Genomic DNA, 55,122 nt, shown 5'->3' with positions numbered 1-55,122 from the left:
TGACGATCGGTTCCACATGAGCCCGTCCATCGGGACGAACCCGCAGCGCGTGCTGTCGGTGCTCGAAGAGGCTCTGCCGACCATCGCGCCCGAGATGGCCGGCACCGCCGTTCGTCGTCCGTTCACGGATGGCGAGGTGGTCCGCACGCATCGCGTGGACGAGTCCGTCGAGGTCGAGGACGGTGCGACGTTCACGAGACGGCGACTGGTCGCGCACTACTGGTACCCCGTGCCGGATTCCAAGAAGCTGAGCCTTGTCGTGCTCTCCACCCCGCTCGGAGACATCCCGAACGCCCTCCTCGCCTACTTCGATGCCATCGTCGAGGTGTCGGGGTTCCGCTCGGCGCCCGAGACCGCCGTCGACGCCGCGGGCGCCGCCGCGCGCTGACGCGCACGCAATACGATGGAGGGCTATGCCTCCCGTCGTCCCCGTGATCTCCTATCCGCCGGAGCTGCCTGTCAGCGCGGCACGCGAGGAGATCGTGCGCGCCATCGCGGGCCATCAGGTCGTGATCGTGGCTGGTGCGACCGGATCGGGCAAGACGACGCAGCTGCCGAAGATCTGCTTGGAGCTCGGGCGCACGAAGATCGCGCACACCCAGCCGCGCCGCATCGCGGCACGCACGATCGCCGAGCGCATCGCCGAGGAGCTGCACGTGCCGCTCGGCGGCGCCGTCGGCTACAAGGTGCGTTTCACCGATCAGGTGTCGGAGGACACCCAGATCGCGCTCGTCACCGACGGCATCCTCCTCAATGAGATCCACCGCGACCGCCTGCTGCGTCGCTACGACACGATCATCATCGATGAGGCCCACGAGCGCTCGCTGAACATCGACTTCCTGCTCGGCTACCTCGCGCGCGTCCTGCCCGAGCGCCCCGACCTGAAGCTCATCATCACGTCGGCGACGATCGATCCGGAGAGCTTCGCGAAGCACTTCGCGGATTCCGCGGGTACACCCGCCCCGATCGTCGAGGTCTCCGGGCGCACCTACCCGGTCGAGATCCGCTACCGCCCGCACGTCCCCGACACCCCGACCTCCGCGCGAGACCCGAAGGACACCCCGACCGCCGCGCGAGACCCGAAGGGCCGAGTCGAAACGCCCACCGACGGTGACGACGTCGACGCGCTGATGGCGGCGCTGCGCGAACTCGACCGCGAGGCCGACGGCGACGTGCTCGTCTTCCTTCCCGGTGAGGCCGAAATCCGCGACGCGATGGATGCCATCCGCGGCATGTACGCGAAGGACGCCCGTCCCACCGAGGTCCTCCCCCTGTACGGTCGGCTCTCCGCCGCCGAGCAGCACCGCGTGTTCGAGCGCTCCACGCTCGCCGGCGTGCGTCGCCGCGTGATCCTGGCGACGAACGTCGCCGAGACGAGCCTCACCGTTCCCGGCATCCGCTACGTCATCGATGCGGGCACGGCGCGCATCTCGCGCTACAGCGCGCGGTCGAAGATCCAGCGACTGCCGATCGAGGCCGTCTCGCAGGCGTCGGCGCAGCAGCGTTCCGGCCGCGCCGGACGCACCTCGAACGGCATCGCGATCCGCCTCTACAGCGAGGACGACTTCCTCTCACGGCCCGAGTACACCGAGCCCGAGATCCTCCGCACCTCGCTGGCGTCGGTGATCCTGCAGATGCTCGCCCTCGGCTTCGGCGACATCGAGGACTTCCCGTTCCTGACGAAGCCCGACAGCCGCGGCGTGAAGGCGGCGTTCGACCTGCTCAGCGAACTGCGCGCCGTCTCGCCGTCGCGCCGGCTCACCTCCCTCGGACGGGAGATCGCCCGCCTGCCGATCGACCCCCGGTTCGCGCGCATGCTCATCGAGGCGCGCCGCCTCGAGGTGCTGCCCGACGTGCTCGCGATCGTTGCCGGACTCTCCATCCAGGACGTCCGCGAGCGACCGTCGGCCGAGGACCCCGGAGCCCGCGAGCAGGCGGACCGGCTGCACGCACGCTTCACCGATCCGACGAGCGACTTCCTCACCCTTCTCAACCTCTGGAACCACCTGCAGGAGCAGCAGCGCGACCTCGGCTCCAGCGCCTTCCGACGCCTGTGCCGCAGTGAGTTCCTCAACTACGTCCGCGTGCGCGAGTGGGCCGACGTCCACCGACAGCTGCGCCAGCTCATGGGTGTGAAGACGGGCTCGACCTCCGACGGCGCCGCCGCCGACCCCGCGCGCGTGCACCGGGCGATCCTGGCCGGTCTGCTCTCGCACATCGGCATCCTCGACACCCGCTCCGTCGGTGTCGCCAAGAGCACCGGGGGCGACAAGCGCAAGCCGATCGCGACCTTCCGCGGGGCGCGTGGGGCATCGTTCGCGATCTTCCCCGGTTCGGGGCTGCGCAAGGCGACCCCCGACGCGGTCATGGCGGCCGAACTCGTCGAGACGTCGCGCCTGTTCGCCCGCACGGTCGCGGCGATCGATCCGGCCTGGGCGGAGGAGCTCGCCGGAGATCTCGCGCACCGCCAGCTGAGCGATCCGCACTGGTCGAAGGATGCCGGGGCCGCCGTGGCCGCGGAGAAGGTCACCCTGTTCGGCGTCGAGATCATCCCGCGCCGCCGCGTGCAGCTGGCCCGCATCGACCGCCCACTCGCGCGGGAGCTGTTCGTGCGGCACGCGCTCGTGGACGGCGACTGGAACAGCCAGCACCTCGACAAGCGCCTCACCGCGTTCGAGCGGCGGAACCTCGACCTGCGCCGCCGTCTGGAGAAGGTGGAGGAGCGGGAGCGCCGCCGCGACATCCTCGTGGGCGACGAGGCCGTGTTCGCGTTCTACGACTCACGCCTGCCGCACGACGTGTTCGACGCGCGCTCGTTCGAGACCTGGTGGCGTGACGCCTCCGGCCGCACGCCGCGGCTGCTCGACATGACCGAGGCGGACCTGCAGGGCGACGCGTCACGCTCGGACGAACGCGCGTTCCCGGGACGCTGGCAGCAGGGCGACCAGGTGCTCTCGCTCGCGTACCGGTTCGAACCGGGTAGCCCCGAGGACGGCGTCAGCGTGGTCGTGCCGCTCCCGCTGCTGGCGGCGCTTCGCCCCGACGGTTTCGACTGGCAGGTGCCGGGACTGCGGTCGGAGCTGATGACGGCACTGTTGAAAGCGCTGCCGAAGGCGATCCGCAGGCACGTGGTGCCCGCCGCCGACTGGGCTGCGAAGCTCGGCGACGACCTGGCGTCGGCCGGGCCCGAGCACCACGACGGCCTGCCGCCCCAGTCGCTGCGCAGCGCTCTCGCCGCCCGCATCCAGCGCGTGGCGAACCAGCCCGTGACCGCCGACGAGTTCGACCTCGAGCGGGTGCCCGCACACCTTCTGATGACGTTCCGGGCCGTCGATCACCGCGGGCGCACGGTCGGCACCTCCCGCGACCTCGCCGAGTTGCAGCGCCGACTCGCCGGCCGCGCCCGCGAACAGGTCGCCCGCACCCTCACGCGTGAGCAGCAGCCCGCCGGGCGCGTCGCCCGAGCCTCAGGTGTGTCGGCCTCGGGGATGTCTTCCCGCGACGCGTCGGCGACGGCATCCGCCCCGGGGTCACCGCAGATCGTCGAGCGCGACGGCATTCTGACGTGGGATCTCGGCACGCTGCCCGAGGTCGTCGACACGAAGGTCGCCGGCGGCGTCGTGCGCGGCTATCCCGCGCTGGTGGACCAGAAGGATGCCGTCGCCCTGCGCATCGAGTCCACTCCCGAGCGTGCCGCACGCCTCTCGCACGCCGGTGTCCGTCGCCTGCTGCTGCTCGCCGTACCCTCGCCGAGCGCGTACGTGCTCGAGCATCTGACCGCTCCCGAGAAGCTCTCGCTCGCAGCGTCACCCTACCCGTCCGCGAAAGCGCTCATCGAGGATGCGCGCGTCGCCGTCGCGGACGCGGTGATGGCGCGCGTCGCCCCGGGCGGTGTCCGCACGCCCGAGCAGTTCGCCGCCGTGCGCAACGCCCTGTCGTCGGCCGTGGTCGACGAGCTGTTCCAGGCGGTCTCTCTGACGGCACGCATCCTGACGCTGCAGCGCGACGTCGAGCGTGCCGTGAAGTCGCAGAACGCCATGACGCTGCTGGCTGCACTCGGCGACGTGAAAGCACAGCTCAGCGGGCTCATCTACCCCGGATTCATCGCGCGCACCGGCCTCGATCGACTGCGTCATCTTCCCCGCTACCTGCAGGGCGCCCTGGAGCGGGTGCGTGCGCTCGCCGACAATCCGGGCCGGGATCGCCAGCGTCTGACCGAGTTCGAACGCGCGGCGGCACTCTACGCGGAGGCCGGCGGTGCGCTCCCCCTTGCCGCCGAGGCGCCGCCGGCGATCGCGCACGCACGCTGGCTGCTCGAGGAGTACCGCGTGAGCCTGTTCGCCCAGGCGCTCGGCACCGCCGAGCCGGTCTCGCTCCCCCGCATCACGAAGGCGCTCTCCGCCTGAGGCGGCAGCCGCCGCTTCCGCGGGCGCACCCACCCAGCCACCCACCCACCAACTCCGCAGGATCGCACGAACTCCGCACCGTTTCACCCGATCCGATGCGGAGTACGTGAAGATCTGCGGCGATGCGCGCGCGGCTCAGCTGGCGGTGAGCAGCGCGCGGTAGAAACGGATGCCGTTCAGCCACGACTCGACGCGGATGCGCTCGTTGTGCGCGTGCAGCGCGTCGCGCTCACCGCGCGTCAGGTGGAAGGGCGTGAAGCGGTAGACGTGCGCGCTGATCGCCGTGAACCAGCGGCTGTCGCTCGCCCCGAGCTGGATGTACGGCGTCGTCACGATGTCGGTGCCGAGGGCGTCGTGGACGGCGGTCGCGATGCGCCGCCACGGCTCGCCGCGCCAGGACGAGACCGGCGAGGGGTCGGACCCGTGGCGCACCTCGATCTCGACGGCGGGGTCGGCCACGATGCGGCGGATCCGCGCCGTCGCCGAGGCGGCGGTGTCGCCGGTCAGCAGGCGGATGTTGATCGAGGCACGCGCCGTGGTCGCGAGCACGTTCTCGCCCGGGGCGCCCGACAGCTCGGTCGCGACGGCGGTCGTCCGCACCATCGCGTTCAGTTCGGGCCCGAAGCCCGCGAACACCCGCGCGGCCAGCGGGGCGAGCGCTCCGAGATTCGCGAAGACGGTGCGCAGCGGCTGTGCGGCGTGCGGGGCGAGCGTCGCGAACAGAGCGCGCACGGGCGGGGCGATGCGAGCGGGGAACGGATGCCGCCGCACCCGATCGATCGCACGGGCGAGCCGCGCCGTCGCGGGGAAGGCGGGCGGCGTGGACGCGTGCCCTCCGCTCTCGCGCGCGGTCAGCCGCAGTGTCAGCACGCCGCGCTCGGCGACCCCGACCATCGCGGTCGGCACCGCGACGCCCGGGACGGCGCCCTCGACGACGGCGCCGCCCTCATCGAGGACGAGAGCGGGTGTGACCCCGCGCTCCCGCAGCAGCGCCACGATCGCGCGCGCGCCTCCGCCCGCCGCCTCCTCGTTGTGGCCGAAGGAGAGATAGACGTCGTGGGTGGGCGCGTAGCCCTCCGCGGCCAGTTCCTCCACCGCCTCCATGATCGCCACGAGGGCGCCCTTGTCGTCGATGGTGCCGCGCGCGTGGATCTCGGCATCCTTCCCTTCGCCGACGACCTCGGCGCCGAACGGCGGGTGCTCCCATTCCTCCTCCACGACGGGGACGACGTCGATGTGGGCCATCAGCACGAGCGGATCCGCCGTGCCGCCGCTGCCGGCCCAGTGGAACAGCAGGGAGTGGCCATCGACGACCTCACGCTCGAGAGCGGCGTGCGCTGTCGGATACAAGCGCGCCAACGTGTCGATGAAGCGCGTGAACGCATCCGCATCCACGAGGCGCTCATCGGCGTGCGAGACGGTCGGAATCTGCAGCAGCTCACGGAATCGGGCGATCGACGCCGCGGTGTCGGCACTCACGGCTTGAGCCTACGCGCGCGCGGCTAGGCTCGTCGCATGACCGACAACGCCCCCGGCACGACTGTGCCGACCGCGCCCATCCGCTGGGGAATCCTCGCCACGGGCGGCATCGCCCATGCGTTCACAAAGGACCTGCGGACGGCGGGTCTCACCGTCACCGCGGTCGGATCGCGCCGTCCGGAGTCGGCGCGCGCGTTCGCCGCCGACCATGACATCCCCCACGCGCACGGGTCGTACGAGGAGCTCGTCGCCGACCCCGACGTCGACATCGTCTATGTCGCCTCGCCGCACAGCCACCACCGAGAGCACGCGATCCTCGCGCTCGAGGCCGGCAAGCACGTTCTCATCGAGAAGGCCGTGACGCTGGATGCCGATGAGGCCATCGCGATCCGTGACATCGCCGCCGGGCGCGGACTGCTGGCGATGGAGGCGATGTGGACGCGGTATCTGCCGCACATGGTCCGCATCCGTGAGCTCATCGCCGACGGCACGCTGGGCGAGGTGCGCGCCGTCATCGCCGACCACACGCAGTCGCTTCCCACCGACCCGGCGCATCGATTGATCGCGCTCGAACTCGGCGGAGGCGCCCTCCTGGATCTCGGCATCTATCCCGTCTCCTTCGCGTGGGACGTGCTCGGGCCGATGACCGAGATCCGTGCCGTGGGCCGCCTCGGCGACACCGGAGCCGACACCGAGGTCGCGATCGCCGCCGTCCACGCGGGCGGCGCGGTCTCGTCGATCGCAACCAGCTCGCGGGCCGCCGGCCCGAACACGGCCCACGTGGTCGGCACGAAGGCGCGGATCGACATCGATCGCGTCTGGTACGAGCCCACCTCCTTCCGGGTCACCGCGACCGACGGCACCGTGATCGAGGAGTACCGCTCTGAGGTGGATGGCCGCGGCATGCAGTTCCAGGCCCTCGCCGCCGAGCGGTTGCTGCGGGAGGGGCGCACCGACAGCGACCTGCTGCCGTTCGCGGAGTCGATCGCGATCATGCACGCGCTCGACGACGTGCGAGGCCAGCTCGGCGTGACCTACCCGAAGGTGCGCTGACATGATCGAACTGCAGGGTAACCGCGTCGCCGTCTACCTCGACTTCGACAACATCGTCATGAGTTGGTACGACCGCGTGCACGGGCGCAACTCCTACGCCGCCGACCGCCAGAAGATCATCGCCGACCCCGATGCCCCCGAGATCGCACAGCGTCTGAAGGATGCCACGATCGATGTCGGGGCGATCATCGACTACGCGGCCTCCTTCGGAACCCTCGTGCTCACGCGCGCCTATGCCGACTGGTCGTCGCCGGTCAATGCGCTCTACCGTTCGCAGCTGGTGGCCCGCGCCGTCGACCTCGTGCAGCTGTTCCCCGCGGCGGCGTACGCGAAGAACGGCGCCGACATCCGCCTGGCGGTCGACACCGTCGAGGACATGTTCCGCCTGCCCGACCTCACCCACGTCGTCATCGTCGCCGGAGACAGCGACTACGTCCCGCTCGCGCAGCGCTGCAAGCGTCTCGGACGCGTCGTGGTGGGTGTCGGCGTGGCCGGTTCGACGGCCAAGTCCCTCGCGGCGGCGTGCGACCAGTTCGACTCCTACGACTCGCTGCCCGGAGTGGTGCTGCCCGCGTCGGCTGCGACCCAGAAGAAGGCGGATGCCGCCGCCACCTCGGCCCCCTCTTCGTCGCGCCGACGCAAGAAGACCGAAGACCCGACGGCTGAGCTTCTCGGGCGTGCGCTGCGTCTGGAGCAGGAGCGCACCGACGACGAGTGGGTGCACCTGTCGGCGGTGAAGAACCTGCTCAAGCGGATGGATCCGTCCTTCAGCGAGAAGGCGCTGGGGCACCGGTCCTTCTCCGACTTCGTGAAGGCCTACCCCGGCGTCGCCGACATCGACGAGACGACGAACATCGTGCGCGTGCGTCCCCACTCCGGCGACGACGGCACGGCCGACGGGAGCTGATGCCGTCGGTCGTGCCGTGACCTCTCTCAGGCGGCGAGCGGGATCACCCCGACGAGCACGCCGACGGCGAGCATCGCCAGCGAGACGAGCGCGGCCCGCCACAGCACCTTCTTGTGGTGATCTCCGAGGTTGACGTTCGCCAGCGAGACCAGCAGCAGGATCGCCGGGACGAGCGGGCTCTGCAGATGCACGGGCTGCCCGGTGATGGACGCGCGCGCCATCTCCACGGGCGCGATGCCGAAGTGCGACGCGCTTTCGGCCAGCACCGGCAGGATGCCGAAGTAGAACGCGTCGTTGGACATGAAGAACGTGAACGGGATCGACAGCACGCCCGTGATGACCGCGAGGAAGGGTCCCATCTCGGCGGGGATCACCGCCGTGATCCACGAGGCCATCGCCGTCACCATCCCGGTGCCGTTGAGCACGCCGACCAGCACACCGGCGGCGAGGACCATCGACACGACGCCGACGATCGAGGGGGCGTGCGCGACGATCTCGTCCGCCTGGCTCTTGAGCTTCGGGAAGTTGACGATCAGCGCGATCGCCGCACCGACCATGAACACGAACGCCAGCGGGAACAGGTCCAGCACCAGCAGCACCATGACGGCGACGGTCAGCGCGAGGTTGAACCAGATCAGACGCGGACGCAGCGTGGGCCGGTTCGGGTCGAGCATGGTGTCGGCCATGGCCGTGTCGGCGGCATCCATCAGCGCGGTGGCTGCGACCGCATCGCGCGCACCCCGGACGGTGACGATGTTGCCGGTGCGCAGCGTCGCGGCGGCACCGGGCTTCGGCTCGGCGCCGCGGAAGAGGCGAGGCGCGCCGAAGATCCCGTCGCCGCGGGTCGACTCGATGCGGGTGGTGTCGATCGAACCGGCGAGGCGGCGACGCTCGCCGAGGCCGAGGAACCAGGCGAAGGCCAACGAGATCACGAGACCGGTCGCGAGCGAGGGGAGCATGGGCACGAAGATGTCCGTCGGCTGCAGCGACAGGGCGGATGCCGCGCGCACGGTGGGACCGCCCCACGGCACGATGTTGAGCGTTCCGTTCATGAGTCCCGCGACACAGGTGAGGACGACCGGGCTCATGCCCAGACGCAGGTAGATCGGCAGCATCGCGGAGGTCGTGATGATGAACGTCGTCGATCCGTCGCCATCCAGCGACACCGCCCCGGCCAGCAGCGCGGTGCCCAGCACCACCTTGGCGGGATCGTCGCCGAGCACGCGGGTGATCAGACGGATGAGGGGGTCGAACAGACCGACGTCGATCATGATCCCGAAGTACATGATCGCGAACATGAGCAGGGCCGCCGTCGGCGCCATGGACTTGATCGCGTCCATAATCATGTCGCCCAGGCCGAAGCCGGCGCCGGCGAACAGGCCGAAGATCGTCGGCACCACGATCAAAGCGACCATGGGGGTCAGTCGGCGCGTCATGATCAGCGCCATGAACGTCAGCACCATCGTGAACCCGAGGACGACCAGCACACCGTCCGACGGCGTGAACGCCAGGTCGTAGCCCTCGTCGGCCGCGGCCGCGAGTGACGTGAGAACAGGGGGCATCTCGACTCCTTCGTCTGCGGCCGACGCGCCTCGTCGACCGGATTCCGCGACTCTAGGGATGCCACCGCGCCCGCGCGCGGTATCTCTCATTGCACGGACTTCTGCGCGCAACGCGAGTTCAGCGCATTATGCTCACCAGATGAGGTTCGCGACGCGGGTGATGCTCGTGCAGCTGGCGACGGTCGCCGTCGTCGTCGCCGCCTGCGTCCTCGTCTTCGTGCTGCTCGGCATCCAGCAGCTGCGGGCCGCGGCCGAGACGTCGGCCCTGAACATCGCCCGCACCGTCGCCGTCGATCCGCAGGTGCGCGCGGCGGTGGCCGAGATCAGCGCCGATCCCGGAACACCCCGCGGCGCGGACCTGAGGGACGCTCCGCTGCAGGATCTGGCCGCCGACGTCACCGCGCGCACCGGCACCCTGTTCGTCGTGATCACCGATGACCACGGCATCCGGCTGGCCCACCCGGATCCCGCCCTGCTCGGCCAGCCGGTCAGCACCGACTTCCGCGAGGTGCTCGCCGGCAACGAGGTCGTCACGTGGCAGCAGGGCACGCTCGGCGTCTCGGCACGCGCGAAGGTGCCGATCTGGCCTCCGGGAGCGGAGGGCGTCCGCCCGGCGAACGCCTCCCCGGTCGGCGAGGTGAGCGTGGGGTTCGAACCGGCCAGCGTGTTCGATGATCTGCCGGCGCTGCTCGGCGGGGTCGCCGCGGCCGCCGGTGCCGGCGTGCTGCTCGCGGCGGTCGCCGGGATCATGCTGCGACGGCGATGGGAACGGCTCACGTTGGGTCTGCAGCCGGAAGAGCTCGTCGCTCTCGTGCAGAATCAGGCCGCCGTCCTCGACGGGGTCGGCGACGGGGTCGTGGCCCTCGACGACGACGGCGTCGTGCGCCTCTGCAATGAAGCAGCGCGGCGGATGCTGGGGCTCGAGGAGCCCACGGGGGCGACGTTGGAGCAGCTGGGCATCGCCCCCGCGATCCTCGCAGCGGCCCGTGACGGCACGGCGAGCGAGGGTGTGGTCGTGGGTGAGCGGGTACTCTACGCCGATGCGCAGCCGGTGCGGCGAGGCGGGCGCGACCTCGGCATCGTGCTGATCATCCGCGACCGCACCGACGTCGCCGCGCTCAGCGAGCGACTCGACACGGTGCGGGCCATGACCGGCGCGCTGCGGGTTCAGCGTCACGAGTTCGCCAACCGCCTGCACGTCGCCGTCGGCATGCTCGACGCCGACCGCCCGGGCGAGGCGCGGGAGTTCCTGGGCGAGCAGCTGCATCGCGGACCGGTCGACTACCCCGTCGAGAACATCGACCGTATCGGCGACAGCCTCCTGCATGCCCTCATCGGCGCCCATGGCCTCGAGGCAGGCGAGCGCGGCGTACGCGTATCCGTCGACCCGGACTCGCTGCTGCTGGCACCGCTGATCGAGGTGGAGGATGTGGCCGCCGTGCTCGGCAACCTCGTCGACAACGCGGTGCGCGCTGCCGTCGAGGGCGCCCCGCCGCGCCATGTGCAGATCGGGTGCTTCGGCGACGGGCACGATCTGGTCCTCACCGTCGCCGACTCCGGCGCGGGGGTGGCCGCCGACATCGATCTCTTCTCACGCGGCCGTCGCGACGCTGCCGACATCGACCGGGTGCACGGGCTCGGCGTGGGCCTGCCGTTGTCCCGCGAGCTCGCGCGCCGCCGCGGCGGCGAGGTGTGGCTCATCGCGGCCGGAGGAACCGCACCGCACACGGGTGCCGTGTTCGGCGCCCGGCTGCACGGCGTTCTCGGCGACGTCCCCGCCGAGGACTCCCCCGAATCCGGCCCTGCACCTGACGTGTTCGCCGACCGAAGGGATCCCACCTCATGACGACACCTCTGCGCGTCCTCGTCGTCGACGACGACTTCCGCGTCGCAGGGCTGCATCGCGAGATCGTGGCGGAGAGATCCGCCTACCGCGCACTCGAGCCCGCGCGCACGCTCGCCGACGCGACCGCCGCCGTCCGCTCCGAGCACCCTGACCTTCTGCTCGTCGACGCGTATCTGCCGGACGGCGACGGGATCGCCTTCGTGCGCGAGAGCCCGATCGACGCCTTCGTACTCTCGGCCGCGACCGACGCGGCGACCGTGCGCCGCGCCCTGCGCGCCGGCGCCCTCGGCTACCTCGTCAAGCCGTTCGAGCGGCGCACGCTCGTCGACGTCCTCGATCGCTACGCCCGCTTCCGCAACGTGCTCGACGAACAGCGCACGGTGTCTCAGGACGAGATCGATCGGGCCCTCGGCATCCTCCACGCGGCAAGCGACACGTCCTCCGTATCGCGATCGGCGACGGAGCAGGTGATCCTCGGGGCCCTCGGCGACGACGAGTCCTCGGCATCGGAGATCGCCGATCGCGCCGGCGTCTCTCGCGCCACCGCGCAGCGTCACCTCGCGGCGTTGGCGACCCGCGGCATCGTGGAGGTGCGGCTGCGCTACGGCACCACTGGCCGCCCGGAGCACCGGTACGCGCGGCGACGCACGTAGGCGAGCCCGCGCACAGGGGGCCGGTGCACGAGCGCACACGCGCTGTGCAGCATTCAACCTTGTACCTGAATCGCTTTTCAGGTAGCGTCCACGGCGCGGCATCCCCCGCCGCACCGCGCTCTACAAGGAGGTAACAGCGCATGGCTTCAGCCACCCCGCCAGACACCACACCCCCGCAGTCCGGTCTTCGCCGGGTCGTCAGCGCCTCGATGGCCGGAACGATCGTCGAGTGGTACGAGTTCTTCCTCTATGCCACGGCGGCCACGCTCGTGTTCAACCTGATCATGTTCCCGCCGTCCGACGACCCCTACGCCGGCATCATCGCGGCGTTCGTCACCTATGCGGTCGGCTTCATCGCCCGCCCGCTGGGCGGCATCGTGTTCGGCCACTTCGGTGACAAGTACGGACGCAAGAAGCTCCTGCAGCTGGCCATCATCCTCGTCGGTGTGGCGACGTTCCTCATGGGCTGCCTGCCGACCTTCCAGCAGGTCGGCTACTGGGCGCCGGCACTGCTGGTGCTGCTGCGCTTCGCCCAGGGCTTCGCTGTCGGCGGTGAATGGGGCGGCGGCGTCCTGCTGGTCGCCGAGCACTCCCCCGACAAGACACGCGGATTCTGGGCGTCATTCCCCCAGGCGGCCGTGCCGATCGGCAACCTCGTCGCGACCGTCGTGCTGCTCGTGCTCAGCCGCACCCTGTCCGCGGAGGCGTTCCTCGCCTGGGGCTGGCGGGTCGGGTTCTGGCTGTCGGTGGTGATCGTGGCGATCGGCTACTACATCCGCACCAAGATCAGCGATGCGCCGATCTTCCTCGAAGCGCAGAAAGAGGCGGAGGAGCAGAAGCACGACCGTTACGGCGTTTTTGAGGTCGTCCGCCGCTATCCGCGCGGCGTGCTCACCGCGATGGGTCTGCGCTTCGCGGAGAACATCATGTACTACCTCGTGGTCACCTTCTCGATCACGTACCTGAAGATCGCCCTCGATGTGAACACGGCCGAGATCCTCGGCATGCTGGTGATCGCCCACATCGTCCACATGATCGTCATCCCGCTGGTCGGTGCCCTCGCCGACCGCATCGGGCGCAAGCCCGTCTACGCGATCGGCACGGTCGGCGCGGCAGCGTGGGGCTTCATCGCCTTCCCGATGTTCAACACGAAGGAGCCGGCGATCATCATCCTGGCGATCTGCCTGGGCCTGGTGATCCACTCCTTCATGTACGCCCCTCAGCCGGCGATCATGTCGGAGATGTTCCCGACCCGCATGCGGTATTCCGGCGTCTCGCTCGGCTACCAGGTGACGTCCATCGTCGCCGGCTCGCTCGCGCCGATCATCGCGACGGCCCTGCTGTCGGCCTCGGGCAGCTACATCCCCGTCGCACTGTATCTGGCGCTCGCCGCCGCGATCACGCTCATCGCGGTGGTCTCGATGCGCGAGACCAAGGGCAGCTCCCTGCACGAGCTCGACCGCGTGGATCGCGAGCGCCTGGTCACCGAGACGGGAACCGTGCGGGTGCAGGCCCCGCGCTGAGCGCTTGGTGCGCAGATGCGGGGGTGGATGCCGCGGCATCCGCCCCCGCTCGCCTCAGTCTCGGGTCGCGAGCAGCGCCCAGGCGACCAGCAGCGGCTGGAAGAGCAAGCGCGTCAGACGAGCGGCATCGCTGTCCAGACCGAAGGCCGGACGCCGATCCACGGCCTGCGCGATGTTGCCGGGGAAGATCGCGATGAAGAACGCGGCGAGAAGGGCGCCGACACGCCTGCGCTCCTTCGGCAGCACGACCAGAGCGGCTCCGAGCATGATCTCCACCGCGCCGGAGGCGACCACGACGGCGTCCTTGTCGATCGGCAGGACATCGGTGACGACGTCGGGGACCTGCGCCTGGAACTCCTTTCGGGCCCAGAACAGGTGGGACAGACCGGCGAACATCATGCCGGCGGCCAGCAGCCATCGCGCGAACGTCTTCATCAGGCCAGTATCCTCCGCCTCGATAGGCTGGAGGCATGAGCGACGGAGCACCACGAGCGATCCGGCGCCTGCCCGACGGCACCGTCAAGCAGATCGGCCCTCTCACCGGCACGCGGGTCTGGACGGTTCCGGGCCGCGCGAACCGTCCCCTCACGGAACCCCGCGAGGATGTGCACCGCCTCGGGCCCGGTGAGGATCGACGACTCTGCGCGTTCTGCGTCGATCGCTACCTCGAGACCACGCCCGAGAAGGCGCGACTGGTGGGCCCGCGTTTCGAGGAGGAGCGCCGGGTACCCGCGCACGCGCTGAACGACTCCGTCGCCGAGTTCCGCCGCTTCGGCAACCTGTTCGAGATCGTGTCCGCCGAGTACTGGCGCGAGAACCACGGCTACCGCCAGCCGGCGCAGATCGTGCAGTGGGCCGAGGAGTACCTGTCCGATCCCGTCGGACGCGTGCACATGGAAAAGCTCGCCGAGATTCGCGCACGCGCAGCCGGTACCGAAACCAGCCTCGAGGAAGCGGCACTGGACCTGCTCGGCGGATCCCACGACGTCGTCGTCGCCCGGCGTCACGTCGTCGAGGGCGCGACCACGGATGCCGAGCTGGCATCGTCGGGAACGCTGAGCCCCGACGAGCATGCAGCCTACGTCGCCTTCACCGTGCAGGCGCTGGCGGAGATCCAGGCGGCGCAGCCGCACGCCGGGTACGTCAGCGTCTTCCAGAACTGGCTGCGGCCGGCGGGCGCCTCCTTCGAGCACCTCCACAAGCAGCTCGTCGCGATCGACGACCACGGCCCGCAGGTCGATCACGAGCTGCGCCTGCTCTCGCACGACCGCGGCCTGTATCAGCACGAGATCGCCGATCTGGCCGTGTCCGAAGGACTCGTCGTCGCAGCGACGGACGGCGCCGTCGCTTTCGCCGGCGTCGGTCACCGTTACCCGGCGTTCGAGATCTTCTCGACGTCGGCCGCGAACCTGCCCCAGGAGCACACGGATGCCGAGCGGCGCGCCGTCTCCGACCTGCTGCACGCGCTGCACGCCGCGACGGGCGTGCACGTGCCGACCAACGAGGAGTGGCACTACCGGCCGCCCGGCGCGCCGTGGCCCATGCCCTGGCGGGTGGTGCTCAAGTGGCGCATCTCCACTCCCGCCGGCTTCGAGGGCGGCACGAAGATCTACGTCAACACGATCGATCCGTGGGAGCTGCGCCGGCGCACCGTCGCCGGACTGCAGGAGCTGCGCGAGGCGGGACGGCTGGCCGACGGCATCCGCATCGGCGATGAGTGCACACCGGCAGATGCCGTCCTGCGTTACGCGGAGGGTTCGTGAGCCTGCCGTTCGAGATGCTTCGACGCGCACCCGACGTCGAAGGCGAGGGGCTCGGTGCGGTGGATGCCGCCGACCGCCTGATCCTCGACGAGTCGGCCGCTCTGCGCGCCGGAGCCGGGGCCGGTCAGATCGCCGTCATCGGTGACGCGTACGGAGCCCTCGCCCTCGGTGCGGCTCACGACGGCGCCGCCGGGGTGCGCGCGCACCAGGACGCCCTCCTGGGCGAACGGGCACTGCACGCCAACGCCGCCGCGCTGGGGCTGGCCGAGCAGGTCTCCTCCGGCCCGCTGAACGCGGCTCTCGTCACCGGCGCGCGCGTCGTGCTGATGCGCCTGCCGCGCTCGTTGGACGCCCTGCGCGATATCGCCGGACTGATCGCGGCGCATGCGGCATCCGACGTCGTCGTGGTGGCCGGGGGTCGCATCAAGCACATGAGCGTCGCGATGAACGAGGTGCTGCGCGCGTTCTTCACCACGGTCGATGTGACTCACGCCCGCCAGAAGTCTCGAGTGCTGATCGCCCGGGACCCGCACGACGGCCGCGACCCGATGCCCGCGGCGTCGCGCGTCGACGAGCTGGAGCTGCGCGCCTTCGGCGGGGCCTTCGCGGGCGCACGCCTGGACATCGGCACCCGGGCACTGCTGGCGGCACTCGACGCCGCGCCGCACGCTCCCGGCGGCGGCAGCAGCGAGGACCCCTGGATCGATCTCGCCTGCGGCACCGGCATCGTGGGCGCCTGGCTCGCGCGGCGGCATCCGTTCGCGTATGTATACGCCAGCGATCAGTCGGCCGCGGCGGTCGCGTCGGCGAAGGCGACCGTGGCCGCGAACGCACTGGGCGATCGCGTGCACGTCGCGCGCGCCGATGGGCTGGAGGAGCGCCCGGATGCGAGCGCGTCGTTCATCGCCCTGAATCCCCCGTTCCATTCCGGTGCCGCGCTGACCACCACGATCGCGGAGCGTCTGTTCGCCGACGCCGCACGGGTGCTCGCGCCCGGCGGCGAGCTGTGGTGCGTGTGGAACTCACCGCTGCGGTACCGCGGCACGCTCGAGCGCGTCGTGGGGCCGACGCGTCAGGTCTCCCGCGATCCGAAGTTCACGGTGACCGTGTCGACGACGCGGTGAGCCGGCGCCGCCGCACCTCGCGCCGTGCGCTCAGACGATGCCGGCGCGGATGCCGTCGAGAGAGTCGGCGACCTTCGGCAGGCGCTGGGCGAGCGCACCGTCGAGCTCGAAGAGGCGCTCGCGGGCATCCTGCAGCACGCGCGCACCCTTGGGGGTGACGTGGAGGTCGCTGGCGGCGCCGGCATGGGCGGTGGCGTCCTGCACGAGACCGTCGTCGACGAGCGTGCGCACGGCGGTGTGGGCGGACTGCACGGTGATGTGGGAGCGGCGGGCCAGCTCGGAGAACGAGATGCCGGGCTCGGCGTAGATGTGACCGAGGAGACCGAACTTGCGGGTGCTGATGCCGAGGTCTTTGAGGATCGTCGCCAGCTGCTCCTCCCACATCGCCGAGACGGCGAGCAGCGCGATGACCGGGCTGAAGCGGGGACCGTCCTGAGTCATGCGGTCCATGCTATCCATGCGCTGTGCGCACAGCGGGTCGCCGTCCCGTGACTTTTCCCGGTCGGTCGCCGCGGGAGCCGTCTTGCCCCGCGCACTCAGCCCTTGGCGCCGCCCGGAGGGCCGAGGATCAGCAGCACGGCGAAGACACCGACGACGGCGACGAGGATGCCGACGAACAGCAGCCACGGGCGGCGCAGGAACCAGGCAAGCGGCCCGTCGTACCAGCGCGCATCCGCTGCATCGGCGTCGGCCTCCACGCGCCACGCGCCCGCGAGCAACCCGCGGCGGTGCACCCAGAGCTCGACCGGAATGGTGGCGTAGGGCACGATCGCCGAGATCAGGGCGACGACCGTCGGCCCCGCCGGCCACCGATTGTTGAGGGCCACCAGCACGACCGCGGCGCCATAGGAGAGGAACACGAAGCCGTGGATGCCGCCGCCGATCGTGACCGCGGGCGCCCACCCGGTCGTCGCCCGGACGATGAGCCCCGCGATGAGCAGCGTCCACGACACCGCCTCGGCGAACGCGAGGGTGCGAAACAGTGACAGTGGAGTGCGGAGCATTCCTTCAACATAACTGAAGGAAATCCCTCGGCCTGGGCGCGTCCTGTGAGAGGACCATCCCCGGACGACCGATTCCGTAGGGTGAGGGCCATGACCCGTGCACTTCCGGTGGCGCTCGCCGCTCTCACGACGACGGCGATACTGGGGGCGTGCGCGCCGCTGGTACCGGTGTGTCCCGCCATCGGCTTCGTCAACCCCGGCCCCGTCACGATCGAGGTCGCCCCCGCCCTGACCGTCGGTGACCTCGCAGCCTGTTTCGGCGGCGGTTGCATCCCGGCGGCCCTCCCCCTCGACGGCGACGGCCGCGGAGAGCTGCCGCTGGACCCGCCGTACGTCGGCGACACGAGCATCGTCAGCATCGAGCCCGGCACGACGGTGCGCGTGGTGATCACCGATCGCTCAGGTGTCGTCACACGGGATCTGCAGGTCGAGATCCCCTACACATCCGAGGGCGGCTCCTGCCCGGGACCGGTGACCTTCGGGCCCGTCGTGATCTCCTGACCGGCTCGCGCGAGCATGATGCTCAGAGGGGTGCGGAGACGATGACGCCCCCGGACCGGCTCATCGAGCACAGTCCGGGGGCGTCGCGGCATCCGTCTGACGACGTCGGTCAGATCAGAAGTCCCAGTCGTCGTCCTCGGTCGCGACGGCCTTGCCGATGACGTACGACGAGCCCGACCCGCTGAAGAAGTCGTGGTTCTCGTCGGCGTTCGGCGACAGGGCCGACAGGATCGCCGGGTTCACGTTGGTCAGCTGCGACGGGAACATCGCCTCGTAGCCGAGGTTCATCAGCGCCTTGTTGGCGTTGTAGTGCAAGAACTTCTTGACGTCCTCGGTCAGCCCGATGCCGTCGTAGAGGTCCTGCGTGTACTGCACCTCGTTGTCGTACAGTTCGTAGAGCAGCGAGAACGTGTAGTCCTTGATCTCGTCGCGCTCGGGCTGCGTGAGCTTCTCGAGACCCTTCTGGAACTTGTAGCCGATGTAGTAGCCGTGCACGGCCTCGTCGCGGATGATGAGGCGGATGATGTCGGCCGTGTTCGTGAGCTTGGCCTTGCTCGACCAGTACAGCGGCAGGTAGAAGCCCGAGTAGAACAGGAACGACTCCAGCAGGGTCGAGGCGACCTTGCGCTTGAGGGGCTCGTCGCCACGGTAATAGTCCATGACGATGTGGGCCTTCTTCTGAAGGTTCGGGTTCTCCACCGACCACCGGAACGCGTCGTCGATCTCAGGCGTGGAGCACAGCGTCGAGAAGATCGACGAGTAGCTCTTCGCGTGAACCGACTCCATGAACGCGATGTTCGTGTACACGGCTTCTTCGTGCGGCGTGATCGCGTCGGGGATGAGCGACACCGCCCCCACGGTGCCCTGGATGGTGTCCAGGAGCGTGAGTCCGGTGAACACCCGCATCGTGGTGGTCTGCTCGTCGGGGGTGAGCGTCGCCCACGACTGGATGTCGTTGGACAGCGGCACCTTCTCGGGCAGCCAGAAGTTGTTCACGAGGCGGTTCCACACCTCGAGGTCCTTGTCGTCCTGGATGCGGTTCCAGTTGATCGCCTGGACGTGGTCGATGAGCTTGAGCGGCTCGGACGGGGTCATGTCGTCATTCCTTCGAACGGTCGTGGAGCGAGCGTCACAGCATGCAGGAGACGCACTCGGACAGGTTCGTGCCCTCGAGCGCCATCTGACGAAGACGGATGTAGTAGATCGTCTTGATGCCCTTGCGCCATGCGTAGATCTGCGCCTTGTTGATGTCGCGGGTGGTGGCAGTGTCCTTGAAGAACAGCGTCAGCGACAGCCCCTGGTCGACATGCTGGGTGGCGGCCGCGTAGGTGTCGATGACCTTCTCGTAGCCGATCTCGTACGCGTCCTGGTAGTACTCCAGGTTCTCGTTCGTCATGAACGGCGCCGGGTAGTAGACGCGGCCGATCTTGCCTTCCTTGCGGATCTCGATCTTCGACGCGATCGGGTGGATCGAGCTCGTCGAGTTGTTGATGTACGAGATCGAGCCGGTCGGCGGCACCGCCTGCAGGTTCTGGTTGTAGATGCCGTGCGTCTGGATCGACGCCTTCAGCTCGCGCCAGTCCTCCTGCGTGGGGATGTGGATGCCGGCGAACAGCTCCGCCACCCGGTCGGTCTGCGGCACCCATTCCTGCTCGAGGTACTTGTCGAAGAACTCCCCCGACGCATAGGTCGAGTCGGCGAAGCCGTCGAAGGCCGTGCCGCGCTCGATCGCGATGCGGTTGGAGGCGCGCAGCGCGTGGAACAGCACCGTGTAGAAGTAGATGTTCGTGAAGTCGATGCCCTCTTCGGAGCCGTAGTGCACGTGCTCGCGCGCCAGGTAGCCGTGCAGGTTCATCTGGCCGAGGCCGATGGCGTGCGAGCGGTCGTTGCCGTCTTCGATCGAGCGCACCGAGGCGATGTGGCTCTGGTCACTGACCGCGGTGAGAGCGCGGATCGAGGTCTCGACCGTGCCGGCGATGTCCTTGCCGTCCATCGCGAGCGCGATGTTCATCGAGCCCAGGTTGCAGGAGATGTCCTTGCCGATCTCGGCGTACGAGAGGTCCTCGTTGTACGTCGTCGGGGTGTTCACCTGCAGGATCTCGCTGCAGAGGTTGGACATGTTGATCCGGCCCTTGATCGGGTTGGCCTTGTTCACCGTGTCCTCGAACATGATGTACGGGTAGCCCGACTCGAACTGGATCTCCGCGAGCGTCTGGAAGAACTCGCGCGCGTTGATCTTGGTCTTCTTGATGCGGGCGTCGTCGACCATCTCGCGGTACTTCTCGGTGACGGAGATGTCACCGAAAGGCACACCGTAGACCTTCTCGACGTCGTACGGCGAGAACAGGTACATGTCCTCGCCGTTGCGGGCGAGTTCGAACGTGATGTCGGGGATCACGACGCCGAGCGAGAGCGTCTTGATGCGGATCTTCTCGTCGGCGTTCTCGCGCTTCGTGTCGAGGAAGCGGAGGATGTCGGGGTGGTGCGCCGACAGGTAGACGGCGCCGGCGCCCTGGCGCGCGCCGAGCTGGTTGGCGTAGCTGAAGCTGTCTTCGAGCAGCTTCATCACGGGGATGATGCCGCTGGACTGGTTCTCGATCTGCTTGATCGGAGCCCCGGCCTCGCGGATGTTGCTGAGCAGCAGGGCGACACCGCCGCCACGCTTGGACAGCTGCAGGGCGGAGTTGATGCCGCGGGCGATCGACTCCATGTTGTCTTCGATGCGCAGCAGGAAGCAGCTGACGAGCTCGCCGCGCTGCGCCTTGCCGGTGTTGAGGAAGGTGGGGGTGGCCGGCTGGAAGCGTCCCGAGATGATCTCGTCCACGAGCTTCTCGGCGAGCTGCTGATCGCCGTCGGCGAGGCCCAGGGCCGTCATGACGACGCGGTCCTCGAAGCGCTCGAGGTAGCGCTTGCCGTCGAAGGTCTTCAGCGTGTAGCTGGTGTAGTACTTGAACGCGCCGAGGAAGGTCTCGAAGCGGAACTTCGCCCCGTAGGCGCGGTCGTTGAGGCGCTGGATGAACTCGAACGGGTACTTCTCCAGCACCGCGCCCTCGTAGTACTCCTTCTCGACCAGGTAGTCGAGGCGCTCCTTGAGCGAGTGGAAGAACACCGTGTTCTGGTTGACGTGCTGGAGGAAGTACTCCCGTGCGGCACGCTTGTCGGCGTCGAATTGGATCTTGCCGTCCTCGCCGTACAGGTTGAGCATCGCGTTGAGGGCGTGGTAGTCCATTCCCTCGAAGCGTGCGTCGGTCTTGAAGGTCGCCGGGCTCACTGCAGCTTCCACCATCGTTCCAATCCGTCGCTCACACGGGCGACGTCGTCGGGCGTGCCGAAAAGTTCGAGCCGGTACAAGTGCGGCACGGTGCACTTGCGGCTGATGATGTCACCGGCGCGACAGAACGACTCGCCGAAATTGGTGTTTCCCGCGGAGATCACTCCGCGGATGAGGTGACGATGGCGCTCGTCGTTGAGGAACCGGATCACCTGTTTGGGAACGGCGCCCTTCTCCTCGCCGCGCCCCTGGCCGCCTCCGTAGGTCGGTGTCACGAGCACGAAGGGCTCGTCGACCTCGAGAGGTGCGTCGCCAGGGGCGAGCGGGATGCGGACGGCCGGCAGACCGAGCTTCTCGATGAATCGCGCTGTGTTGCCCGACACGCTCGAGAAGTAGACGAGCAGCGGGGCGCTCGTCAGTGTCGGCATGTCAGGCCAGACGGCTCGCGAGCTCGTCGATCTTGTCGGGACGGAAGCCCGACCAGTGGTCTTCGTCGGTGACGACGACCGGAGCCTGCAGGTACCCGAGCGACTTCACGTGCTCGAGCGCCGCCGGGTCCTCCGAGAGGTCGAGCACTTCGTAGTCGATACCCTTCGAGTCCAGTGCGCGGTAGGTCGCATTGCACTGCACGCACGAGGGCTTGGTGTAGACGGTGATTGCCATGTCGTTCCTTCTCTCCCCTTGGTCTGCGCGGATCGATCCCGTTGGGATTCCGCCCTCTTCTCGCCTGTGATCCCGGCCGTGCCCCCGCCGGGAGTCCAATACTACATATGGGTACGGACGTTGGATAGCACCACAAGGGCTAGTAGTTACATCCGTGTAGTTTTGCACCGCTGTCCCCATGTACAACACAGCTTTTCCACCGTTTCATCCACAGGATGCCGCGAATGGCGAAGCCTGGAAAAACCCTGAATCGCGCGGATTTCGATCGCCCTCGCGACCGCCATCCACAGCCCGGACGCTACGGGGGGCTTCCGACATCCATCCGCCTGTGGAATCTCGACTGCGGCGTGTCGCGGCATCCGTCCGGCGTGTCGCGGTGTCGGCGCCGACGGGTAGCGTGGAGGGGTGGCGGGATACCGGGAACTGTTGCGCACGCAGGGCGTGGCGCGCATCATCGCGGCACAGCTGACCGCGCGTTTTCCGAACGGGATGACGAGCCTGGCGATTCTGCTCCACGTCGAGCAGATGACGGGCTCCTACGCCTCCGCCGGGCTGGTGCTGGCGGCGGCATCCGTGGGTCAGGCGACGGCCGGCCCCGTCACCAGCCGGTGGATGGGCCGCTGGGGCATGCGGCGCGTCCTCACACTGACGACCGCCGTGTGCGCGGCGGCGCTGCTCGCCCTCGCCCTGATCCCCCTCGGGGTCGCCGGATACATGGTGTTCGGACTCATCGCCGGCCTCTCCACGCCTCCCGTGCAGTCGGCCGTGCGCACGATCTACCCCAAGCTCGTCAACGCACGGCAGTTGACGGCGCTGTTCTCCCTCGACGCGAGCCTGCAGGAGATCATCTGGATCCTCGCGCCGGTCGTCATCACCCTCGTCGCCACCCAGATCGGCACGGTGCCGGCGCTGCTGCTGATCGTCACGATCCTCGTCGCCGGCGGGGCGTGGTTCATCCTCTCCCCCGAAGTCGGGCGCGTGCGCATCCCGCGCAGCCGCCGCGCGTTCGGCAAGGTGCTGGGAAAGCCCGTGGTCCTGCTCGCCACAGTGATCGGCTTCCTTCTCATCGGCGCGTGCGCGGCGGTCGAGGCCGCTGTGGTCGCGACCTTCGGCCACGGCGGCTTGGAGGCCGGTCTCGTCCTGGCGGTCTTCTCCGTCGGCAGTCTCGCCGGAGGCCTCGCCTTCGGACACATCCCCATGGGGCCGTGGGCCATGGCGCGACGCATGAGCGTCGTCGCCGCCGGTCTCGTCGCCTCCGTCTTCGTCGTCGGCGACATCGGAGCGTCCACCCCGTGGTGGGTCGGCGCCTGCCTCGTCGTCGCGGGCGTCGGCATCGCCCCGGCGCTGGCCGTCATGTTCGCGATGACCTCGGCATCCGTGAAGTTCAGCGAGACCGCCGAGGCCTACGGCTGGATCGGCACGGGACAGCTCATCGGCGCGGCCCTCGGCTCGGCCGTCGCCGGCTTCCTCATCGACAGCACCGGGCCCGCCGGCGCATACGCCGCCGCGGCCGGATTCGCGATCGTGGGCGCGCTCTTCTCGACGCTCTTCGTGCGGGGCTTCCCCGACCTGCGCGGACGCGACGCGAGCCCGATCCCCGACACCGAACCCGTCCCCGTCATCACGTGACATCCTCATCGACCACGGACAGCGCGCGACCGTAGGCTGACGACATGACTGCCGCTGTGACCCTGCCCCGGCTCTCGTGGGGCGACGTACGCGCCCGACGTCGCGCACTGCTCGTGCACGGACTCGGATCGACCGGTGCCCTCATGTGGAGCTACGGCGTGGCCCTGGCGGATGCCGGGTGGCTCGCGACGGCCGTCGACCTGCGCGGCCACGGCGCCGCGCCGCGCACGCTGGACTACAGCATCGACGCGTACGCGGCCGACGTGGGCCAGACGCGCACCGACGACGGCGGGCCCTGGGACCTCGTCATCGGGCACTCGCTCGGCGGCGCCGCCGTCACCGTCGCAAGCGCTGCCGACCCCGGCTGGACGCGCCGACTGGTGCTCATCGACCCCGCGATCCATCTTGCGGACCGCGATCGCGAGAACGTCCGCGTCGGGCAGGAGCAGTCCTTCGCCGACCCGTCGATCGACGCGGTGCGGGCGGAGCACCCCAGCTGGCATCCGCTCGACGTCGAGCTGAAGGCCCGCGCCGCGCAGCAGGCGAGCCGTTGGGCGGTCGAGCAGACCAGCCTGCAGAACACACCGTGGGACGTGCGCGCGGCCGCCGCGAGGCTCTCGGTGCCGACGCACGTAATCGCGGCGGACCCGGAGGTGTTCTCGATCTTCCACGGCGAGCTGGCCGCCGAGGTGCTCCGCAACCCACTCATCACGATGTCGGTGGTGACCGGCGCCGGGCACTCCCCGCACCGCGACCTCCCGGAGGACACGATGCGCCATCTCCTCGACGCCCTCGGCTGACGCCGCGGCATCCGTATCGCGGCGTCGTCAGGAGATGCGGCGCAGCACGTGCAGGACCGCGAGGGCGTAGGCGTCTTCGGGCTGGGGATGCTCGAACGCGTGCGTTTCGCCGGCGAACTCGATCTCGACGCGGTGGGTGTCGGCGAGCCGTTCCAGTCGGCGGAACGCGCCGCGCAGCAGCTCCCGCAGCTGATCCTCTCGTGGCAGCCAGAGCGCATCGGCCTGCGCGACGGAGTCCAGCGCCCACTCCGTCGTGCCGTTGAAGGCGAGGATCGCGCCCGTCGCGTAGTGACGCGGTTCGATCGTCATCTCACTGACCGTGAAGACGTCCGCCTCGAACTCCGGCTCATCGAGCTGAAATCGGTCCCCGGATGCCGGGCGCCACAGCAGACCGGCATCGCGCAGGGCGAGGGCCAACTCGGTCGAGATCATGCTTCCATCCTGCCGCGTCGGCGGCACCACGGGACCGGCGGCGACCCTGAGGCAGGTGACGAGGGGCAGGATGGAGGGGTGACCGATTTCGATGCGACCGCATACCTGCCGGACGACCTGCTCGAGCGCATCCGCTCGCGTGCCGCGGCCGTGGATGCCGAGAACCGCTTCCCCACGGAGGATCTCGCCGAACTGACGGCGGCCGGATACCTCTCGATCCTCGTCCCCACCGCGTTGGGCGGCGCAGGTCTCGGGCTCGCGGAGGCCGCGGTGCTGCAGCAGCGGCTCGCGGGCGCCGCACCGGCGACGGCATTGGCGATCAACATGCACCTCGTGTGGACGGGAGTCGCGAAGGTGATGTCCGATCGCGGCATCGATGACCTGCGGTTCGTGCACACCGGCGCGGTCGCCGGCGAGGTCTTCGCGTTCGGCATCAGCGAGGCGGGAAACGATCTGGTGCTCTTCGGCAGCGACACGCAGGCCGTCCCGGCCGCCGACGGCTCGTACTCCTTCACGGGGACCAAGATCTTCACCTCGCTCGGGCCGGTGTGGACGCAGCTGGGTCTGCACGGACTCGACACGACGGACCCGGCGGATCCGAAGATGGTCTACGCGTTCGTGCAACGTACCGCCGCCGTCGAGACCCGTGACGACTGGGACACCGTCGGCATGCGCGGCACGCAATCGCGCACGACGGTGCTCAACGGCGCCGTGGCCCCCGCCGACCGTGTCGTTCGCCGCGTCGCGCCCGGCCCGACCCCCGATCCGATCGTCTTCGGCATCTTCAGCGTGTTCGAGGTGCTCCTGGCATCCGTCTACACCGGCGTCGCGCGCCGCGCGCTCGACCTGGCGGTCGCGGCGGCGAAGACGCGGACGTCGAAGAAGACCGGGCGCCCGTACAGCGACGATCCCGACATCCGCTGGCGCATCGCGGAGATGGCGCTCGCCTACGACGGCCTGCTCCCCCAGGTCGCGGCGATCGCACACGACGTGGACGTCCTCGTCGATCACGGCGGGCAGTGGTTCCCCCGACTGTCGGGTCTGAAGCACCGCGCGGTCGTGGCCGCCAAGCAGATCGTCGACGAGGCGATGCTCGTCGCCGGAGGCTCGTCGTACTTCCAGCGCAACGAGCTCAGCCGCCTCTACCGCGACGTGCTCGCCGGCATGTTCCACCCGTCCGACCCCGAATCGGCGCACGCCACCGTCGCCGCCGCCTGGCTCGGCCCCGTCAGCTCCTGAGCTGCCCTCGGCATCCGGCTGCGGCATCCACCCCGGGCATCCGCCCGGTTCAGAACCGAACTGCAAGGGTTGCCGCGCGACACGCCGCCCGCATCCCGCCGCACCCGGCGTGTCGCGGCGACGGCCTTGCGATTCGGTCGGACCGGAGGGATGCCGCGGTCAGCGCGTCTCGAGGTCGTACGCCTTGAGGAGTTCGGCGACGGCGAGCTCGCGCTGATCGCCGCCCTCGGCGAACATGTGCGCGACGTGCGTGCGCAGATGATTCTCGATCAGCAGCTTGTCCAGTGACGCGAGCGCCCGCTGGATCGCACGGGACTGGGCGATGATGTCCATGCAGTAGTCCTCGTTCTCGATCATCCGTGCGAGCCCGCGCACCTGCCCCTCGAGGATGCGGGTGCGATGCAGGGCGCGCTTCTGGATGTCTTCGATCACGCGGCCAGGATACGCCGCATGCGAGACTACGGGCATGGCGCGCACCCCCACCGAACTGCTCAGCCCGGCCGACCAGGAACGTCGCCGCGCGTTGCGCGTGATGAAGGGCGTCGCCCTCGGCGCACTGATCCTGATGGCGGTCGTGTTCGTCGTGGCGTTCATCCTGCAGGAGCGCTTCCCGTGGCTGCAGTACGTCCGCGCCGCGGCAGAGGGCGGCATGGTCGGCGCCCTGGCCGACTGGTTCGCGGTGACCGCGCTGTTTCGTCACCCCCTCGGCATCCCCATCCCGCACACCGCGATCATCCCGCACCGCAAGGACGAGATCGGGCGCACCCTGGGCGAGTTCGTCGAGACGAACTTCCTCGAGGCGGGCGTCGTCCGCGCGAAGCTCGAGTCGACGCCCATCGCCCGGACGGCCGGTGCCTGGCTGCGCGATCCCGCGCACGCCGAGACCGTCGCGGCGGAGGCGTCGACGGTGGCCTCCGGCATCCTGCGCGCCCTCAGCGACGATGAGGTGCAGGATCTGATCAGCGACCTCGCGCGTGAGCACCTGCTCAGCCCGCAGTGGGGACCGACCGTCGGCGGGTGGCTCGGTCGGGTCGTGCAGGCCGACGCGCACCGTGGCGCGGTCGATCTGGGCGTGGACAGCATCGCGACATGGCTACATGCCAACCACGCCGCCTTCAGCGGTCTGGTCTCCCGACGGCTGCCCTCGTGGGTGCCGTCGGTCGCGATGCGCCTCGTCGATGACACCGTGTACAACGAGGCCGTGAAGTTCGTCGCCGCGATCCAGGACGACCCCGACCACCCCGCGCGGCGCGCCGTCGATGGCTACCTCGCGCGCCTCGCCGAGAACCTGCAGAGCGATCCGACGACGATCGCGCGACTCGAAGAGGCCAAGTCGGCCGTCTTCGACAGCCCCCGCGTGCGCGAACTGGCCGCCGAGGCGTGGAACACGGCCAAGACGGGCCTGCTCACCGCACTGGCCGATCCCGCCAGCGGGCTGCGTCGACGCGTGAGCGCGGCGCTGGTCGAGATCGGCGAGCGCCTGTCGACGGATGCCGCGCTCCAGCACCGTGTGGATGATCGCATCGCGGGGGCCGCGGTGTTCGTCGTGGATCGGTACCGCCACGACATCGCCTCGATCATCACCGAGACCGTGGAGAAGTGGGATCCCGCCGAGACCACCGAGAAGATCGAGCTGATGGTCGGACGCGACCTGCAGTACATCCGCCTCAACGGCACGATCGTGGGCGCCCTGGCCGGACTCGTCATCTTCGCCGTCGCGCACGCGCTGCTGGGCTGAGCACACGTGCTCGGGGGACGGTGAGGGACGGCCGGTGAACGCACGCGCGCCTCTGGCTGGCCGCGACCCGGCGCAGTAGCCTGACGGACATGGGCGAACCGGCGGACGAGCTGCTGTTCACCTACGGCACGCTCCAGTATGCCGAGGTGCAGCTGGACACCTTCGGGCGCCTGATCGCGGGCGAGCCCGACGTGCTGCCCGGTTACACCATCGACTACGTCGAGATCGAGGACCAGCGCGTCGTCGACCTGTCGGGCGCCTCCGTGCATCCCGTGCTGCGCGAGACCGGCAGCCCGCTGGACAAAGTGGTCGGCCGCGTTCTGCACCTCACCGCCGATGAAGTGGATGCCGCCGACGAGTACGAAGTGTCGCTGTACCGCCGAGTGCGGGTGACGCTGGGAAGCGGGCGCACCGCCTGGGTGTACGTCGGCTGATGACGGCTACCCTGTCCCACGACCCGCTCTGGCCGCGCGCCGGCGACTGGCCCGCGCTCGAGGAGGCGTCGGCGGCCGGGCGCCTCGACGCCGTGCTGCTGGGGGTGCCGGCCTGTCGCACATCGCTCTCACCCACCGGTGCCGATGCGACGCCCGGCGCGGTCCGTGAGGCGCTGCGCCGGTACAGCCCGACGCTCCTGGGTCCGCCGCCCGTCGACCTCGCCGCCGCGCTGCGGCTGGCCGACGCGGGCGATGTCGCCGAGCCCGACGGCTCCGAGGGCGAGGCGCGCGTGCGCGCTCGCACCGCCGCGTTGACGGCGCGCACCGCACTGCTGATCGCGCTCGGCGGCGACAACTCGATCACGTATGCGACGGCCCAGGGCGCCGGCGCCGGCGGTCTCATCACGCTGGACGCGCACTTCGACCTGCGCGACGGCGTCTCCAACGGCTCCCCCGTGCGTCGCCTCGTCGACGACGGCCTCGACCCGACGCGCATCGTGCAGATCGGCATCGCCGACTTCGCCAATTCCGCGGCGTACGCCCAGCGCGCCGCCGACCTCGGCATCCGTGTCATCACCCTCGACGAGCTTCGTCGGCGCGGCGCGCACGACGTGATCGCCGAGGCGCGCGAGGTGGCCGGGCGCGGGGGTGACGGCATCCATCTCGACATCGACGTGGACGTCTGCGATCGTGCGGCGGCGCCCGGCTGCCCGGCGTCGGTTCCCGGTGGCCTGCAGGCGTGGGAGCTGCGGACGCTCGTGCGGGGCGTGGCCGCCGACGCCGGCGTGCGCAGCGCGGATATCGTCGAAGTGGATGCCGCGGCCGACGCGGCCGACGGGCGCACCGTGCGCCTGGCCGCCCTGTGCGTGCTGGAGCTGCTGGCCGGCCTGCACCGACGAAAGGTCACCGTATGACGACGCTCGTGCTCGTCCGCCACGCCAAGAGCGACTGGGGCGATCCCGGACTCGACGATCACGACCGTCCGCTCAACGAGCGGGGCCTGCGCGACGCACCCGTGCTCGCGGAGCGGCTCGCCACGCGGGGGCTGCAACTGGATGCCGTGCTCTGCTCGACCGCGCTGCGCGCCCGCACGACGGCATCCTTCTTCGCCTCCGCGTTCGGGCTGCAGCCCGAAGCGGACCCCGACCTCTACGGCGCGCCGGCGGGCACCCTGCTGGCCGCCGCGGCGGCGAGGGCGGTGCCCGCCGTGATGGTCGTCGCGCACGACCCCGGCATGACCGTGCTGGCGCAGAGCCTGTCCGGCGGGCGCATCGGGCATATGCCCACCTGCGCGGTCGCCACGTTCGTATGGGCGGGCGACGACTGGAACGTCGCGACGGCCGTCGACCCCGACGAATGGAGCTTCGACCGCCCCTGACGCCGTGCCGCACGGGGCGTTTCGACTCGCGGCGGCGCCGAGTCGAAACGCCTACGCGATCAGCTCACCGCCGCGGTAGACGGCGCGCACCAGCGGCACCCCCGGGCGGTACGCGAGATGGGTCCGCGTCGGCGCATCGAGCAGCACCAGATCGCCACGTGCGCCGAGGGCGAGGGAGCCAACATCGCTGCGGCGCAGGGCGCGAGCGCCGCCGGCGGTGGCCGCCCAGACCGCCTCGGCGACCGTCATCCCCATCTCGCGCACGGCGAGCGCGACCATGAGCGGCAGAGAGCTGGTGAAGCTGGTGCCCGGGTTGCAGTCGCTCGCGAGGGCGACACTCACGCCGGCGTCGATCAGCCGACGCGCATCGGGATAGGGCTGCCGGGTCGAGAACTCCACGCCGGGCAGCAGCGTGACCACGACGTCGCTCGCCGCGAGCAGGCGCACATCCTCCTCATCGAGGTAGGTGCAGTGATCGACCGAGATGACGTCGAGCTCGGCCGCGAGCCGCGCGCCGCGCCCGTGACCCAGCTGGTTGGCATGCAGCCGTGGGAGAAGTCCCGCGTCGATCCCCGCCAGGAGGATGCGGCGGCTCTCGGCGGGCGTGAACGCCCCCCTCTCGCAGAAGACGTCGATCCATCGGGCGAAGGGGAGCACGGCGTCGAGCATCGGGCCGCAGACGAGATCGATGTAGGCGTCGCGATCACCGGCGAACTCGTCGGGCACGACGTGCGCGCCGAGGAAGGTGACCTCGTCGGTGACCTCGCGCGCGAGGCGCGCGAGCCGGGCCTCGCCGTCGACGGTGAGGTCGTAGCCCGTCTTCACCTCGAACGTGGTGGTGCCTTGCCGGTGCATCTCGTCGACGAAGCCCCTCAGACGCGCCCGCAGCTCGTCGTCGGATGCCGCGCGCGTCGCCGCCACGGTGCGCCGTATGCCGCCGGCGACATACGGCTGGCCGGCCATGCGGGCGGCGAACTCGTCGGCGCGATCGCCCGCGAAGACGAGGTGCGTGTGGCTGTCGACGAACCCCGGGATGACCGCGCGCCCCTCGGCATCCACCACCGCCGAGACATCGGCGAGGGAGCCGGGTCGGTCCGCAGCGCGACCGACCCAGGCGATACGGCCGTCGACGATAGCCACGGCGGCGCCCCGGATGAGGCCGGTCGGGTCGGCGGGGTCATCGCCCAGGGCCTCGACGTTCGTCGTGAGCTCACCGATGTTCGTGAGGATGAGCGTGCTCACGGCACGTCGTCCCGCAGCATCGGAACCGTCAGTCCACGCTCGCGCGCGACCTCGCGCGCACGCTCGTAGCCGGCATCCACGTGCCGCATGACCCCGGTGCCGGGATCGTTCGTGAGCACCCGTTCGAGCTTCTGCGCGGCGAGCGCCGTGCCGTCGGCCACGACGACCTGACCGGCGTGGATCGAGCGGCCGATGCCGACCCCGCCGCCGTGATGGATCGACACCCAGGACGCGCCGGAGGCCGTGTTCAGCAGCGCGTTGAGCAGCGGCCAGTCGGCGATCGCGTCCGAACCGTCGGCCATCGCCTCCGTCTCCCGGTAGGGCGAGGCGACCGAGCCGGCATCGAGGTGATCGCGGCCGATGACGATCGGTCCGGCGAGTTCGCCCGAGGCGACCATCTCGTTGAACCTCAATCCGGCGAGGTGGCGCTCCTTGTAGCCGAGCCAGCAGATCCGCGCGGGCAGCCCCTCGAAGTGCACGGTCTCCCCCGCCTTCTCCAGCCATCTGCGCAGCGGGACGTCGTCGGGGAACAGCTCCGCGACCGCACGGTCGGTCTTCGCGATGTCGTCCGGATCGCCCGAGAGCGCCACCCACCGGAACGGGCCCCGACCCTCGGCGAACAGCGGCCGGATGTAGGCGGGCACGAACCCGGGGAACGCGAACGCCCGGTCGTAGCCGCCGAGCTCGGCCTCGCGGCGGATCGAGTTGCCGTAGTCGAACACGGCGGCCCCGGCATCCTGGAATCCGACCATCGCCTCCACGTGCGCCGCCATCGAGGCGCGGGCACGGACGGTGAAGCCCTCCGGGTCGGAAGCCGCGGCATCCCGCCACTGTCCGACGCCCACTCCGACGGGCAGATAGGCCAACGGGTCGTGGGCGCTGGTCTGATCGGTGACGATGTCGATCGGGGCGGCGCCCGCGAGGCGACGGCGCAGCAGCTCGGGGAACACCTCGGCGGCGTTGCCGACGAGGCCGACCGACCGCGCCTGTCCCGCCGCGCGCGCCGCCATCGCACGCGCGAGGGCAGCGTCGAGGTCGTCGGTGTACTCGTCGAGGTAGCCGTGCGCGACCCGGCGCTCCAGACGTGAGGCATCGACGTCGACGATCAGCGCCGCTCCCCCGTTGAGCGTCACCGCGAGCGGCTGGGCGCCGCCCATGCCGCCGGCTCCGGCGGTGAGGGTGAGCGTTCCGGCGAGCGAGTCCCGCCCGAGGGAGCGGGCGACGGCGGCGAACGTCTCATACGTGCCCTGCAGGATGCCCTGCGTGCCGATGTAGATCCACGATCCCGCGGTCATCTGCCCGTACATCGTGAGTCCCAGCTGCTCGAGCCGGCGGAACTCCGGCCAGCTCGCCCAGTCGCCCACGAGGTTGGAGTTGGCGATCAGCACGCGCGGGGCCCACTCGTGGGTGCGGAAGACGCCGACCGGCTTTCCGGACTGCACCAGCAGCGTCTCGTCGGGCTCGAGCTCATCGAGTGTGCGGACGATGGCGTCGTATGCCTCCCACGACCGCGCCGCCCGCCCCGTGCCGCCGTAGACGACGAGGTCTTCGGGGTGTTCGGCGACCTCGGGGTCGAGGTTGTTCATCAGCATCCGCTTCGCGGCCTCGGCCCCCCAGCTCTTCGCCGTGCGCTCGCCCCCATGCGGGGCGCGGACGGGGCCGCGGCTCGACGCCGCCCGGTTCACAACTCCGGAGTTTTGGGCGTCAACGGCTGATGTCATCGTGATCTCCTTCGATCAGGGACGGTTGTCCGGAGTTGTGAACGCAGCGTCGGCGACCGCGCCGGAGAGAACGAGCGCGGTGGCGGCTTCGAGGTCGGGGCTGACGAACCGGTCGGGCCCGGGCCCGGCGATGCCCGCGGCGCGCACCGCGGCGCGGACCGCGGCGGTGGCGGGCCCCGGCTGCAACGGCGCCCGCAGGTCGAGGGCCCGGCACCCGGTGACGAGTTCGATCGCGAGCACCCGGGCGAGTCCGTCGACGGCGCGGCGGAGCTTGCGTGCGGCGGCCCACCCCATCGACACGTGGTCTTCCTGCATCGCCGACGAGGGGATGGAGTCGACGGATGCCGGGACCGCCAGACGCTTGAGCTCCGAGACGATTCCCGCGGCCGCGTACTGCGCGATCATGAGCCCCGAATCGACGCCGACCTCGTCGGCGAGGAACGGCGGCAGACCGTGGCTGCGGGTGCGATCGAGCGCCCGGTCGGTGCGGCGTTCGGCGATCGAGGCGAGGTCGGCGACGGCGATCGCGAGGAAATCGAGGACGTACGCGACCGGGGCGCCGTGGAAGTTGCCGTTGGATTCGACGCGGCCGTCGCCGGTGACGACCGGGTTGTCGACGGCGGAGGCCAGCTCCCGCTCGGCGATGGTGCGGGCGTGAGCGACGGTGTCGCGCGCGGCGCCGTGCACCTGTGGCGAGCAGCGCAGCGAGTACGCGTCCTGCACGCGCGTGCAGACCGCCGGGTCGCGGTGACTCGCAACCAGCGGCGAGTCGGCGAGCAGGGCGCGCAGGTTCGCCGCCGACGCCGCCTGCCCGCTCTGCGGGCGCAGCGCCATCAGGTCGGCGGCGAACACCGCGTCGGTGCCGAGCTGGCTCTCGATCGAGAGGGCGGCGGTGATGTCGGCGACGGTGAGCAGATTGTCGAGGTCGCAGAGGGCGAGAGCGAGCATGCCGAGCATGCCGTCGGTGCCGTTGATGAGGGCGAGCCCCTCCTTCTCCTCCAGCACGAGGGGCGCGATGCCGGCGGCGGCGAGAGCGTCGGATGCCGCCACGAGCGCGCCCGTGCCATCGCGCACGTCCCCCTCGCCGAGGGCCGCCAGCGCGAGGTGCGAAAGAGGGGCGAGATCGCCGGAGCATCCGAGCGAGCCGTACTCCCGCACGATCGGGGTGATGCCGGCGTTGAGCATCGCGGCGTAGGTCTCGACGACGACCGGGCGCACGCCCGTGTGTCCGGTCGCGAGAGTCTGCAGGCGCAGCAGGTGCAGCGCTCGCACGACTTCGCGTTCCACCTCCGCCCCGGTGCCGGCCGCGTGGGAGCGGATGAGGCTCGCCTGCAGCTGACGGCGTCGCTCCGGCGCGATAAAGGTCGTCGCCAGCGCTCCGAAGCCGGTGGAGATGCCGTAGTGCGGTTCCGGGTCGTCGGCCAGGCGCTCGATGAGCTCCCGCGCCGCGCCGATCCGCGTCCAGGCGTCGGCGGCGATCTCGACCGCGGCGCCATGGCGGGCCACGACGACGACCTCGGCGGGTGTCAGGGGGCGCGCTCCGACGAGGACGTGATCGGCAAGGGTCGAAGCGGCGACGGTGGTCATGTCCCGATTCCATCCCGGTTCTGCCCCCGCGGCCACACGAGCGTGGCATTCTGTGTCTGTGATCCCAGACAACGCCGACGATGCGGGCTCGTCGCCGGCCCCTGCGCAGGTCCCCGCCGCAGATCAGACACTGCGAATCCTCTCCTACCTCGCACGCCAGCGCGGACCGGTCGCCGCCCGGACGATCTCCGACAGTCTCGGCATCCCCCGCTCCAGCGTCTACCACCTGCTGGCGGCGATGGCGGCGCACGGATTCGTGGTGCACCTGCCACACGATCGGCGCTGGGGGCTGGGGACGGCCGCGTTCGAGCTGGCCGGCGGCTACGCCCGCCAGCAGCCTCTCGCTCGTCTCGGCCGGCCGCTCGTGGCGGGCCTGTCGGACCGTGTCGGCGAGAGTGCGCATCTGGCGGTCATGACCGGCCGCGACGTCCTCTACATCGTCGAGGATCGCGCGCCGCGGCGCCCCGCGCTCGTCACGGATGTCGGCGTGCGGCTGCCCGCGCACCTCACGGCGACGGGACGTGCGATGCTCGCAGCCCTGCCGCGCGAGCAGGTGCGCGCCCTCTATCCGGATGCCGCGGCCTTCGCCGACCGCACGGGCCGCGGACCGCGGCGCCCGGCCGAGCTGCGCGAGCTGCTCGTCCGCACGCGTGCCGACGGCTTCGCGAGCGAGGACGGGGAGGTGACGCTGGAGTTCCGCTCGGTCGCCGTGGCGGTGCGCGACCATGCCGGCTGGCCGGTCGCGGCGATCGCCGTCACCTGGCCGGCCGAGGCCGGACACTCCGCGGAGGCGCTCGCGCCGGCGGTCACGTCGGCGGCGGACGAACTGCGACGACGGCTCCACGGCTGAGCCGTCCGGCAGCCCGGGTCCGCGCCGCCTACCGAACGACGAGGCGCGGCTCGACGAGGACGTGGGCGCGCCCGGGCTCGGCGTCACGGCGCTCGATGGATGCCGCTCCCCCGAGCAGCAGGTCCAGCGCGCCGACGGCGACCTCTTCGGGCAGCTGCTCGACGCTGGACAGGCCCAAGGCTTCGGCCGCGGGGGTGTTGTCGAAGCCGACGATCGGGAGGGCGGGGCGCCCGGCCGCCACCGCGGCCAGATGGGCGCCCACCGCGAGCGAGTCGCTGGCGCAGACGATGGCATCGATCTCGTCGGCGGCGACGAGATCGGCGGCGACGTCGCGCGCGCGCGCCACATTCTCGTCGCTCACGGCGCGGATCGGCGTCCATCCGCCCGCGCGCGCGTGCCCGGCATCCAGGGCCTGACGCCACCCGCGTTCACGGTCGTCGCCGGTCGCGGAACCGGCGGGCCAGCCCAGGAAGGCGACGCGCGGACCCGCCGTGGTCAACGCGTGCCGTGTCGCCTCGGCGGTGCCGGCGGCGCCGTCGACATCGACCCAGTGATGGGTAGGGGCGCCGACGTCGTCGCTGCCCCAGGGGCGGCCGAAGGACACGAACGGCACGCCCCGCTCCACGAGCCACTCCGCACGAGGATCGCCGGGGAACGTGCCGGTGATGACGACCGCGTCGATCTCTCCGCCCTCACGCAGATCCCCCATCCGTCGGATCTCCTCCTCGGGGGTGCGCGCCGCGTAGAGCATGACACGCAGGCCCCGCTCGCCCGCCTGCTCGGTGAGCGCGTGCACGAAGCGGTCGAGCACGACGCCGGAGATCCCGCCCGCGTACGGGTCGAGGTGGATGCCGATGGTCGAGCTGCGTCGCGTGCGCAATCGGCGTGCGGAGGCATGAGGGGCGTAGTTCAGACGCGAGATGGCGTCGGCGACACGGGCGCGCGTTTCCTCCCGCACGATCTGGGGTGAGTTGATCACGTTGCTGACCGTCTGGCGGGATACGCCCGCGGCCCGCGCCACGTCCTCGATCGTCGCCGATCTGTTCACGCGGTCCTCCTTGACGGTCTCGGCCTGGTCGTCTATCTTTTCAAGCATCCCACGATTTGAACGATCAAATGATCGATTCAACGGCGGATCGTACGGAGGATCCGCGAGGGGATGGCACCATGGGCCGCGCTGAGCACGCGCGAGCCCCGCGATCGAAGGAGATGCGATGAAGCGACACACAGCACGGACGATGCTCGCGGCAGGGAGCCTGGCCGTGGCCTCGAGCCTGCTGCTGACCGGATGCGGCCAGGGATTCAGCGGGTCGGGATCCGACCCCTCGGCGAGCGCCGGAGGGCTGACCTCGTCCGACAAGCCGCTGACGATCATGATCGGCTCATCGGGAGACGCCGAGACCAAGGCCGCGCAGGATGCCGTCGCCGCCTGGTCCGCGAAATCCGGTGTGTCGGCGTCGGTCGTCGCCGCGACCGACCTCGCCCAGCAGCTGTCGCAGGGCTTCGCTGCCGGCTCTCCGCCGGACCTCTTCTACCTCAGCACCGACCAGCTCGCGGGCTTCGCGAGCAACGGCTCACTGAAGGCCTACGGCGACCAGCTGAGCAACAAGGGCGACTTCTACCCGTCGCTGGTGAAGAACTTCACCTACGACAACACCTTCTTCTGCGCGCCCAAGGACTTCTCCACGCTGCAGCTCGTGATCAACGAGAATCTGTGGACGAAGGCGGGCCTGACCGACGCCGACATCCCGACCACCTGGGACCAGCTGGCCGCGGTGGCCGCGAAGCTGACGAGCGGCACGACGAAGGGGCTCGTCTTCGGCGGCGAGTACGCCCGTCTCGGCGCCTTCATGGCGCAGGCCGGCGGCCGCCTCGTCTCGGAGGACGGAAAGACCGCCGAAGCCAACAGCGACGCCAACGTGACGGCGCTCGCCTACGTGCAGAAGCACCTGCAGGACGGCACCTTCGCCTACGCCTCCGATGTCGGGGCGGGCTGGGGCGGCGAGGCGTTCGGCAAGCAGCTGGGCGCCATGACGATCGAGGGCAACTGGATCACCGGCGCCCTCGGCGACTACCCCGATGTGAAGGCCAAGGTCGTCGAGCTCCCCGCCGGCAGCGCCGGCAAGGGCACCCTGCAGTTCACCAACTGCTGGGGCATGGCCGCCGACAGCCCCAACCAGAAGGCCGCTCTCGACCTCGTCGAGTACCTCACGAGCGCCGACCAGCAGCTTGCGTTCTCGAAGGCGTTCGGACCAATGCCGTCGGTGCAGTCCGCCGCTCAGACGTGGAAGAGCGACAACCCGTCGCTCGTCGCGTTCCTGAACGGCGCCGACTACGCGCAGGGCGTGCCCACCAATAAGGGTGCGGCCGATGTCATCAAGGACTTCAACGCGCAACTGGAGTCCCTGAAGACGGGCGACCCGAAGAAGATCCTCGACACGGTGCAGTCCAACCTCGAGGCCGTCGTCGGCTGATCATGTCCGCTTCCGTCGCCCCGGCCGCGACGCCCTCGCGCCCGGCCCCGCCCCGGCATCCGCGCTCCCGCGGAATCCGCCGCGGCGAGGCCGGCGCGGGCTGGCTGTTCGTGTCGCCCGTCATCCTCATCCTCGGCGTGTTCCTGCTCGTGCCCGTGCTCATGGCGCTCTGGGTCAGCTTCTCGGACTGGTCGGGGCGCGGAAGCCCTCTTTCCGGATCGGTCAGCTTCGTGGGCCTCGACAACTACGTCGCGATCACCACCGGCGGAGGTCTCGCCGAGCGCGACTTCGGCACGGCGCTGCGCAACAACGCCTGGTACGTCCTGCTGGTGGTCCCTCTGCAGACGGTCCTGTCGCTGTTCCTGGCCGTCCTCGTCAGCCGCCGGATCCTGCGCGGCCGTGGGTTCTTCCGCACCGCGTTCTACTTCCCGTCGGTGACCAGCTCGGTCGCGATCACGGTGCTGTGGCTGTTCCTGTTCTCGTTCGCCGGCCCCGTCAACCAGATCCTGTCGGCGATCGGGCTCGCCGCGCCGAACTGGTTCAGCGATCCGCGCGGCATCGTGCACGTCGCCCTCGCAGCGGTGGGCATCACCGACGGACCGGACGCCCTGACCGGCACCGGCTTTCTCGGCGTCTCGTGGTGGGACTGGCTGTCGGGACCCTCGGTCGCGATGTCCGCCTTCGTCCTGATGGCGGTGTTCACCACGAGCGGCACCTTCATGCTGCTGTTCATCGCCGCCCTCCAGAACATCGGCGTCGAACTCGGCGAGGCGGGCATGATGGACGGCGCGAGCGGGTGGCAGCGCTTCTGGCACATCACCCTCCCCCAGCTGCGACCGACGCTGTTCACCGTCATCACACTCGGGCTCATCGGGTGCTGGCAGGTGTTCGACCAGATCTACACCGGCACGCAGGGCGGCCCCGCCAAGACAACGATGACCCCCGCTTACCTCTCGTACACCTCCGCCTTCCAGAACCAGGACTGGGGGGTGGGAGCGGCGATCGCGTTCATCCTCTTCGTCATCATCATCGCCTTCACCCTCTTGCAGCGCTGGGTGCTGCGCGATCGCCCGGTCTCGAAGCGACGCATCCGCGCCTACCAGCCGCGGGCCGCGGCATCCACGCCGTCCGCATCGCCGAAGGGGGCAGACGCATGAGCGCCGCTGTGATGACCGTCGAAGCGCAGACCGAGAGCGCCGGTGCCGCACCGCGCCGCCGTCGGCGGATCACCGTTCGCAGCCTCACCGGGCAAGTGCTGCTGTACGCGATGCTGGCCATGCTCGCGCTCGTGTACATCTACCCGTTCCTCGTGCAGGTGGCGACGTCGTTCAAGACGGAGCCGGATGCCGCGACCGATCCGATCTCGTTGATCCCTGCGACGTTCTCGACGGCGGCCTACGAGCGCCTGTTCCTGCATAGCGACTTCCCCCTGTGGTTCGCGAACTCGGTCATCGTCACCGTGTGCGTGACGATCGGGCGGGTGTTCTTCGTCTCGCTCGCCGGTTACGCGCTGGCTCGCCTGCGCTTCCGCGGCCGCGCCGTCGTGTTCGCCTTCGTGGTCGCCGTGATGGCGGTGCCGACCGTCGTGCTGCTGATCCCCAAGTTCCTCGTGCTGAACCAGCTCGGTCTCTACAACTCCTACGCCGGCATGATCTTGCCGCTGCTCGTGGACGCGGCAGGCGTGTTCATCATGAAGAACTTCTTCGAGTCGATCCCCGACTCGGTCGAGGAACAGGCGCGTATCGATGGGGCCGGCAGCTTCCGCGTGTTCTGGTCGATCGTGCTGCCGATGGCCCGGCCCGCGCTGATCACGATCGTGATCCTGTCGTTCCAAGGGTCGTGGAACGAGCTCAGCCACTTCATCGTGTCGACGCAGTCGCCCGAGCTCACGACACTGACCAAGGGCGTCGCTTCCCTCGCCTCGGGCCAGCTCAGTCAGGGCACCCAGTACCCCCTCAAACTCGCGGCCGCGGCGATCATGACGATCCCCGTCGCCGTCCTCTTCTTCCTCTTCCAGAGGAAGATCATGAACACCAGTGAAGGAGCAGTGAAGGGATGACGGCCGGCTTGCAGCCATTCCTGTCCGACCGGGTCGTGGCGCTCGCCGCACCCACCCAGGCGTGGTCGGGGCGTGACGGCGACATGGGCGCGGCCCCGATCGACGGCATCTACCACGGAGACACGCGGTTCGTGCGCGGTCTCGACGTGCACTATGCCGGCGCCGACGGTGCGTGGCATCGCCCGGAGCACATCGCCACCGACCTGATCTCTGCCTGCACCGTGCGGATGGATGCTCTGCTGCGGGGCGTGGACGACGACACGCCCGATCCGAAGGTGCGTCTGCAGCGGGAGCGCACCGTGGTGGAGGGCCGCGTCACCGAGACGCTCACCGTGCACTCCCACCGCGACATCCCGGTCCCCCTCCGACTGCGTGCCCGCGTGCGCGTCGATATCGGCGCCCTGCAAGACGTGAAAGCGGGCGCGTCCCGCAGGACGGAAGGCGAAATCACGATCGCCGACGGCGCGGTCGTCGTCCGTCGCGGCGACACCTCCGTCCAGCTGACGGCGCCGGATGCCGCGGTCACCGCCGACGATGGCGAGATCACCCTGGAATGGCGCCTGGACTGCCCCGCCCGGGGCCGGATGAGCGTGTCGTGGACGGCACTCCTTGCGGACGCCGCCCTCGTGGTGCGCGGGGCGACCACGACGATCCCCTGGGAGCGCCCGTGCGTGCCCGCGGGTGCCGATCCGCGTCTGCAGAGCTGGCTCGACCGCGCCCTCGACGATCTCGGAGCGCTGCGCCTCGCCCTTCCCGCGGCGCCGGAGGACGAGTTCTTCGCGGCCGGCGCACCCTGGTTCTTCACCCTGTTCGGACGGGACTCGCTCTGGGCGGCGCGACTGCTGCTGCCGCTGGATGCGCGGATCGCGGCATCCACGCTGCGCGTCCTCGCGCGTCTGCAGGGCACGCACGACGACCCGGCGACGGCCGAGCAGCCGGGCAAGATCATGCACGAACTGCGCGCGTCGACACTGACGATGCCGGGCGAGGGCATCGTGCTGCCGCCGCTGTACTACGGCACGGTCGATGCGACAGCCCTGTGGATCTGCCTGTTCGCCGAGACGGCCCAGCGAATGCCGGATGCCGACGTGATCGCACTGCTGCCCGCGATGGAAGCGGCCCTCGACTGGATCGTGGCTTCCGCGGAGCGCACCGGGTTCCTCGAGTACGTCGACGAGACCGGCCACGGCCTGTCCAACCAGGGGTGGAAGGACTCGGGCGACTCCATCCAATGGCAGGACGGTTCGCTCGCGGCAGGCCCCATCGCTCTCTGCGAGGTCCAGGGCTACGCGTACGAGGCGGCGATCGGCGGAGCCGATCTGTTGGAGCGGTTCGGCCGGCCGGGCGCCGAGCGTGTGCGCGCGTGGGCGCGCGATCTCAAGGACCGCTTCGCGGAGCGCTTCTGGGTGACAACGCCGTCCGGACGTTTCCCCGCGATCGCCCTCGACCGCGAGGGCCGCGCGGTCGACACGCTCACCTCCAACATCGGCCATCTCCTGGGCACCGGCATCCTGGACCGCGCGCAGGAGGCGAGCGTCTCCGACCTGCTGATCGATCAGCGGATGGCGTCCGGCTTCGGCATCCGGACCCTTTCGACCGACGCCGGGGGCTACTGGCCGCTCAGCTACCACGGCGGGAGCGTCTGGATCCACGACACCGCGATCGTCGCCCGGGGGATGCTGCGCGCCGGTCGACACGATCATGCCCGGCGGATCGTCGCGCAGATGCTCGCCGGCGCCGAGGCGTTCGAGTTCCGTGTGCCGGAGTTGTACGCCGGTGACAGCGCCGACGAGGTGCGGGCTCCCGCCCCCTACCCCGCGGCCTGCCGGCCGCAGGCCTGGACGGCCGCCGCGGCCGTCACCGCCTGGGAGGTGCTGCGGGCCGACTGAGCGTGCTCAGTCCACCGCGCTGACGGTGCCGCCGGTCAGGCGGACGAGTTCGTCGAACGTGAGAGGAAACACGGTGTGCGGTGTGCCGCCGGCCGCCCAGATCTCGTCGAATGCCGCGAGCGCCTCGTCGACCACGGTGGTCAGCGGGGCGGGGTGTCCGGTCGGCGCCACGCCGCCGATCGCCTGGCCGGTGGCCGTGCGCACCTGATCCGGCGTCGCCCGCACGATGCTCCGGCGTCCGAGGCGCTCGGCGAGGGCCGCCGTGTCCACGCGGTGAGCCCCGCTGGTCATGACGAGCAGCGGTTCGCCGTCGGAGAAGAAGACGAGGCTGTTCGCGATGGCGCCGACCTCGACGCCGAGGGCGGCGGCGGCCACGGCCGCCGTCGAGGCGGCGTCCGGGAGCGTGATGATCTCCCCCGCCACCCCGGCGGAGCGGAGGGCCTCGTGGACGATGCGACTGCGCGGCGAGAGGTTCTCGGTCATGGCGCCAGCCTAGAGTCGGCCGCCCTCGAACATCGCCGACGCGGTCCAAGCAAGGCAATCCAGGCTTACTGGCGGGCCCTCGCTCCGAGGAGAATGCTGGGAGCATGCGCCGCATCCTCGCCGCCCTCGGACGGTACCCCGTGATCACCGCGACCGTCGCCGTGGGCATCATCGCCGCGGCACTCGCCGGCGCGGGTCAGAGCGCGTGGGCGACGGGGATCACCACCGCCTACGTCTCCGCCGTCGTCGTGTGGACGATCATCGGCATGATCCGCGACGTGATGCGCGGTCATGTCGGACTCGACGTGCTCGCCGTCATCGCCATGGTCGCGACCCTCGCGGTCGGTGAGACGATCGCGGCGCTGATCATCGTGCTCATGCTCTCCGGCGGCGAGGCGCTCGAAGACTACGCGGGCCGCCGTGCGACTCGTGAGCTGACGGCGCTGCTGGATCGCGCGCCGCAGATCGCGCATGTCCGCCGTCCGGGCGCGGGCGATGAGACACGGGATCTTCCCGCCGACGAGGTCGCGGTCGGCGACGAGTTGCTGGTGCGCCCCGCGGAGGTCGTTCCCGTCGACGGTGTCCTCCTGTCGGACGAGGCGAGCTTCGACGAGTCGTCTCTGACCGGAGAGAGCATGCCGGTGACGCGCACCGCCGGCGAGACCGTGCTCTCGGGAGCGGTCAACGGATCGCGCGCGATCCGGGTGCGGGCTCTGCGGCGCAGCGCCGACAGCCAATACCAGCAGATCATCGCGCTCGTGCGTGCCGCGCAGGAGTCGCGCGCACCGATGGTGCGCCTGGCCGACCGGTTCGCGATTCCCTTCACGGCGGTCTCGCTCGCCATCGCTGGAGCGGCGTGGGGGCTGTCGGGCGACTCCGTCCGATTCGCCGAGGTGCTCGTGCTCGCCACACCGTGCCCCCTGCTGATCGCGGCCCCGGTCGCCTTCCTCGGCGGCATCTCGCGGGCGGCGAAGGCGGGCATCATCGTCAAGGGCGGCGCCGTCATCGAGCAGTTGGCACGCGCGCGCTCCGCCGCCTTCGACAAAACCGGGACCCTGACCCAGGGCCGTCCCGTGCTGGTCGATGTGCGTCCCGCGCCCGGCATCGATCCCGACCGCCTGCTGGCGTGGGCGGCCTCGGCCGAGCAGTACTCCGCGCACGTGCTGGCCGACGGCATCCGTCGCGCCGCGTCCGCCCGTGGGATCGCCGTGGAGGCGGCCGACGATGCGCACGAGGAGGCGACCAACGGAGTGACCGCCGTGATCGGCGGGCGACGCGTCGTCGTCGGAAAGCCGGCCTACGTCGCGGCACTCGCGCCGGACACCACGCTCACCGCGCTGGAGGCGGGGCATGCGGCCGCGTACGTCGCTGTCGACGGGCGCTTCGCGGGAGCCCTCGTGCTCGCCGACGGCGCACGGCCGGAGTCGCGGGCCGTCGTGCGCTGGTTGCGCGGACACGGCGTGGAACGCGTCACGATGCTCACCGGTGATGCCCGGCCCACCGCCGACGCCGTGGCGGCGTCGGTCGGCGTCGACGAGGTGCACGCCGACCTGCTGCCCGCCGAGAAGGTGCACCTGGCCGCGATGATGACGCCGCGCCCGGTGCTCATGGTGGGCGACGGGGTGAACGATGCGCCGGTGCTCGCCGCCGCCGACATCGGCATCGCGATGGGCGCGCGGGGAGCCACGGCCGCAGGCGATGCGGCGGATGCCGTCGTGCTGAAGGACTCGCTGACGAAGGTGGCCGAAGCGGTCGCGATCGGTCGCGACACCCTGCGCGTGGCCTACGTCGCCATCTGGATCGGCATCGCCCTGAGCGTCGCGGCGATGCTGCTCGCGACGACCGGCCTGGTGCCGGCCGTCATCGGCGCGCTCGGACAGGAAATGATCGATCTGGCGACCATCCTGTACGCGCTGCGCGCGCTGCGGGGACGCCCGTTCGATCTCTCCGACCGCGGCACCACCGGCGCGGTCGACGACGCTCACGCGCACGCACCCACGGGATCGGTGCCGGCGGAGGCAGAATAGGGGGTGGATGCCGCAACGCGGCGGCATCCACCGAGCACCGCCCACAAGGCCCGCCGAAAGAGGATGCGATGACGCACACCCTGCCCCTGCCCGATTTCTCCCACGAGCGCGTGGAGGTGACGACGGGCGCCCGGAGCGGTCTGCTCATCACCGTCGCGCTGCACTCCTCGACACTCGGCTCCGCCCTCGGCGGTGCCCGCATGTGGACCTATCCGCACTGGAGCGACGCCGTCGGAGACGCCCTGCGCCTCTCGGCCGCGATGACGCTCAAGAACGCCGCGGCCGGGCTGGACGCCGGCGGCGGCAAGTCGGTGATCTGCCTGCCGCCGGGAACGACCCTCGACGCCGATCGTCGGCGCGCGGCGTACCTGGATCTCGGCGACGCCGTCGACCGCTTCGACGGCAGCTACCGCACGGCGGAGGACGTCGGATCGACGACGGAGGACATGCTGGTGGTCAGCGAGCGGACGGCGCACGTGGTCGGCCTGCCCGACGCGGTGGGCGGGTCGGGCGAGCCCGCGGGCCCGACGAGCCTCGGCGTATACGAGGCGTTGCGCGCCACACTCGAGCAGGTGACCGGCTCGCCCGAGGTCGCCGGCCGCCGGATCACGATCTCCGGGCTCGGGCAGGTCGGCAGCCGACTCGCGGTCCGCCTGAGCGCGGAAGGCGCGGCGCTGACGGTGACCGATGTCAACCCCGCCAAACGCAGCCTCGCCGCCGAACTCGATGCACGGTGGGTCGAGCCGGGCTCCGAGCATCTCGTCGAAGCCGACGTGTTCGTCCCCGCCGGCATCGGCGGGGTGCTCGACGCCGACACCATCGACGCCCTCGCCGCACGCGCCGTCTGCGGCCCCGCGAACAACCCTCTCGCCCACCGCTCCGGCGCCGACCGCCTCGCGGCGCGCGGCATCCTCTACGCGCCCGACTTCGTCGTCAACGCCGGCGGCGTCGTCTACCTGGATCTGGAGGCGAAGCACCGGGGCACACGCAACCAGATCATGGATCGTGTCGCCGCGATCGGCGACACCGTGCGCAGTATCTTCGCCGATGCCGCCGCGCGCGGCGTCACGCCGCTGGATGCCGCGGAGGAGCGCGCCGCAGAGCGTCTCGCGGTCGGGCGTCGCGCGCAGCACAGCGCCGTCCTCGTCTGACGCCGGCGCCGGGTGGCACGCGGTCTCCCCGAAACGGAGACCGCGTGCCGCGCACGCGTCCGGCGGTGGCATGATGGACGCACCCGGCAGCGTCGCCGGTCCTTGCGGGCACCACCCGCTCGCTGTCGAAGGAGACCGCCGTGTTCACCAGCCCCTTCCCCGATGTCGAAATCCCGGGCGTCAGCATCTACGACGACCTGTTCGCCGATCTCAGCGCGGATGACGCCGCGCGCATCGCCCTCATCGATCCGGCAACGGGCGCCGAGACCTCCTACGGCGCGCTCAAGGCGCAGGTCGACGCCTTCGCCGGCGCGCTGGCTGCTCGCGGCGTCGGCACCGACACCGTGCTCGGTCTGCTCTGCCCGAACGTGCCGGCGTTCGCCACCGTGTTCCACGGCATCCTTCGCGCCGGCGCGACGGTGACGACGATCAACTCGCTGTACACCGCCGGCGAGATCGAGAAGCAACTGCGAGACGCCGGGGCCAGCTGGCTCATCACGGTGAGCCCGCTGTTGGGCGCCGCGCAGCAGGCGGCAGAGGCCGTCGGCATCCCCGCTGAGCGACTCGTCGTGCTCGACGGTGCCGACGGGCATCCCGATCTGCGCAGCCTGCTCGGCGAGGGCCGTGCCGCGCCGGAGGTGTCGTTCGACCCGGCGACGCACGTGGCCGTCCTGCCCTACTCGTCGGGGACGACCGGCATTCCCAAGGGCGTCATGCTGAGTCACCGCAACCTCGTCGCGAACGTCGCGCAGTGTCGCATCAACATCGATCTCAAGAACACCGACCGCGTGCTCGCGGTGCTCCCCTTCTTCCACATCTACGGGATGACGGTGCTGCTCAATCTCGCGCTCAAGCAGCGGGCGACCCTGGTCACCATGCCCAAGTTCGACCTCGTGCAGTTCCTCACCAACATCCAGACCTACGGGTGCACCTACCTATACATCGCTCCGCCCATCGCGGTGGCTCTCGCCAAGCATCCGATCGTCGATCAGTTCGACATCTCCACGGTGCACACCGTGTTCTCCGGCGCCGCGCCGCTCGACGGCGAGACGGCCGAGATCGCCGCCCGCCGCATCAACGCGCGCATGATGCAGGGCTACGGCATGAGCGAGCTGAGCCCCGTCTCCCACGCCATGCCGTATACGCGCGATGACATCCCGGTGAGCTCGGTGGGCACGATCCTGCCGAACATCGTCTGCAAGCTCGTCGACACCGAGACCGGCGAGGAGATCACCGAGATCGAAGACGACGGGCGCACCCGGCCGGGCGAGCTGTGGGTGCAGGGCCCGAATGTCATGCTCGGCTACCTCAACAAGCCCGCGGCGACGGCCGAGACCCTGGATGCCGACGGCTTCCTCCACACCGGCGACATCGCCGTCTACCACGACGGCGGCTACTTCTCGATCGTCGACCGCGTGAAGGAGCTCATCAAGTACAAGGGCTACCAGATCGCACCGGCCGAGCTGGAAGCGCTGCTGCTGGGCCATCCGAAGGTGATGGATGCCGCCGTCATCGGCGTGCTGGACGACGACAAGCAGGAGATCCCGAAGGCGTTCATCGTGCCCGCGCCCGACTCCGGGCTCACCGCGGAGGAGGTGATGGGCTTCGTCGCCGACAACGTCGCGCCGCACAAGAAGATCCGCCGCGTCGAGTTCATCGAGTCGATCCCCAAGTCGACGTCCGGAAAGATCCTGCGCAAGGATCTGCGCGCCCGCGAACACGCCGGCTGACGGCATCCGCGCCGCTCGCGCACGGTGGTGGCCATGAAAGGGCCACGCTCGCGAGGTCGTGCCGGTCCTACCGTGGCCTCAACGGGGCGACGCGAGGAGACGGGCATGAAGACGATCGAGGTGATCGACCAGGTGGCGCGATCGTTGGGGGCGCGGGTGCGCCTGACCGGCAGCGCGTCGGGCGACCGACAGCCGGCGGCGGCGGTATCGGAGCCCGTCGCCGGTGCGCGGTTCGTCGATGTTGCAGTCGGTGTCGGATCACTGACCCTGCGCGTCATCGGTCGCTCGGCGGGCGACCTGGATTCGCGTGCCTGGGGTGTGGTCGACGCCGCCGTCCATCTGCTGGCACGCGCACACGGCGGCGACGGCGGCCGACGCGAGCGCGTCTGCGCCGCCCTGCTCGCCGGTGATGCCACCGCGCGCACCGATGCGCTGTGGGAGCTCCGCTCCCGGCGATGGGTCGTCGCGCCCGATGAACCGCTGCGCGTCTGGGCCGTGCTCGCGAACGGCACCGGCGAGGTGGAGCAGATCGCGCTGGGGCGCCGCCTCGCCGCAGCCTTGCCCGCGCCGACCGACGTCGTGGACATCGTCGACGACGCCGTCGTCCTGATCTCCCCCGCGACGGTCGACATGGCGGCCTGCATCGCCGCCGTCGAGCGCGAGACGCGTGCGCACGCGGCGCGCCCGTCTGCTCTCGCGACCGCCGACTGCCCGCCCGATCGCGACGATCCGTTGCCGACGATCCGCCAGGCCCTGGATGCCGCGCGTCTGCGTGCCACGATGCCGCAGGCACTCGCGCCGCGGGCGGAAGAGCTCGGTGGATGGATGCTGGTGCAGTCCGTCCCCGCCTCGCCGCGCCTGCTTCAGTTGGTCTCCCCCGCCGCGCACGCGCTGCTGACCGCCGGTGACGAGGTGCAGCGTCAGACCATCGAGGCCTATCTTGACGAGGCGGGCCGGGCACCCGATACCTGTGCCCGGCTGCACATCCACCGCACGACGCTCTACTACCGCCTCGAGCACATGCCCGCGGCGGTGCGCGAAGCGCTGGCCGACGGCCTGCAGCGCAGCACTCTGCACCTCGCGCTGAAGACCGCGAGACTGTGGGAGGCCCGACCCGAGCTCGCGTCGGCTTAGCGGGCGACAGTCGGGCTGATCAGCTCGGTGAGGGCGGCGATTCTGATCGCCGGACCCGACGGCGCCGCCACGACCGTCATGAGCGTCCGGGAGCACCCGCGACAGCGCACGATCGCGGCATGCTCGTCGCGCTCCACGACGGCCTCGGCCAACGGTCCCGAGCGCGCGCAATGCCCGCACACGACGACGATCGAGGTCGGGTCGTCGGCGAACACGCCGGAGAGCATCCCCGCCAGTGCGTTGCCGTCGACTCGAGCGACGCGGCGCCCGACGGGCGTCGGGTGCGTCACGGCATCCGTCGTCATGATGACCCTCCGAATCTCTCCGTGCGAATCCGCGCCGGCTCGTGCCCGATGCGAACGAGCGCGTCGGCGACCGCCTCCACGAACGACGTCGGCCCGCACACGAAGACGGCGGGGCGCTCCGCGGGCGGCCAGCACAGCTGCGCCAGTTCGGCATCGGTGACGCGGCCTGCCGTTCGCGGCCACCCGGGCGGCGGCTGGCGTGTGTAGACCCACGACACCGTGAACGCGGCGGGTGGAAGGCGGGAGATCTCGTCGGCGTACATCGCGTCGTCCGGCGAACGGGTCGAGCAGAGCAGGCGGAACGGAGCCGCACTGTCGGCGACGGCACGCGCGCGAGCCATAGCCAGCAGCGGCACGACCCCCGATCCCCCCGCGATCAACTGCACGGGCGCGGGATCGTCCTCACGCCAGACGAAGTACTCGCCGAGGGGGGTCCGATCGCAGAGCCGAGCGTCATCCAGCCTAGGGCGGTGAGCTTGACGATCGCCGCGCGCTCGGAGCACTCACCCCGTACGCGATCGCACGTGAGAAGATCGCCTCAATCAGCAAAGTCAGTACCGGGTCGGCGGATGCAGGCAAAAGAAACGGCCGCTCAGCCATGATTTCTCATGCCCGATCAGCCGTCTTCTTGGTGGACCTAAGGAGATTCGAACTCCTGACCTCCTCGATGCGAACGAGGCGCGCTACCAACTGCGCCATAGGCCCTTGTATGTCCTCAACATTATCACGCGTCTCGAGTACCGCATGCACCGGCAGGATGGAGGCATGAGCTCCACGGCACCTGTGCCCGACCTCGTTCGCAACGTCCGACTCTGGTCGCACCCGGCCGACGCGGTCGACCTCCGCATCGAGGAGGGGACGATCTCGTCGGTCACGCCGACGTCCGACGACACCGCCGTGGACACCGCCGGGAACATCGTCAATGGACGCGGACTGCTCGCCCTGCCCGGTCTCGTCAACGCGCACGCGCACATCGACAAGTCGTGGTGGGGGCTTCCCTGGCAGTCGTATGGCGGTGAGGGGACGACCGAGGGCCGCATCCGTCACGAGCGGGCCCACCGCGACGAGATCGGGATGCCGTCGGCAGAGATCACCGGCAACGTCCTCGAGCAGTTCGTGACCCACGGCACCACCGCGATCCGCACGCACGTCGACGTCGATCTGGGGCTCGAGCTGGGCGGCATCGAGGCCGTGCGTGAGGCCGTCGCCGGCTACGACGGTGCCCTGGCCGTCGAGATCGTGGCCTTCCCGCAAGACGGGGTGCTGCGCCGCCCCGGCGTGCTCGCCCTCCTCGACCGCGCCGCGCGCGAAGGCGTCGAGCATATCGGCGGGCTCGACCCGGCCACGATCGACCGCGATCCCGTCGGACAGATCGACGCCCTGCTCGCACTGTCTGCCGACCATGGCGTCGGCGTCGACATCCACCTGCACGACCCCGCCGAACTGGGGGCCTTTCAGATCGAGCTCATCCTCGAGCGCGTCGAGCGGTTGGGGCTGCACGGCCGTGTCAACGTGGCACACGGCTTCGCGGTCGCTCAGCTCGACGGCATCCGACGCCGCGACCTCCTCGCGCAGATGGCCGCACTCGGCGTGACGATGACCACCGTCGCGCCGCTCCGGCTCCCCCAGCTCCCGTTGCACGAGCTCGATGCGGCCGGTGTCGCCTTCGGGTTCGGCACCGACGGCATCCGTGACCTGTGGAGCCCCTACGGCACCGGAGACCTCCTCGGTATCGCCTGGCAGTACGCGCGCGCGTCGAGCATCGTGCGCGACGACGACCTCCTCCGTGTCGTCGAGATCGCGACGGGCGCCTCCGCCCGCTTCGCCGGCCTGGCGACGAATCAACTGCAGGCAGGAGACCGCGCCGACATCGTGCTCGTGGATGCCGAGAACGCCATGGACGCCCTCGTTCGCACGCCGCGACGCGAGGTCGTCATCGGCCGCGGACGCCTCCTGGTCGGCTGAGCCGACCGGTCGGTGTCATCAGCCGGTGCTACTGACCGGAGGCGCGGCGTTCCAGCAGGCGGCGCACATGGGCCTCGATGGCGGCGTCGCCCGCGGCCGCTCCGCCGACGAGCTCGTCGTCGTGGGCCGCAGGCCGCGGCTGCAGCGTGACGGGACGCTGACGCTCGGCACGCGCGCGCATCGCCTCCTCAACGGCGCCGCGACGCAGCGCTTCGCGGGCGTCCGCCTCGTCGAGCACCGCGGCGGCACGTGAGCCGGCCGACACGGTGAGCGGCCGCGGAAGCTCTCGCGGCACCCACGAGCTGCGCTCGGCTTCCAGAGCCACGTCCTGCACGTCGGCTGCGACGCGTTCGATCGGCGCGACCGCCTCACGGACGACCACGCGACGCTGCACGCGCGACATCCGCTGCAGCAGCAGGGCGCAGCTCACGAACAGCACCCCGGCCAGCCAGAGCATCAGCTGCGCGCCGGTCGTGGCCAGCTGCACGCCGCCCCACGCGCCCAGCGCGAGAGCGGCGACGGCGACGAGAGTGACGACGAGGCGCGCCCGCCGACGAGCCTGGGCACGACGGATCTCGGGACGCGCGCGCTCGCGAGCGGCCGCACGCGCGGCGGCCTCGCGGGCGGCCGCGGCCTCGGCGCGCGCCTGCAGTTTGGTGACTTCGAGCTCGGCGCGTACGCGGGCGAGCTCGGCCTGCTCGCGCTCGGTCTGGGCCTGACGGGCCAGTCGCTGCTGGGCCATCGCCGTGCGCGCGTTGAGCTCGAGCCGCACTTCCTGCGGGGTCTCACTGGTCTCGGCGAGTACACGCAGCGCCTGATTCAACCGCACCGCGTTGCGCTCAGCGGCATTGAACTGGTGTCGGCCGTGCCACGACGGCAGAAGGTAGATCATCCACAGCGCCACGGCGACGAGGACGACCACGCCGCCGCCGAGAACCTGTCCACCCATGTCCCCCACGGTAGGGCCGAGGCGACGCGATCGGGCGACATCCGACCGCGTGTCTGACCTTCATGTCGAACCTGAAGGTTTCGCGGCCTCCTGCCGCGCTGCGACGGGTCAGCCGGCGGGGCGGTCGGTGAGCGGCACGGTCGCCGCACTCTCGGGCGCGCGACCCTGCAACCACCGCTGCAGCACGCCTTCGGGAGCCTCCTCGCGCACCAGCGCGAACGCGTAGTGGTCGCGCCAATCGCCCGCGATGTGGATGAATCGCCGCCGCAGCCCCTCGTAACGGAAGCCCAGCTTCTCGACGACCCGCAGACTCGCCCGATTCTCCGGACGGATGCAGATCTCCATGCGGTGCAGCCCGAGCTCACGGAAGCACACGTCGGTCGCCAGGGCGACCGCGGTCGGCGTGATGCCCCGGCCGGCGAACCGCTCGCTCACCCAGTACCCGATCGTCGCCGACGACAGCGACCCGCGGGCGATTCCCCAGACGTTCAGCTGTCCGGCGAGCTCGCCGTCGTACTCCATCACGAAAGGCACGCCGCCACCGTCGCGGTACTGCTGCAGCAGGCGACGGATGCCGAGGCGCATATCGAACGAGACGGGACCGTCGGGGCTGGTCGCCTCCCACGGCCGCAGCCACGAACGGTTGCTCATCAACTCCGACTGCAGCACGCGCGCGTCGCGCTGCTTGATGAGTCGGATCGAGATCGGACCGTGCTCACGGGGAGCCGTCAGTTCCATCGGCACCCCTCACCTCGGCCGCTCAGGATCAGCGTCAGAGCTTCTCCGCAAAGTCCTTCAACCAGGGCCGCAGCTCCGGACCGAGATCGTCGCGGTCGGCGGCCAGCTGCACGATGGCCTTGATGTAGTCCACCCTATCGCCGGTGTCGTAGCGGCGACCGCGGAACACGACGCCCAGCACGCCGTCGGTGACGGCCAGCTCCTGGAGGGCGTCGGTGAGCTGGATCTCGCCGCCCTTGCCCGGCTCGGTGCGCTCGAGGATGTCGAACACGCCCGGTGTGAGGACGTACCGACCGATGACGGCGTAGTTGGAGGGGGCATCCTCCTTCTTCGGCTTCTCGACGAGGCCCGTGACGCGGACCACATCGGGATCGTCGGTGGGCTCGACGGCGGCGGCCCCGTACAGGTGGATGTGGTCGGGGTCGACCTCCATGAGGGCGATGACCGTGAGGCCGGACGCCGCGTTCTCCGCCAGCATCTTCGACAGCAGCTCGTCGCGCTCGTCGATCAGGTCATCGCCGAGCATGACCGCGAAGGTCGCGTCTCCGACGTGGTGACGGGCGCGCAGCACGGCGTGGCCGAGACCCTTCGGCTCGCCCTGGCGGACGAAGTGGATGTCGGCAAGCTCCGTCGAGCGCTGCACGCTGCGCAGCTTGTCGTGCGCACCCTTGGTGAGCAGGTTCGACTCGAGCTCGGGCACCGAGTCGAAGTGGTTCGAGATGTTGTTCTTGTTGCGCCCCAGGATGATCAGCACGTCATCGATACCCGCCGCCACCGCCTCTTCGACGACGTACTGGATGGCGGGCTTGTCGACGACGGGCAGCATCTCCTTCGGCATCGCCTTGGTGGCGGGAAGGAACCTCGTGCCGAGACCCGCAGCGGGAATGACGGCCTTGATCGCAGGAGCTGACATGACCCATACCCTACCGGCGCACACCGTCGCGCCCGTGACCGTCGCGGCCGTGCATGTCGGTGCGCCGCCTACAATCGGACCATGACCGACGGCATCGACGACGCGAAACGCGCACTGCGCGCCGACCTCCGCGAGCGCCGTCAGCAGCGTTCCGAAGCGATGCGCTCCGCCGACGCCGCCGGCGTCAAGACTCAGCTCGACGCGCTGATCGCCCGCACCGGCGCACGCTCGATATCCTGCTTCCTTTCTGCTCCGACCGAGCCGGGCACGCACGAGTTCGTCGCCGACGCCGTCGCGCGCGGCATCCGGGTGCTGCTGCCGATCACCCGCGCCGACGGACTGCTGGACTGGGTGGTCGCCGAGCCCGGCGCCGACATTGCGGAGGGCCTGTTCGGCATGCCCGAACCGGTCGGCGAGGTGCTGAGTCCGCTGGCCGTCAACGATGTCGATCTGCTCGTGATCCCCGCCGCTGCCGTCGACCGTTCCGGCATGCGCCTGGGATGGGGACGGGGCTACTTCGACAAGACCCTCGGTTCGATGCAGCACTGCCCGCCCGTCTATGCCGTCGTCTTCGACACCGAACTGCTGGACGAGGTTCCCCGCGACCTCCACGACCAGCCGGTCACCGGTGTCGTGACCCCCACCCGCACCGTCGACCTCGCGTCGCCGCAACGCTGAGCCCTTCCCGGAGGAGACCATGCCCACCTACGCCTATGCCTGCACGCAGTGCGGACATCGCTTCGACGCCGTGCAGTCCTTCTCGGATGCCGCGTTGACGCAGTGTCCCGAGTGCGACGGTGCGCTGCGCAAACAGTACGGATCCGTCGGGGTCACCTTCAACGGTTCCGGCTTCTACCGCACCGACTCGCGTTCGTCCACCTCCGGCGGGGGGGCTGGCGCCGGCGCATCGACTTCGACATCATCGAAGTCCGAGGCGAAGTCCTCGCCCGCTTCGTCGGGGTCGTGACCGGCGCACGCCGGAGAATCGGAGGAACCGTGATCAACGGCTTCAAAGACTTCATCATGCGCGGCAACGTCATCGACCTCGCGGTCGCTGTCGTCATCGGTGCCGCGTTCACCGCCGTCGTGAACGCGATCGTGGCGTCCATCATCACCCCGCTCATCGAGGTGTTCTGGAAGCCGGGCGACAACGGTGTTCCCGGCATCCCGGTTCCCGCGGTCTGGGGCGGAACGGTCACCTTCCCGATCGGCGACCTGGTCAGCGCGCTCATCAGCTTCCTCGCGGTGGCGATCGTGGTCTACTTCGTGTTCGTGTTCCCGATGAACGCGTGGAAGGAGCGTCAGGCCGCCAAGGCCGGCGTCCCCGAAGACAAAGAGGAGAAGCTGCCGACCGAGCAGGAGCTGCTCATCCAGATCCGCGACCTGCTGGAGAAGAACGCCGCTGCGCGCTGAGCGCGTTTCGCGTCGTCGCTCTTCCGGTCGTTGAGCGAGCGCAGCGCGTCGAAACGCCCCTAGTAGTGCGGCGGCACGTCCCGCCGCAGGCGCTCATCGTTCGGCCCCGATGCCCCGTCCCCGGTGAGGGGCGGGGCATCGTCGCGGATGACGGGAACCTCGGGCGCGGGGTCGGTGCCCGGCGCCGGAGTCAGTCGCGCGCGGCGCGATCCGCGCACGCGCTCGACGTGCTGGCGGCTCTCGTCTGCCACGGGGATCAGCGCAGATCGAGCGGTTCGGTCACGGTCTCGGCGCGCGGCGTCTCGGGCGAGGCGCCGAGGATGGCCGCGATCCGTCCCGCGACCCCGGCCGGGTCGCTGTACAGGTCGAAGGCGTGCACGCGCACGTAGTGCCATCCGAGACGGCGCAGCACCTGGGGGCGCAGTCGCAGGCTCTCACGCAGGGTCTCCCCCATGCTGTCGGCGTCGCTCTCCACGACGACCGCCTTGCCACGATGCTGCGCGACCAGGGGAAGGATGCCCCGGTAGTTGACGTCCACGGCGATGCCGAGTGCCCGCAGGTGACCGGCGAGGGCCAGCGTGAGCGGATCGGCGAGGTCTTCGAGCCGGGACTCACGGGCGCGGGCGGCGATGCCGCCGAGGATCGACATGAGCGTCGCCGCACCCGACTCCAGGCGTCCCTCGTCGAAGGCCGAGGGACGGATCGACGAGACGATGACCATCGAGCGACGTGCGCGGGTCATGCCGACCGTGAGGAGGCGTTCTCCGTCGGGACCCGACAGATCGCCGAAGTCGCTCAGCACCCGGCCGTGCTTGGTCAGCCCGAATCCGAGGGAGAAGACGACCCGGTCGCGACTCTCCGCCACCGATTCCTCGAGTCCGAGCACCGCGAACGGCTCGGCCGTGTCGCGGCCGACGAACTCGGCGACGTCGGATCGGCCCGCGAACGCGGCGGCGACGGCGGCGCGCACGCGCTCCGCGTGGCGCACGGATGCCGTGACGACCATCAGGGTCTCGGTGGGACGGTTGACCGCGTGCTCGACGACGAGCGTCACGACGCGGGCGACCTCGGCATCCGGGCTCTCGAC

At 70.3% G+C, this 55,122-nt stretch carries 53 protein-coding genes and 1 tRNA gene (2 of these 54 only partly in view); 30 read left to right on the top strand and 24 right to left on the bottom strand.

Annotation, left to right across the window (positions count from 1 at the left end; all coding sequences use genetic code 11):
- Together HMPREF1529_RS09230 and hrpA are read left to right on the top strand one after the other, a co-directional pair.
- Positions 1–388: the 3' portion of a hypothetical protein gene (locus HMPREF1529_RS09230; RefSeq protein WP_016464613.1), read on the top strand. The gene continues 275 nt to the left of window position 1, outside the view; the window shows 388 of its 663 coding nt (coding positions 276–663); its start codon lies beyond the left edge, outside the window; it ends in the stop codon at positions 386–388.
- 25 nt (positions 389–413) lie between these two features.
- Positions 414–4,406: an ATP-dependent RNA helicase HrpA gene (gene hrpA, locus HMPREF1529_RS09225; protein ID WP_016464612.1), complete on the top strand. Its 3,993-nt coding sequence runs from the start codon at positions 414–416 to the stop codon at positions 4,404–4,406.
- Positions 4,407–4,541: 135 nt separating this feature from the next.
- On the opposite strand, the gene HMPREF1529_RS09220 is transcribed toward hrpA, so the two are convergent.
- Positions 4,542–5,885 carry a M20/M25/M40 family metallo-hydrolase gene (locus HMPREF1529_RS09220; RefSeq protein WP_016464611.1) on the bottom strand — a complete coding sequence of 448 codons (1,344 nt, stop codon included), beginning with the start codon at positions 5,883–5,885 and terminating at the stop codon, positions 4,542–4,544.
- Between the two features lie 36 nt (positions 5,886–5,921).
- Between HMPREF1529_RS09220 and HMPREF1529_RS09215 the strand changes: the two genes are divergently transcribed.
- Positions 5,922–6,938 (top strand): Gfo/Idh/MocA family protein, encoded by a 1,017-nt coding sequence (locus HMPREF1529_RS09215; protein ID WP_016464610.1) that lies wholly within the window; start codon positions 5,922–5,924, stop codon positions 6,936–6,938.
- 1 nt (position 6,939) lies between these two features.
- A complete protein-coding gene (locus HMPREF1529_RS09210) occupies positions 6,940–7,845 on the top strand; it encodes an NYN domain-containing protein (protein WP_016464609.1) in 906 nt (301 codons plus the stop codon).
- 26 nt (positions 7,846–7,871) lie between these two features.
- Here the strand turns inward: HMPREF1529_RS09210 and HMPREF1529_RS09205 are convergent, their stop codons facing one another.
- On the bottom strand, positions 7,872–9,407 hold the full coding sequence (locus HMPREF1529_RS09205; protein ID WP_016464608.1) for a CitMHS family transporter: 1,536 nt from the start codon (positions 9,405–9,407) through the stop codon (positions 7,872–7,874).
- 160 nt (positions 9,408–9,567) lie between these two features.
- Between HMPREF1529_RS09205 and HMPREF1529_RS09200 the strand changes: the two genes are divergently transcribed.
- The 3 genes from HMPREF1529_RS09200 (at position 9,568) to HMPREF1529_RS09190 (ending at position 13,429) form a co-directional block, all read left to right on the top strand.
- Positions 9,568–11,253 carry a sensor histidine kinase gene (locus tag HMPREF1529_RS09200; RefSeq protein ID WP_016464607.1) on the top strand — a complete coding sequence of 562 codons (1,686 nt, stop codon included), beginning with the start codon at positions 9,568–9,570 and terminating at the stop codon, positions 11,251–11,253.
- A complete protein-coding gene (locus tag HMPREF1529_RS09195; RefSeq protein WP_016464606.1) occupies positions 11,250–11,906 on the top strand; it encodes a response regulator in 657 nt (218 codons plus the stop codon). The genes HMPREF1529_RS09200 and HMPREF1529_RS09195 overlap by 4 nt, the downstream gene beginning before the upstream one ends.
- Positions 11,907–12,046: 140 nt before the next feature.
- On the top strand, positions 12,047–13,429 hold the full coding sequence (locus HMPREF1529_RS09190) for an MFS transporter (protein WP_016464605.1): 1,383 nt from the start codon (positions 12,047–12,049) through the stop codon (positions 13,427–13,429).
- A gap of 54 nt (positions 13,430–13,483) precedes the next feature.
- On the opposite strand, the gene HMPREF1529_RS09185 is transcribed toward HMPREF1529_RS09190, so the two are convergent.
- The gene (locus HMPREF1529_RS09185) at positions 13,484–13,864 is read right to left on the bottom strand and encodes a DoxX family protein (protein WP_005052331.1); all 381 of its coding nucleotides are present in this window, start codon (positions 13,862–13,864) and stop codon (positions 13,484–13,486) included.
- A 35-nt stretch (positions 13,865–13,899) separates the two neighbouring features.
- On the opposite strand from HMPREF1529_RS09185, the gene HMPREF1529_RS09180 reads away from it, so the two are divergent.
- The gene (locus HMPREF1529_RS09180; protein WP_016464604.1) at positions 13,900–15,192 is read left to right on the top strand and encodes a DUF4921 family protein; all 1,293 of its coding nucleotides are present in this window, start codon (positions 13,900–13,902) and stop codon (positions 15,190–15,192) included.
- On the top strand, positions 15,189–16,316 hold the full coding sequence (locus HMPREF1529_RS09175) for a class I SAM-dependent methyltransferase (protein ID WP_005052325.1): 1,128 nt from the start codon (positions 15,189–15,191) through the stop codon (positions 16,314–16,316). The genes HMPREF1529_RS09180 and HMPREF1529_RS09175 overlap by 4 nt, the downstream gene beginning before the upstream one ends.
- Positions 16,317–16,346: 30 nt before the next feature.
- On the opposite strand, the gene HMPREF1529_RS09170 is transcribed toward HMPREF1529_RS09175, so the two are convergent.
- The gene (locus HMPREF1529_RS09170; protein WP_232212091.1) at positions 16,347–16,757 is read right to left on the bottom strand and encodes a MarR family winged helix-turn-helix transcriptional regulator; all 411 of its coding nucleotides are present in this window, start codon (positions 16,755–16,757) and stop codon (positions 16,347–16,349) included.
- Positions 16,758–16,852: 95 nt separating this feature from the next.
- Positions 16,853–17,320: a DUF3817 domain-containing protein gene (locus tag HMPREF1529_RS09165; RefSeq protein ID WP_005052320.1), complete on the bottom strand. Its 468-nt coding sequence runs from the start codon at positions 17,318–17,320 to the stop codon at positions 16,853–16,855.
- A 90-nt stretch (positions 17,321–17,410) separates the two neighbouring features.
- Between HMPREF1529_RS09165 and HMPREF1529_RS09160 the strand changes: the two genes are divergently transcribed.
- Positions 17,411–17,821: a hypothetical protein gene (locus HMPREF1529_RS09160; protein WP_016464603.1), complete on the top strand. Its 411-nt coding sequence runs from the start codon at positions 17,411–17,413 to the stop codon at positions 17,819–17,821.
- Positions 17,822–17,935: 114 nt separating this feature from the next.
- On the opposite strand, the gene nrdF is transcribed toward HMPREF1529_RS09160, so the two are convergent.
- From nrdF to nrdH, 4 genes are read right to left on the bottom strand one after another with little or no spacing between them, the layout of a single operon-like run.
- Complete coding sequence (gene nrdF, locus HMPREF1529_RS09155; protein WP_005052315.1) at positions 17,936–18,916, bottom strand: class 1b ribonucleoside-diphosphate reductase subunit beta; 981 nt, start codon at positions 18,914–18,916, stop codon at positions 17,936–17,938.
- Between the two features lie 34 nt (positions 18,917–18,950).
- Positions 18,951–21,107, bottom strand: coding sequence for a class 1b ribonucleoside-diphosphate reductase subunit alpha (gene nrdE / locus HMPREF1529_RS09150; RefSeq protein WP_005052313.1), 2,157 nt, complete (start codon positions 21,105–21,107; stop codon positions 18,951–18,953).
- Positions 21,089–21,520: a class Ib ribonucleoside-diphosphate reductase assembly flavoprotein NrdI gene (nrdI, locus tag HMPREF1529_RS09145; protein WP_016464602.1), complete on the bottom strand. Its 432-nt coding sequence runs from the start codon at positions 21,518–21,520 to the stop codon at positions 21,089–21,091. The genes nrdE and nrdI overlap by 19 nt, the downstream gene beginning before the upstream one ends.
- A 1-nt stretch (position 21,521) precedes the next feature.
- Positions 21,522–21,755 carry a glutaredoxin-like protein NrdH gene (gene nrdH, locus HMPREF1529_RS09140; protein ID WP_005052310.1) on the bottom strand — a complete coding sequence of 78 codons (234 nt, stop codon included), beginning with the start codon at positions 21,753–21,755 and terminating at the stop codon, positions 21,522–21,524.
- A gap of 405 nt (positions 21,756–22,160) precedes the next feature.
- Between nrdH and HMPREF1529_RS09135 the strand changes: the two genes are divergently transcribed.
- Positions 22,161–23,384, top strand: coding sequence for an MFS transporter (locus tag HMPREF1529_RS09135; RefSeq protein ID WP_005052308.1), 1,224 nt, complete (start codon positions 22,161–22,163; stop codon positions 23,382–23,384).
- A 44-nt stretch (positions 23,385–23,428) separates the two neighbouring features.
- Positions 23,429–24,184, top strand: a complete 756-nt coding sequence (locus tag HMPREF1529_RS09130; RefSeq protein WP_005052305.1) for an alpha/beta fold hydrolase — start codon at positions 23,429–23,431, stop codon at positions 24,182–24,184.
- A gap of 27 nt (positions 24,185–24,211) precedes the next feature.
- On the opposite strand, the gene HMPREF1529_RS09125 is transcribed toward HMPREF1529_RS09130, so the two are convergent.
- A complete protein-coding gene (locus HMPREF1529_RS09125; RefSeq protein ID WP_005052303.1) occupies positions 24,212–24,616 on the bottom strand; it encodes a hypothetical protein in 405 nt (134 codons plus the stop codon).
- A gap of 78 nt (positions 24,617–24,694) precedes the next feature.
- Here HMPREF1529_RS09125 and HMPREF1529_RS09120 point away from each other — a divergent pair, with 78 nt between their 5' ends.
- Positions 24,695–25,855: an acyl-CoA dehydrogenase family protein gene (locus HMPREF1529_RS09120; RefSeq protein WP_005052300.1), complete on the top strand. Its 1,161-nt coding sequence runs from the start codon at positions 24,695–24,697 to the stop codon at positions 25,853–25,855.
- A 159-nt stretch (positions 25,856–26,014) separates the two neighbouring features.
- Here the strand turns inward: HMPREF1529_RS09120 and HMPREF1529_RS09115 are convergent, their stop codons facing one another.
- On the bottom strand, positions 26,015–26,287 hold the full coding sequence (locus tag HMPREF1529_RS09115) for a metal-sensitive transcriptional regulator (RefSeq protein ID WP_005052299.1): 273 nt from the start codon (positions 26,285–26,287) through the stop codon (positions 26,015–26,017).
- A gap of 34 nt (positions 26,288–26,321) precedes the next feature.
- Between HMPREF1529_RS09115 and HMPREF1529_RS09110 the strand changes: the two genes are divergently transcribed.
- The 4 genes from HMPREF1529_RS09110 (at position 26,322) to HMPREF1529_RS09095 (ending at position 29,405) form a co-directional block, all read left to right on the top strand.
- Positions 26,322–27,593, top strand: a complete 1,272-nt coding sequence (locus tag HMPREF1529_RS09110) for a DUF445 domain-containing protein (RefSeq protein WP_016464601.1) — start codon at positions 26,322–26,324, stop codon at positions 27,591–27,593.
- An 89-nt stretch (positions 27,594–27,682) separates the two neighbouring features.
- Positions 27,683–28,027, top strand: coding sequence for a gamma-glutamylcyclotransferase family protein (locus HMPREF1529_RS09105; RefSeq protein ID WP_005052293.1), 345 nt, complete (start codon positions 27,683–27,685; stop codon positions 28,025–28,027).
- Entirely contained in the window at positions 28,027–28,941 is a 915-nt protein-coding gene (locus HMPREF1529_RS09100) for an arginase family protein (RefSeq protein WP_016464600.1), read from the top strand. Before HMPREF1529_RS09105 ends, HMPREF1529_RS09100 begins: the two co-directional genes overlap by 1 nt.
- Positions 28,938–29,405, top strand: coding sequence for a SixA phosphatase family protein (locus HMPREF1529_RS09095; protein WP_016464599.1), 468 nt, complete (start codon positions 28,938–28,940; stop codon positions 29,403–29,405). Before HMPREF1529_RS09100 ends, HMPREF1529_RS09095 begins: the two co-directional genes overlap by 4 nt.
- Before the next feature lie 51 nt (positions 29,406–29,456).
- Here the strand turns inward: HMPREF1529_RS09095 and hutI are convergent, their stop codons facing one another.
- The 3 genes from hutI to hutH are packed head-to-tail and all read right to left on the bottom strand — an operon-like array spanning position 29,457 to position 33,955.
- Positions 29,457–30,647 carry an imidazolonepropionase gene (gene hutI / locus HMPREF1529_RS09090; RefSeq protein WP_005052286.1) on the bottom strand — a complete coding sequence of 397 codons (1,191 nt, stop codon included), beginning with the start codon at positions 30,645–30,647 and terminating at the stop codon, positions 29,457–29,459.
- Positions 30,644–32,368 carry a urocanate hydratase gene (hutU, locus tag HMPREF1529_RS09085; protein ID WP_016464598.1) on the bottom strand — a complete coding sequence of 575 codons (1,725 nt, stop codon included), beginning with the start codon at positions 32,366–32,368 and terminating at the stop codon, positions 30,644–30,646. The genes hutI and hutU overlap by 4 nt, the downstream gene beginning before the upstream one ends.
- Before the next feature lie 15 nt (positions 32,369–32,383).
- Positions 32,384–33,955 carry a histidine ammonia-lyase gene (gene hutH, locus HMPREF1529_RS09080; protein ID WP_016464597.1) on the bottom strand — a complete coding sequence of 524 codons (1,572 nt, stop codon included), beginning with the start codon at positions 33,953–33,955 and terminating at the stop codon, positions 32,384–32,386.
- Positions 33,956–34,007: 52 nt separating this feature from the next.
- Here hutH and HMPREF1529_RS09075 point away from each other — a divergent pair, with 52 nt between their 5' ends.
- Positions 34,008–34,805 carry an IclR family transcriptional regulator gene (locus HMPREF1529_RS09075; RefSeq protein WP_016464596.1) on the top strand — a complete coding sequence of 266 codons (798 nt, stop codon included), beginning with the start codon at positions 34,008–34,010 and terminating at the stop codon, positions 34,803–34,805.
- Positions 34,806–34,833: 28 nt separating this feature from the next.
- On the opposite strand, the gene HMPREF1529_RS09070 is transcribed toward HMPREF1529_RS09075, so the two are convergent.
- On the bottom strand, positions 34,834–35,901 hold the full coding sequence (locus HMPREF1529_RS09070) for a LacI family DNA-binding transcriptional regulator (RefSeq protein WP_016464595.1): 1,068 nt from the start codon (positions 35,899–35,901) through the stop codon (positions 34,834–34,836).
- A gap of 118 nt (positions 35,902–36,019) precedes the next feature.
- On the opposite strand from HMPREF1529_RS09070, the gene HMPREF1529_RS09065 reads away from it, so the two are divergent.
- Genes HMPREF1529_RS09065 through HMPREF1529_RS09050 form a run of 4 tightly spaced genes read left to right on the top strand, consistent with a single transcriptional unit; the run spans position 36,020 to position 41,227 of the window.
- The gene (locus HMPREF1529_RS09065) at positions 36,020–37,279 is read left to right on the top strand and encodes a sugar ABC transporter substrate-binding protein (protein ID WP_016464594.1); all 1,260 of its coding nucleotides are present in this window, start codon (positions 36,020–36,022) and stop codon (positions 37,277–37,279) included.
- Positions 37,280–37,281: 2 nt separating this feature from the next.
- Positions 37,282–38,436: a carbohydrate ABC transporter permease gene (locus tag HMPREF1529_RS09060; protein ID WP_016464593.1), complete on the top strand. Its 1,155-nt coding sequence runs from the start codon at positions 37,282–37,284 to the stop codon at positions 38,434–38,436.
- Positions 38,433–39,338, top strand: coding sequence for a carbohydrate ABC transporter permease (locus HMPREF1529_RS09055; RefSeq protein ID WP_016464592.1), 906 nt, complete (start codon positions 38,433–38,435; stop codon positions 39,336–39,338). Before HMPREF1529_RS09060 ends, HMPREF1529_RS09055 begins: the two co-directional genes overlap by 4 nt.
- Positions 39,335–41,227: a glycogen debranching N-terminal domain-containing protein gene (locus HMPREF1529_RS09050; protein WP_016464591.1), complete on the top strand. Its 1,893-nt coding sequence runs from the start codon at positions 39,335–39,337 to the stop codon at positions 41,225–41,227. Before HMPREF1529_RS09055 ends, HMPREF1529_RS09050 begins: the two co-directional genes overlap by 4 nt.
- A 6-nt stretch (positions 41,228–41,233) precedes the next feature.
- Here the strand turns inward: HMPREF1529_RS09050 and HMPREF1529_RS09045 are convergent, their stop codons facing one another.
- Positions 41,234–41,710 carry a YbaK/EbsC family protein gene (locus tag HMPREF1529_RS09045; RefSeq protein ID WP_016464590.1) on the bottom strand — a complete coding sequence of 159 codons (477 nt, stop codon included), beginning with the start codon at positions 41,708–41,710 and terminating at the stop codon, positions 41,234–41,236.
- Between the two features lie 104 nt (positions 41,711–41,814).
- Here HMPREF1529_RS09045 and HMPREF1529_RS09040 point away from each other — a divergent pair, with 104 nt between their 5' ends.
- The 4 genes from HMPREF1529_RS09040 to HMPREF1529_RS09025 all read left to right on the top strand — a co-directional run bounded on the left by HMPREF1529_RS09040 (position 41,815) and on the right by HMPREF1529_RS09025 (position 47,752).
- The gene (locus HMPREF1529_RS09040) at positions 41,815–43,737 is read left to right on the top strand and encodes a heavy metal translocating P-type ATPase (RefSeq protein WP_016464589.1); all 1,923 of its coding nucleotides are present in this window, start codon (positions 41,815–41,817) and stop codon (positions 43,735–43,737) included.
- A 68-nt stretch (positions 43,738–43,805) separates the two neighbouring features.
- Positions 43,806–44,888, top strand: a complete 1,083-nt coding sequence (locus HMPREF1529_RS09035) for a Glu/Leu/Phe/Val dehydrogenase family protein (RefSeq protein ID WP_016464588.1) — start codon at positions 43,806–43,808, stop codon at positions 44,886–44,888.
- Between the two features lie 140 nt (positions 44,889–45,028).
- Positions 45,029–46,618: an AMP-binding protein gene (locus HMPREF1529_RS09030; protein WP_016464587.1), complete on the top strand. Its 1,590-nt coding sequence runs from the start codon at positions 45,029–45,031 to the stop codon at positions 46,616–46,618.
- Positions 46,619–46,723: 105 nt separating this feature from the next.
- Positions 46,724–47,752 (top strand): helix-turn-helix domain-containing protein, encoded by a 1,029-nt coding sequence (locus HMPREF1529_RS09025; RefSeq protein ID WP_016464586.1) that lies wholly within the window; start codon positions 46,724–46,726, stop codon positions 47,750–47,752.
- Here the strand turns inward: HMPREF1529_RS09025 and HMPREF1529_RS09020 are convergent.
- The 3 genes from HMPREF1529_RS09020 to HMPREF1529_RS09010 all read right to left on the bottom strand — a co-directional run bounded on the left by HMPREF1529_RS09020 (position 47,749) and on the right by HMPREF1529_RS09010 (position 48,762).
- A complete protein-coding gene (locus HMPREF1529_RS09020) occupies positions 47,749–48,057 on the bottom strand; it encodes a DUF6510 family protein (protein ID WP_016464585.1) in 309 nt (102 codons plus the stop codon). The two genes, HMPREF1529_RS09025 and HMPREF1529_RS09020, sit on opposite strands and share 4 nt — an antisense overlap.
- Complete coding sequence (locus HMPREF1529_RS09015) at positions 48,054–48,443, bottom strand: hypothetical protein (RefSeq protein ID WP_016464584.1); 390 nt, start codon at positions 48,441–48,443, stop codon at positions 48,054–48,056. Before HMPREF1529_RS09015 ends, HMPREF1529_RS09020 begins: the two co-directional genes overlap by 4 nt.
- A gap of 243 nt (positions 48,444–48,686) precedes the next feature.
- A tRNA-Ala gene (locus tag HMPREF1529_RS09010) sits at positions 48,687–48,762 on the bottom strand.
- A 60-nt stretch (positions 48,763–48,822) separates the two neighbouring features.
- Between HMPREF1529_RS09010 and HMPREF1529_RS09005 the strand changes: the two genes are divergently transcribed.
- A complete protein-coding gene (locus tag HMPREF1529_RS09005; protein WP_016464583.1) occupies positions 48,823–50,022 on the top strand; it encodes an amidohydrolase family protein in 1,200 nt (399 codons plus the stop codon).
- 28 nt (positions 50,023–50,050) lie between these two features.
- On the opposite strand, the gene HMPREF1529_RS09000 is transcribed toward HMPREF1529_RS09005, so the two are convergent.
- The 3 genes from HMPREF1529_RS09000 to galU form a co-directional block, all read right to left on the bottom strand.
- Positions 50,051–50,971, bottom strand: coding sequence for a hypothetical protein (locus tag HMPREF1529_RS09000; RefSeq protein WP_016464582.1), 921 nt, complete (start codon positions 50,969–50,971; stop codon positions 50,051–50,053).
- Between the two features lie 108 nt (positions 50,972–51,079).
- Positions 51,080–51,709, bottom strand: a complete 630-nt coding sequence (locus tag HMPREF1529_RS08995) for a GNAT family N-acetyltransferase (RefSeq protein ID WP_016464581.1) — start codon at positions 51,707–51,709, stop codon at positions 51,080–51,082.
- A 34-nt stretch (positions 51,710–51,743) separates the two neighbouring features.
- Positions 51,744–52,622, bottom strand: coding sequence for a UTP--glucose-1-phosphate uridylyltransferase GalU (gene galU, locus HMPREF1529_RS08990; protein ID WP_016464580.1), 879 nt, complete (start codon positions 52,620–52,622; stop codon positions 51,744–51,746).
- Between the two features lie 81 nt (positions 52,623–52,703).
- On the opposite strand from galU, the gene HMPREF1529_RS08985 reads away from it, so the two are divergent.
- The 3 genes from HMPREF1529_RS08985 to mscL are packed head-to-tail and all read left to right on the top strand — an operon-like array spanning position 52,704 to position 54,035.
- Positions 52,704–53,300 carry a 5-formyltetrahydrofolate cyclo-ligase gene (locus HMPREF1529_RS08985; RefSeq protein ID WP_016464579.1) on the top strand — a complete coding sequence of 199 codons (597 nt, stop codon included), beginning with the start codon at positions 52,704–52,706 and terminating at the stop codon, positions 53,298–53,300.
- Positions 53,301–53,319: 19 nt separating this feature from the next.
- Positions 53,320–53,589 carry an FmdB family zinc ribbon protein gene (locus tag HMPREF1529_RS08980; protein ID WP_016464578.1) on the top strand — a complete coding sequence of 90 codons (270 nt, stop codon included), beginning with the start codon at positions 53,320–53,322 and terminating at the stop codon, positions 53,587–53,589.
- Positions 53,590–53,618: 29 nt separating this feature from the next.
- On the top strand, positions 53,619–54,035 hold the full coding sequence (gene mscL / locus HMPREF1529_RS08975) for a large conductance mechanosensitive channel protein MscL (RefSeq protein ID WP_016464577.1): 417 nt from the start codon (positions 53,619–53,621) through the stop codon (positions 54,033–54,035).
- A gap of 59 nt (positions 54,036–54,094) precedes the next feature.
- Here mscL and HMPREF1529_RS08970 read toward each other — a convergent pair whose 3' ends face one another.
- On the bottom strand, positions 54,095–54,286 hold the full coding sequence (locus HMPREF1529_RS08970) for a hypothetical protein (RefSeq protein WP_036282854.1): 192 nt from the start codon (positions 54,284–54,286) through the stop codon (positions 54,095–54,097).
- A gap of 5 nt (positions 54,287–54,291) precedes the next feature.
- Positions 54,292–55,122 carry the final stretch of an AAA family ATPase gene (locus tag HMPREF1529_RS08965; protein ID WP_442852575.1) on the bottom strand. Its footprint extends 2,886 nt past the window's final position, so the window shows 831 of its 3,717 coding nt (coding positions 2,887–3,717); the start codon falls outside the window, past its right edge; its stop codon occupies positions 54,292–54,294.

Source organism: Microbacterium sp. oral taxon 186 str. F0373 (assembly GCF_000411455.1).
In the GTDB taxonomy this organism is placed as follows: Bacteria; Actinomycetota; Actinomycetes; order Actinomycetales; family Microbacteriaceae; genus Microbacterium.
The sequence above is the reverse complement of the archived record's forward strand: the minus strand, read 5'-3'. Positions and strand labels throughout refer to the sequence as shown.

What these genes read in the sequence shown, in the direction of transcription:
- HMPREF1529_RS09035 (WP_016464588.1), top strand. Translation starts at nt 43,806, where the DNA reads ATGACGCACACCCTGCCCCTGCCCGATTTCTCCCACGAGCGCGTGGAG.
- HMPREF1529_RS09000 (WP_016464582.1), bottom strand. Translation starts at nt 50,971, where the DNA reads ATGGGTGGACAGGTTCTCGGCGGCGGCGTGGTCGTCCTCGTCGCCGTG.
- HMPREF1529_RS09020 (WP_016464585.1), bottom strand. Translation starts at nt 48,057, where the DNA reads ATGACGACGGATGCCGTGACGCACCCGACGCCCGTCGGGCGCCGCGTC.
- HMPREF1529_RS09045 (WP_016464590.1), bottom strand. Translation starts at nt 41,710, where the DNA reads ATGACCGAGAACCTCTCGCCGCGCAGTCGCATCGTCCACGAGGCCCTC.
- HMPREF1529_RS09185 (WP_005052331.1), bottom strand. Translation starts at nt 13,864, where the DNA reads ATGAAGACGTTCGCGCGATGGCTGCTGGCCGCCGGCATGATGTTCGCC.
- hutU (WP_016464598.1), bottom strand. Translation starts at nt 32,368, where the DNA reads ATGACATCAGCCGTTGACGCCCAAAACTCCGGAGTTGTGAACCGGGCG.
- HMPREF1529_RS09170 (WP_232212091.1), bottom strand. Translation starts at nt 16,757, where the DNA reads ATGACTCAGGACGGTCCCCGCTTCAGCCCGGTCATCGCGCTGCTCGCC.
- hutH (WP_016464597.1), bottom strand. Translation starts at nt 33,955, where the DNA reads ATGACCACCGTCGCCGCTTCGACCCTTGCCGATCACGTCCTCGTCGGA.
- HMPREF1529_RS09205 (WP_016464608.1), bottom strand. Translation starts at nt 9,407, where the DNA reads ATGCCCCCTGTTCTCACGTCACTCGCGGCCGCGGCCGACGAGGGCTAC.
- HMPREF1529_RS09060 (WP_016464593.1), top strand. Translation starts at nt 37,282, where the DNA reads ATGTCCGCTTCCGTCGCCCCGGCCGCGACGCCCTCGCGCCCGGCCCCG.
- HMPREF1529_RS08985 (WP_016464579.1), top strand. Translation starts at nt 52,704, where the DNA reads ATGACCGACGGCATCGACGACGCGAAACGCGCACTGCGCGCCGACCTC.
- HMPREF1529_RS09215 (WP_016464610.1), top strand. Translation starts at nt 5,922, where the DNA reads ATGACCGACAACGCCCCCGGCACGACTGTGCCGACCGCGCCCATCCGC.
- galU (WP_016464580.1), bottom strand. Translation starts at nt 52,622, where the DNA reads ATGTCAGCTCCTGCGATCAAGGCCGTCATTCCCGCTGCGGGTCTCGGC.
- HMPREF1529_RS08980 (WP_016464578.1), top strand. Translation starts at nt 53,320, where the DNA reads ATGCCCACCTACGCCTATGCCTGCACGCAGTGCGGACATCGCTTCGAC.
- HMPREF1529_RS09005 (WP_016464583.1), top strand. Translation starts at nt 48,823, where the DNA reads ATGAGCTCCACGGCACCTGTGCCCGACCTCGTTCGCAACGTCCGACTC.
- HMPREF1529_RS09190 (WP_016464605.1), top strand. Translation starts at nt 12,047, where the DNA reads ATGGCTTCAGCCACCCCGCCAGACACCACACCCCCGCAGTCCGGTCTT.
- HMPREF1529_RS09180 (WP_016464604.1), top strand. Translation starts at nt 13,900, where the DNA reads ATGAGCGACGGAGCACCACGAGCGATCCGGCGCCTGCCCGACGGCACC.
- HMPREF1529_RS09095 (WP_016464599.1), top strand. Translation starts at nt 28,938, where the DNA reads ATGACGACGCTCGTGCTCGTCCGCCACGCCAAGAGCGACTGGGGCGAT.
- HMPREF1529_RS09055 (WP_016464592.1), top strand. Translation starts at nt 38,433, where the DNA reads ATGAGCGCCGCTGTGATGACCGTCGAAGCGCAGACCGAGAGCGCCGGT.
- HMPREF1529_RS09130 (WP_005052305.1), top strand. Translation starts at nt 23,429, where the DNA reads ATGACTGCCGCTGTGACCCTGCCCCGGCTCTCGTGGGGCGACGTACGC.
- HMPREF1529_RS09160 (WP_016464603.1), top strand. Translation starts at nt 17,411, where the DNA reads ATGACCCGTGCACTTCCGGTGGCGCTCGCCGCTCTCACGACGACGGCG.
- nrdI (WP_016464602.1), bottom strand. Translation starts at nt 21,520, where the DNA reads ATGCCGACACTGACGAGCGCCCCGCTGCTCGTCTACTTCTCGAGCGTG.
- HMPREF1529_RS09100 (WP_016464600.1), top strand. Translation starts at nt 28,027, where the DNA reads ATGACGGCTACCCTGTCCCACGACCCGCTCTGGCCGCGCGCCGGCGAC.
- HMPREF1529_RS09105 (WP_005052293.1), top strand. Translation starts at nt 27,683, where the DNA reads ATGGGCGAACCGGCGGACGAGCTGCTGTTCACCTACGGCACGCTCCAG.
- HMPREF1529_RS09050 (WP_016464591.1), top strand. Translation starts at nt 39,335, where the DNA reads ATGACGGCCGGCTTGCAGCCATTCCTGTCCGACCGGGTCGTGGCGCTC.
- nrdE (WP_005052313.1), bottom strand. Translation starts at nt 21,107, where the DNA reads ATGGTGGAAGCTGCAGTGAGCCCGGCGACCTTCAAGACCGACGCACGC.
- HMPREF1529_RS09070 (WP_016464595.1), bottom strand. Translation starts at nt 35,901, where the DNA reads ATGCTTGAAAAGATAGACGACCAGGCCGAGACCGTCAAGGAGGACCGC.
- HMPREF1529_RS09040 (WP_016464589.1), top strand. Translation starts at nt 41,815, where the DNA reads ATGCGCCGCATCCTCGCCGCCCTCGGACGGTACCCCGTGATCACCGCG.
- HMPREF1529_RS09200 (WP_016464607.1), top strand. Translation starts at nt 9,568, where the DNA reads ATGCTCGTGCAGCTGGCGACGGTCGCCGTCGTCGTCGCCGCCTGCGTC.
- HMPREF1529_RS08995 (WP_016464581.1), bottom strand. Translation starts at nt 51,709, where the DNA reads ATGGAACTGACGGCTCCCCGTGAGCACGGTCCGATCTCGATCCGACTC.
- HMPREF1529_RS09165 (WP_005052320.1), bottom strand. Translation starts at nt 17,320, where the DNA reads ATGCTCCGCACTCCACTGTCACTGTTTCGCACCCTCGCGTTCGCCGAG.
- nrdF (WP_005052315.1), bottom strand. Translation starts at nt 18,916, where the DNA reads ATGACCCCGTCCGAGCCGCTCAAGCTCATCGACCACGTCCAGGCGATC.
- nrdH (WP_005052310.1), bottom strand. Translation starts at nt 21,755, where the DNA reads ATGGCAATCACCGTCTACACCAAGCCCTCGTGCGTGCAGTGCAATGCG.
- HMPREF1529_RS09065 (WP_016464594.1), top strand. Translation starts at nt 36,020, where the DNA reads ATGAAGCGACACACAGCACGGACGATGCTCGCGGCAGGGAGCCTGGCC.
- hrpA (WP_016464612.1), top strand. Translation starts at nt 414, where the DNA reads ATGCCTCCCGTCGTCCCCGTGATCTCCTATCCGCCGGAGCTGCCTGTC.
- HMPREF1529_RS09125 (WP_005052303.1), bottom strand. Translation starts at nt 24,616, where the DNA reads ATGATCTCGACCGAGTTGGCCCTCGCCCTGCGCGATGCCGGTCTGCTG.
- HMPREF1529_RS09210 (WP_016464609.1), top strand. Translation starts at nt 6,940, where the DNA reads ATGATCGAACTGCAGGGTAACCGCGTCGCCGTCTACCTCGACTTCGAC.
- HMPREF1529_RS09025 (WP_016464586.1), top strand. Translation starts at nt 46,724, where the DNA reads ATGAAGACGATCGAGGTGATCGACCAGGTGGCGCGATCGTTGGGGGCG.
- HMPREF1529_RS09110 (WP_016464601.1), top strand. Translation starts at nt 26,322, where the DNA reads ATGGCGCGCACCCCCACCGAACTGCTCAGCCCGGCCGACCAGGAACGT.
- HMPREF1529_RS09195 (WP_016464606.1), top strand. Translation starts at nt 11,250, where the DNA reads ATGACGACACCTCTGCGCGTCCTCGTCGTCGACGACGACTTCCGCGTC.